The following is a 57,671-nucleotide window of genomic DNA, read 5'->3' as shown; positions in this document are numbered from 1 at the left end:
CGTGCCGCCCTCCATGATCGAGACCGCGACCGCCCGTCGGCGTACCGGAGACTGGGCCGGGGCGTGCGCCGCCGCAGGCATCGACGTCGATCTCCGGCTGCGTTCCGTGGCCCGTGCCCATGGCCGGGAACTGGCTGCGGGGCTCCGGGACGACCTCCGGCACCTGGCTCCCGACCTGCTGCGCTGGCACCTGCCGAGGATCGCTCCCGACGGGCTGCTGCGCCCGGGACTGACCATCGCCCTGGCCCGGTACGGCGCCGTGCGCCTCGTCGTGCGGACCCCGCCCGCATGGGCGGACGCCGGGCAGCGGATCAGCCTCGCGCTGTGGGACGCACGCCCCGACGGACCCGGTGCGGTGGCCGCCCGACGGCATCCCCATCCCCACCCCCACCCGCGCTTCCGGCTCGACCTGCACCGCCACCTGTGGGACGCGCGCCGGGCCCCCGAGCTGCGGACCCGGTCGGGGGCCGACGTACCGGAGCCCGGGCCGCCGGAGCTCGGGCCGCCCGAGCTCGGGCCGCCCGGGCTCGTACCGCGCGGACTCGGCTGTGCCGTGGACCGGTGGGCGGCCGAGGCGGCGATCCTGCTCCGCGCCGAGGGGCGGGCCGCCGGCACCGTCACCGTACGGCTCGGCGGCCGGCACCGCCTGGACCTGGACATCGGGCCGCACGGGGCCCGGATCGTGGCGCCCGCCGCGCGGCGCGCTCCCGGGGCGACGCCGGTCCTGCCCGACGCGGCGACCTGGGTCCTGCCCGACCTCGAACTGCTCCGGTCCGGCTGCTCGCCGCCCGTCCCGCGCTCGTCCACCGGCTGCCCACCGCCGAGACGCGCCGGGGCGGGGCCTGGCCCTCGCCCCGCAGCTGGGAGATGACGCTGTGCCTGATCGCCTTCGCGACCGCGGCCGGTTCCTCCCGGGACGTGCTGTCCCTGCTGGTCAGGGGCACCGTGGGGGACGGTCCCGGGCTGGAGCTGCTGGCCGCCATGGACCGCATGGACCTCCCCGACCCCGAGGAGCTGCTCGCCGATCCGGCGGCCGCCGACCTGCCCGAGCGCGGGGACCGGCGCCAGGCGGCGCTCGACGGTGTGGTGGCTGCCGTGCGCGCCCGGCCGGACCGGGCCCGCTGGGACGCGGCGTGGGCCCTGCTGGTCCGGGCGGTGGAGACGGGGCCCGCGGACCTGGTGGTCGTACCGGCGACCACGCTGGCCTCGCTGCGCCGCGCGGACTGGGACGTTCCGGAGTCGATCGAGCGGCTCGCCGGCGCGGTGGACCTCTCCCGGCGCGCGGACCGTGCGACCGCCCGTGCCACGGCCGCCACGGCGCTCACGTCGGCCGCGCGGGGCCGCCGGTGACCGGGGAGGGCGCCGGGGCGCTGGACCGTGACAAGCTCTTCGCCGCCCGGCTGCACGCCGCCCGGGTCCGGCCGTACCTGGCGACGGCGCTGTTCGCCCTGCACGCCGTGGAATCCCGGCGGGTGCCGACGATGGGCGTCGACCGGTACTGGCGGGTCTACGTCTCGCCCGCCTTCGTGGCCCGTACACCCGTGGAGGAGCTGGCCGGCGTATGGGTGCACGAGGTGTCGCACCTGCTGCGCGACCACCACGGGCGCAGTGACCGGTTCGCGAGGGTACACGGGCTGACCGGGGCGGCGGAGCGGTTGCGGATGAACATCGCGGCGGACTGCGAGATCAACGACGACGTGTTCGGCGACGGGCTGGTCCGGCCCGGCGGCGCGGTCGACCCGGCGGCGCTGGAACTGCCCGAGGGCCGGCTCATGGAGGACTACCTGGGCCTGTTCCGGCTCGGGCTCCGGACGCACCACCTGGCCTGGCTGGACTGCGGCAGCGGCGCCGACGGCCTGGACCGCGCGTGGGAGCTGGGGCCGGACGGCGCGCACGGCCTGAGCGAGCAGGAACGGGACGCGGTGCGGTTCCGGGTGGCGCAGGGCATCATCGGCCGCCCGGGCGACGCCCCGCGGGGCTGGCAGCGGTGGGCGAAGGAGGCGTTCCACCCGCCGCAGCCGTGGCGGGAGCTGCTGGGCGCCGCGGTCCGCTCGGCGACCTCCGGCTCCGGCGCGGGCGAGGACTACACGTACGGCCGGCCCGCGCGGCGCTCGGCCGGGCTGCCGGGCGTCGTGCTGCCGAGCCTGCGGCGCAGGCCGCCCCGGGTCGGTGTGATCATCGATACGTCCGGGTCGGTGAGCGACGAGGAACTGGGCAGCGCCCTGCTGGAGGTCGCCGCGATCTCCCGCGCGGTGGGCGGCCGCCGGGACCTGGTCACCGTGGTGCCGTGCGACGCGGCGGCCCGGACCGTGCACACCCTGTGCCGGGCGGAGGGGATACCGCTGCTGGGCGGCGGGGGCACGGATCTGCGGACGGGCTTCGCCGCGGCGCTGCGGGCGGGTTCCCGGCCCGACGTGATCGTGGCCCTGACCGACGGGCAGACGCCCTGGCCGGCCACCCGGCCGCCGTGCCGGACGGTGGTGGGCCTGTTCTCCCGGCCGTGGGCGGAGCCCTCGTGGGACGAGGACGATCCCGCGTACGTGCCGGACACCCCGCCCGACTGGGCCCACGTGGTCACGATCGGCCCGGCTCCCCCGGCCCCGTGAGGCCCGCGCCGCCCGGCCCCGCGCAGGCCGGGGGGGCTCAGGTACTCGGCGGCCAGGTGCGTTCGTACGCGACCGGGGGCAGGAGCCGGCCCTCGCCGAAGTCGAAGGGCGGGTGGCGCCGGACTCGGTGAAGCCGGACTCGGTGAAGCCGGACTCGGCGTAGAAGCGGCGGGACTGCGGGGTGCCCCGCAGCGTCCACAGGTGGGCCCCGGCACCGCCCCCCTCGCGCAGCCGGTCCAGGGTCGCGGTCATCAGTGCGGCGGCGACACCGCTGCCCCAGCCGTCGGGATGGCCGTGGAAGGAGAGGATCTCCCCGAGTGCGGGCCGCTCCGTGGACGGGGCGAAGGCCGACAGGGCCGGGGGGCGGCCGTCGGCCAGCGCGAGCAGAATCCTCGTCGCACCCGGCTCCGTGCCCGGCTCCGTGCCCGGCTCCGGCTCCGCCGGCGTCCCGGTCTGCCGGGCGACGCGCGCGTGCCAGCGGGTCCGGCGGCTCGCCACGGCGCGTGCGGCGAACTCCGGCTCGAAGAAGGGCGCGTACGCCGCCTCCCAGGCGGCGGCGTGGACCTCACCGAGCGCTGCCGCGTCGTCCGGGCGGGCGAGCCGAATCTCGATCATGGGGCGACCCTGCCCGTGGCCCCTCCGGGGCGGGGCCGGATCGTCCCGGTCCGGGGTCAGGCGCGGGGGTCGCTCTGCCGCTCCGCGGCGCGGGCGGCGTCCTGCTCGTGCTTCGCCTTGATACGGACCGCTTCCTTGCGGACCTCCGCCTGGGTGGCGCGCTCCTTCTGCAGCCACTCGGGGTTCTCGGTCTTCAGGGCGTCGATCTGCTCGGTGGTGAGGGCCTCGGTGACGCCGCCGCGGGCCAGGCCCGCGATGGAGACGCCCAGCTTGGCCGCGACGACCGGGCGGGGGTGCGGGCCGTTGCGTCGCAGGTCCTGGAGCCACTGCGGCGGGTCGTTCTGCAGGGCGTTCAGTTCGGCGCGCGAGACGACGCCCTCCTGGAACTCGGCGGGGGTGGCCTCGAGGTACACACCCAGCTTCTTCGCCGCGGTCGCGGGCTTCATCGTCTGGGTGGTCTGGTGCGACGTCATGGTGTCAAGGGTATCGAGCGTGTGAGCTAGCTCCGACCACGGCCGGTAACCTGGCCGGGTGACAGGCTCGGATGCATCTCCTTCGTTCCGGCTCGCGTACGTCCCGGGAGTGACGCCCAGCAAGTGGGTGCGGATCTGGAACGAGCGGCAGCCCGACGTCCCCCTGGCCCTGGTCCAGGTGACCGCGGCCGAGTCCTTCGGCCTGCTGCGCGACGGCGGCGCCGACGCGGCCTTCGTCCGGCTGCCGGTCGACGGTGCGGACCTGAGCGCTATCCCCCTCTACACCGAGACCACGGTCGTGGTGATCCCCAAGGATCACCTGCTGACGGCGGCCGAGGAGGTGTCCGCGGCGGACCTGGCCGACGAGATCGTGCTGCATCCCCTCGACGACACCCTCGACTGGGAGCGTCCGCCGGGCCGGCCCGCCTTCGAGCGGCCCGCCAGCACGGCCGACGCGATCGAGCTGGTGGCGGCGGGCGTGGGCGTGCTCGTCGTACCGCAGTCGCTGGCCCGTCTGCACCACCGCAAGGACCTGACCTACCGGCCGCTGACGGACGTCCCCGCCTCGCGCGTCGCGCTGTCGTGGCCGGAGGAGAAGACCACCGACCTGGTGGAGGACTTCATCGGGATCGTGCGCGGGCGCACGGTCAACAGTTCCCGGGGGCGCAGGCCGGAGCAGGGCAAGGAACCGGCCAAGGAGCAGGCGAAGGCCAAGGCCAAGGCGAAAGCACAGCCGGGCCGGGGACGGACGAAGGACGGCAGGTCGGCCGCGCAGGGCGGTGGCCGTGGCGGTTCCGGCGCGCCCAAGGGCGCCAAGGGTGCGAAGGGTGCCAAGGGTGCCAAGCCCGCCAAGCGCGGCAAGCCCCGCCGCCCGTAGTCGTCCGGGCGGACGGCCCCCGGGGCCCCGGCAGGCGTAGAGCCCGCCCTTCCGCGTTCGGGTGGCACGGAAAGGCGGGCCCGCCGCATGCGCCCGTCCGGAAAAGCGGACATCGGGCTTCCGGACCGGGCGGTGTTCCCCCGTGCGTCCATGGTGCCGCCGGTCACCGGGGTGAACACGGTCCGGCCACATGTACGAATGTAATCTGCACAGTTGTGAAGCATGTCGAACCCGGTACACGTGCGTGCGAATGCGACAACTCGACTGAGGGGAAGCCCTGTTCCCGGGCCATGCGCGGCTACGAGCGGCTCCTGGCCGCCGGTTCGCTGCCGGCCTCGGACGTGCCCCCGTGCCTGTGGGACCTGCACCTGGTCACCGAGGACGCCACCGCGCCGGGACAGGCCGTGCCCGTCCCGCCCGAGGTCGCCTCGTTCTCCGCACTGCACGCGATGGAGAGCGCCATCGCGGCGCAGCAGCGCACCCTGTGGTCGACGCGGGCCACCCTGGCCGCCTTCCGGGAGACGTACGAGCACAGCCGCCGGGAGCAGGGGCAGCTGACCCTGCTGAACGGTGCCGAGGTGATCGACAACGCGCTGGCCGCGGCGGTCGACGGCTGCCGCGAGGAACTGCTGACCGCGCACCCCGGCGGCACCCGGCCCGAGAACACGCTGCGGGCGGCGGTGGCACGCGACGTACGGATGCTGCGGCGCGGCGTGTCGCAGCGGACGATCTACCAGCACACCATCCGCGGCCACCAGCCGACGCTCGCCTACATCGAGCGGGTCACCGAGGCCGGGGCGCAGGTACGGACCCTGACCGAGGTCTTCGAGCGGATGATCATCGCGGACCGGGAGACGGCGTTCATCCCGGGGGACGAGACCGACCGGGCCAGCTCCGCCCTCCAGATCCGGGACCCGCACGTGGTGCGGTTCCTGGTCGGCACGTTCGAGAGCGCCTGGGCGCGGGCGACGGAGGTGCGCCCCGCCACCGCCCCGGCCCGGCAGCCCGCCGTCACCTCCGAGTTGCAGCTGGCGATCCTCCAGGCCGTCGTCGGCGGCGAGACGGACGACTCGATCGCCCGCCGCCTGGGCATGAGCCGGCGCACCGTCGCCGAGCACATCCGCAAGGTCTCCGTCCAGCTCGGCAGCGGCAGCCGCGCCCAGCTGGGCTTTCTGCTGGCGACCTCCGAGCTGCTGCGGCCGCCGGCCGACGGCGTCTGACATCCGTCCGGCCGGGCGTGCAACCGTTCGGGCCCGGCACGTGTCTTCCCCGGTGACACCACTGTCCCGATATCTGCCCATCGGGGGACGTCATGCACCGTCGTCTACGTCGTCAGCAGCTCGTGGCACTGACCACGGGCGCCCTTCTCACCGCCGGCCTCGCGCTCGCCGCGCCGGCCTCGGCGGCGCCCGCCGCCAGGGCCTCGACCACCCCCCTGGTGGTCAACGCGCGCTGGGGCACGCACTGCACGTTCGACCGGGTCGTCATCGACATCCAGGGCACCATCCCGGAGACCACCGTCACCGAGGTGCCCGAACTGGTCTACGACGGGTCCGGCCACCCGGTCCCGCTGCCCGGGAAGTACTTCCTGGAGATCCGCCTGCACCCCGCCGCCGCGCACAACGACGCGGGGCAGTCCGTCTACAAGGGCCCGCATCTGATCAAGCTCAACCTGCCCAAGCTCAAGGGCCTGGCCATGACCGGCGACTACGAGGGGTACGTCACCTTCGGCACCGCCTTCGCCACCAAGCCCCGGTTCAGCACGTTCAAGCTGCACGACCCCGAGCGCTTCGTGGTCGACGTCGCGCACCCGAACACCTGCTGAGCCGTCCTCGCCGTCCGTACGGGAGGGGCCCGGGGTGTCGCACACCCCGGGCCCCTCCCCCGTCAGGCCGGCCGGATCCGCATCATGGCCGGGTCCCCGTTCCCGAACCAGTCCTGCGCGCAGGAGTAGCGGCCGGGTGCGGCCGCGCCGACCAGGCCGAGGCAGGCCGCCATGGCCCGCTGCCCGTAGGCGTTGGGGTGCATGGACTCCTCCAGCGTCCCCTGGGTGTTGGCATAGTCCAGGAAGCGGAACCACTCCGCGCGGCGCGGGTCGGGTCCGGCCTGCCCCACCTGTGCCACGCCGAGCGAGCACACCTCGTGGCCGGCGAGCGCGTCCCGCAGGTCGAGGAAGTCCGTACCGCGGGCGGTGGCCACCGACTTGGCCATGTCGCCCATCTGCGGGACGAGGGTGTACGCCGCCCAGGTGGCGTCCCGGTCGTTGAACGGGCAGCCGTCCTTGTACATCCGGTCGGAGTCGCCCTCCCGCAACCGGAAGGACTCGCCGCCGGGGATCGGGGACGGGTACGACTGGAGGACGAGCCGGTAGTCGCCGTCGGCGTAGCCGGCCGCCCGCATGGTGTCCCGGATGTCGTCGACGACGGCCGTGACCTTGGCCCGGACCCCGGGCATCGCCCGCTGGACGGCCGCGTCCTGCTTCTTCCAGCACAGCCGGGAGAAGTACCAGTCGTACGCGCAGTCGCCGATGATCGTGCCGAAGCCGAGGTCGTTGCCGCCGACGGAGAGCGCGATCAGGCCGACCCGCTTGGCACGGGCGAGCGCGGCCAGCTGGTCGGTCTGCGGGGCCTCGCCGCCCAGCGGCCGGCCGCCCCGGGCTGCGCTGAGGACGTGCACCGTCTCGGCGCCGGAGCAGGCGAGGTTGACGCGCTCGTCGATGCCGGGAAGGGGGGCGGTGGCGATCTCGGAGACGTCGGAGCGGTGGCAGCCGCCGACGGCGCCGCTCGCGCCGTAGACCCGGCCCGGTTCGTAGCCGGATCCGGTCCAGGCCCGGTCGGTGCCGTTGCGGGAGCCGGCATACCGGTCGGTGTTGCCGAGCCAGCGGCCGCCCTCGCCGGAGATGAAGCTGTCGCCCATGGCGACGGCGACGACCGGGCCGCCGGACAGGGCGGAGCCCTGGGACCCGGCGGGCACGGCGGAGCCGGGGGGTGCCGTGAGCGCGGCCGGGCCCGGCGCGGGGCCGGCGTGGGCGTCGGGTGCCGTCAGCCCGGCCAGGCCGAGCAGCGCGACGGTCAGCAGCGCGGCGCCCCGGGAGGCGGTGCGCGTGCGGGTACGCATGGGGGTCGTCCTCTCGTCCGTACGGGGTGGGGAAGGGGCGCCGTGCCACCCGGGGAGGCGGGCGGGGCCGGAACCCGGCCTCCCCCGCGTCCCCCGCGTCCCCCGTGCCCCCGGCGCCGCGCGGCGACGGCGAGGAGTGTGGAGGAAACCCCTGCGCCGGCCGCGTGGAAGGACGTTACGATCGGCGCCCACCGGCAGCCCATCCGCCGGCCACTCGTCCGCCACGGAGTGCGCCATGCCCTTGGTCTTCGCCCTGCTGGGTCCGGTCCAGGCGACCCTGGACGGGCGGCCGTTGCCGCTCGGCGGGCCGCGCGGCCGACGGGTGCTGGCGGCGCTGCTGCTGGAGGCCGGGCGGGCGGTCCCGGTGGCGGGACTCGCACGGGCGGTGTGGGACGACGCGCCCGCCACGGCCCGCGAGCAGCTGCACAACGTCGCCGCGTCGCTGCGCCGGCTGCTGGCGGGTACGGGTGCCACGGTGACCCGCTCGGAGGCGGGCCTCACCCTGGAGCCGGGCCCGGCGGTGCTGGACGTACGGGAGTTCGCCCGGCTGCGGGCGGCGGCCGGGTCGGCGCCCGCGGCCGAGGCCCGGCCGCTGCTCGCCGCGGCCCTGGAGCTGTGGCGGGGCCCGGCGCTGGGCGGGCTGGGCGGGCGGCTGTTCGAGGCCGCCGCGGCGCGGCTGGAGGAGGAGCGGCTCGACTGTCTGGAACGGCGCCTGACCGCCGACCTGGAGCTGGGCCGGCACGCCGAGGTGTGCGGCGAACTCGCCTCCCTCACCGCCGAACACCCGCTGCGCGAGCGCCTGGTGGAGCTGCGCATGCTGGCCCTGTACCGGTCGGGCCGGCGCGGCGAGGCGCTGGACTGCTTCACCCGGGCCCGGCGCAGCCTCGCGGACGCGGCGGGACTCGACCCGCGGCCCGAACTCCACGCCCTGTACGGCGCGTTACTGGCGGACGCCCCGCCCCCGCACCCCACCCTGCCTCCGCACCCCACCCGGGCCCTGACCCCGCACCCCGCCCGGGAGCCGGCCCCGGCCCCGCCTCCGTACCCCATCCCGGCCTCGGAACCGGCCCCGGCCCCGGCCCCGCACCTTGCCCCCGCCCCGGAACCAGCGCCGGTTCCGGAACCGGCGCCCGCCCCGGCACCCGGGCCGCCAGCGCCCGCGCCGCTCGACGCGGTCGCGTCCCCCGTCCCGCCGGCACCCGTCGCCCCCGTGCCCGCCCAGCTGCCGCCCGCGACCGAGGCCTTCGTCGGACGCGTCGTGGAGGCCGCCGCCCTGGTGCCCGCCCTGCGCGCGGCCGGCGGCGGGGTGTGCGTGGTCACCGGGCAGGCCGGGATCGGGAAGACCGCACTCGCGGTCGAGGTCGCCCGGAGCGTGCGCGAGGACTTCCCCGACGGGCAGCTGTTCGTCGATCTGCGCGGGGCCGACCAGGGGGCCGCCGACCCCGCCGAGGTGCTGGCCGGGTTCCTGCGCGGGCTCGGCGTGGACGGGGCCTGCGTGCCCGCCGCGGCCGGGGAGCGGGCCGCGCTCTACCGGAGCCTGCTGGCCGGCCGGCGGGTGCTGGTCGTCCTCGACAACGCCGCCGGGGAGGAGCAGGTACGGGCGCTGCTGCCCGGCCCCGCCGGTTCGGGCTGCGCGGTGCTGGTCACCAGCCGGCGCCGGCTGACCGGGCTGGACCGGCGCCTCGCGCTCACCCTGCCGGTGCTGGCCGAGGCCGACGCCCTCGGTCTGCTGGGCCGGGTCGTGGGGCACGGGCGGGTCGCCGGGGAGGCCGGGGCGGCGCGCGAACTGGTCGCGCTGTGCGGCCGGCTGCCGCTGGCCCTGCGCGTGGTCGCCGCCCGGCTCGCCGCCGCCCCGCACCGCGAACTGGCGCGCCTGGCGGCGCGGCTGCGCGACGAGCGCGGGCGGCTGGACGAGCTCGCGCACCACGGGGGCGACGTCCGGGCCGGGCTGCGGCTGAGCTACCGGGCGCTGCCCGCCGAGGCCCGCGCCCTGCTGCGCGCGCTGGCCGTGCTGGACGCGCCGGACTGTGCCGGCTGGGTCGCCGCCGCCCTCCTCGACCGGCCCCCGGAGCGCGCCGAGGAGGCCCTGGACGCCCTGGTCGGCGCCCATCTGCTGGAGGTCGCCGGGCGGGACGAGGCCGGGCAGCTGCGCTACCGCCTGCACGACCTGGTCCGCGCCTTCGGCCGCGAACTGGCCGCCCCCGGACCGGCGGACGCGGCGCTGCGCCGGGCGCTCGGCTGCTGGGTCGCCCTGGTCCGCGCGGGCCGCCGGGCCCACCAGGGGCTGGACTACCCGGGCCTGGGCCGCGGGGCCCCGGCGGCGGCGCCACGGCCGGGTCGGGCCGCCGGGTGGGAGCCCGAGCCGGGCGTGCTGGCGCTGGTCCGGGCGGAGCCGGTGCGCTGGCTGGGGGCCGAGCGGGAGGCGCTGGTGGCGACCGTACGGCAGGCGGCCGCCGTCGATCCGTACGCCTGCCGGGAGCTGGCCGCCGCCGGGGAGTACCTCTTCGACCTGCGCAGCGATCTGACGGGGTGGCAGACCGTGCAGGAGAGCGCGCTCGCGGCCGCGCGGGCGGCCGGTGACCGGACCGGTCAGGCCCTGATGCTGGTGGGGCTGGGCCGGCTGCGGGCCTGCCGGGTGGAGTGGGGGCCGGCGCGCGAGACGGTCGCGGCCGGGGAGCGACTGTTCGAGGAGCTGGGGGACGCGCACGGGGCGGCGTACGCGGGCTGGGTGCTGGCGTACCTGGACCGGGTGCAGGGCCGGCTCCCCGAGGCGCTGGAGCGCTGCCGGAGGATCGCCCCCGTCTTCGAGGCGGCCGGCGACCGGTACGGGCAGGCGCACGCGCTGCGCGGGATCGGCCAGGTGCTGCTCGCCGGGGGCGACAGCGCCGGCGCCCTCGACGTGCTGCGCGAGGCCCTGGCCGTCGCGGTGCGCGGCGGCGCCGCCTGGCCCCGGATGTGCATGCTGCGCTGGGTCGCCGACGCGCAGCTCGTACGGGGCCGGCTGGCGGAGGCGGCGGCCGGTTTCCGGGAGGTGCTGGCCCATACGGAGGGCTCCGGCGACCTCGCCGGGCAGTCGGCGGCCCGGATCGGGCTCGGCCGGATCGCCCTGGAGCGGGGCGACACGGCGCAGGCGCTGCGGCAGTTGCGGGCCGCGGACGAACTGGGCCGGCGCTCCGGGCAGACCCTGGTGCACGCCCTCGCCGTACCGCCGCTGGCCCGGGCGCTGCTCGCGGCGGGCGAGACGGCCGCCGCCCGGGCCCTGCTGGAGGAGGCCCAGGAGGGCTGCCGCCGGATGAACGCACGGCCGTTGCTCGAGCAGCTCCGGGCGGCGCTGGCCGCCGTGCCGTCCGTGCCGTAGGGTCATCGAGCCTTGGTGTTCGGGAAACCGGTGGAAGACCGGTGCGGCCCTCGCCACTGTGATCGGGAAGTCCGGCTCCTCCCCCTGCCCGCGGCAGGGGACCCCCAGCGGGAAGCCACTGGGCGGCGGCGGGATGATCCGCACCGCCTGGGAAGGCGGGGCCAGGGCATCAACCCGTGAGCCAGGAGACCGGCCAGGGTGCGTTGTCCATCCACGAGGTGCTGGAGAGGTCTCCCACTCATGCATATAGCCGAGGGGTTCCTGCCCCCTTTGCACGCGGCCGCCTGGGGCGCCGCGTCCGCTCCCTTCGTCGTCCACGGCGTCCGCGCGCTGAGCCGTGAGGTGAAGGCGAACCCGGAGAGCACCCTGCTGCTCGGTGCGTCCGGAGCGTTCACTTTCGTCCTGTCCGCCCTGAAGATCCCGTCGGTCACGGGCAGTTGCTCGCACCCGACCGGGACGGGGCTCGGCGCGATCCTCTTCCGGCCACCGGTCATGGCGGTGCTCGGGACGATCACCCTGCTCTTCCAGGCGCTGCTGCTGGCGCACGGCGGCCTGACGACGCTCGGCGCGAACGTCTTCTCGATGGCGATCGCCGGCCCGTGGGCGGGGTACGCGGTCTACCGGCTGCTGCGCAGGTCCGGTGTCCCGCTCATGGTCACCGTCTTCTTCGGCGCGTTCGTCGCCGACCTGGTCACCTACTGCGTCACCAGCGTGCAGCTGGCGCTGGCCTTCCCCGACCCGGGCTCCGGTTTCGCGGGCGCGCTCGCGAAGTTCGGGGGGATCTTCGCGGTGACGCAGATCCCGCTGGCGGTCAGCGAGGGCCTGCTGACGGTGCTGGTGATGCGGCTGCTGATGCGGTCGAGCAAGGCGGACCTGATCCGGCTGGGCGTCGCGAAGATCACCGGGTCGAAGACGAAGCAGGAGGCGGCGGTCTGATGTCGAGGAACGCGAAGATCAACACCCTGCTGCTGCTCCTGGTGGCGGCGCTGGCCGTGCTCCCGCTCGCGCTGGGGCTGGGCGAGGGCAAGGAGGAGCCGTTCGCGGGCGCGGACGCGCAGGCGGAGGCGGCGATCACCGAGCTGAAGCCGGATTACGAGCCGTGGTTCTCCCCGCTGTACGAACCCCCGTCCGGGGAGATCGAGTCGGCGCTGTTCGCCCTCCAGGCGGCGATCGGCGCGGGCGTGCTCGCGTACTACTTCGGGCTGCGCAAGGGCCGCCGCCAGGGCGCGGCGGAGGCGGAGGCGGCCGGTACGGGTACGGCGGGGACGGCGGGCGCCGGGCAGAGCGCCGGGGAGGGCGCCGCCGTGAGCGCGGCGGCCGGGTCCGCGGAGTCCTGAGCCCGTGCTTCCCATCGACGCGGCCGCGCACAGCAGCCGCTGGCGGGGCCGTCACCCGTTGGAGAAGGCCCTGCTGGGGCTGGGTCTGACGGTGACGGCCGTCTGCCTGCCGCCGTGGCCGGGCGCCCCGCTGGTGGGGGCGGCCACCCTGGCGGTGCTGCTGGGCCCGGCGGGGGTGGGCCGGCGGCAGCTGTGGCGGGCCTTCCGCATCCCGCTGGGCTTCTGCTGCACCGGCGCCGTGCCGCTGCTGTTCGCGGTGGGCGGCCCGGCGGGCTGGGTCGCGCTGGCCCCGGACGGGCCGCGGCAGGCCGCGGAGTTGCTGCTGCGCACCTCGGCGGCCTCGCTCGGCGTGCTGCTGTTCGCCTTCACCACACCGGTGTCGGACGTGCTGCCGCGGCTGGTACGGGCGGGGGTGCCGGCGCCGGTCGTGGACGTGGCGCTGGTGATGTACCGGATCGCGTTCCTGCTCCTGGACTCGCTGGCCAAGGTGCGCCGGGCGCAGGCCGCCCGGCTGGGGCTCACCCACCGGGCGGCGGTGTGGCGTTCGCTGGCCGGGCTGGCGGCGACCTCCTTCGTCCGGGCCTTCGACCGCGCCGCGCGGCTCCAGGACGGGCTGGCGGGCCGGGGGTACGACGGGACGCTGCGCGTCCTGGTGCCGCCGGCCACCCTGTCGTGGCGGTTCCTGGCCGCGTCGGGGGCGCTGCTGAGCGCGGTGGTGGCCACGACGTACGTACTGAAAGGGCTGTACCTGTGACGCCGTTGGTGGAACTGTCGGGCGCGGGGTTCGCGTACGAGGACGGGCCGCCGGTGCTCCGCGGCGTCGACCTCGCGCTGCGCGAGGGCCGGGCGCTGGCCCTGCTGGGCCGCAACGGCAGCGGGAAGACCACGCTGATGCGGCTGCTGAGCGGCGGGCTGCGTCCGGCGTCGGGCGTGCTGTCCCTGGACGGTGTGCCGGTCTCCTACGACCGGGCGGGCCTGACGCGGCTGCGCACGTCGGTGCAGCTGGTGGTCCAGGACCCCGACGACCAGCTGTTCGCGGCGTCGGTGGAACAGGACGTGTCGTTCGGGCCGATGAACCTGGGGCTGCCCCGGGAAGAGGTCCGGGCGCGGGTCGAGGCCGCCCTGGCGGCGCTGGACATCACGCACCTGCGGGACCGCCCCACCCATCTGCTCTCCTTCGGCCAGCGCAAACGGGCGGCGATCGCGGGGGCGGTGGCGATGCGGCCGCGCGTCCTGATCCTGGACGAGCCGACGGCCGGGCTGGACCCGGACGGCCAGGAGCGGCTGCTGGACACCCTCGGCGTGCTGTCCGGCACCACGGTGGTGATGGCCACGCACGACGTGGACCTCGCGGTGCGCTGGGCCGACGACGCGGCCGTCCTGACCCCGGCGGGCCTGCGGCTGGGGCCGGCCGCCGACCTGCTGTGCGACCCGGAGCTGCTGACGGCCGCGGGCCTGCGCCAGGCCTGGTCGCCGGCGGTCACCGCGTTCCTGCGCGCCCACGGCCTGCTGGCCCCCGGCGCACCGGGCCCGCGGACCCCGCAGGCCCTGACGGAACTCCTGGGCGGCCGGCCGCATCCCTAGGATGGCGGCATGTCGCTGCCGCACGCCATCCTCACCGCCCTGCTGGAGAAGCCGTCGTCCGGGCTGGAGCTGACGCGGCGGTTCGACAAGTCGATCGGGTACTTCTGGTCCGCGACGCACCAGCAGATCTACCGCGAGCTGGGCAGGCTGGAGGAGGCCGGGCTGATCCGGGCGCTGCCGAGCGCACAGCCCGCGCGCGGGCAGAAGAAGGAGTTCGAGGTGCTGCCGGCCGGATCGGCGGAGCTGGCGCGGTGGGTCGGCGAGAGCCAGGACCCCAAGGCGATCCGGGATCCGCTGCTGCTGCGGATCCGGGCCGCGGCGGTGGTGGGGCCGCAGGGGCTCGCGCGGGAACTGCGCCGCCACCTGGAACTGCACCGGAACCAGCTCGCGGTGTACGAGGCCATCGAGGCCAAGGACTTCCCGCCGGAGCGCGACGCGGACGAGGACCGGCTGCGCCGGCTCGTCCTGCACGGCGGTACCGGGCTGGAGACGTTCTGGCTGCGGTGGCTGGAAGAAGCCCTCGCCGAGGTCGAGGACATGACCCGGGGGGAAGGCGGCTGAGGGCCCGCCCCGGCCGCCGTCCCCCGGGCGGTGTGCCTACTTGTTCAGGGAGTCCCAGAACTCGTCGAAGCTGAGCAGCTTGTCGCCGTTGCTGTCCTTGGCGGCGATCACGGCGTCCGCGACCGGGCCGGTCACGGCGAAGTCGCCCATCGCGGCCATGGCCTCGCGGTACTCGTCGGCGGTGACGAAGCCGTCGCCGTCCTTGTCGAAGCGACCGAACGTCGCCTTGGCGCTGTCGATGTCCGCCACTGGGTCCACCCCTTCTTGGTGCGTGTTGACCGGCTCAGAGTAGCGGCCCTCCGACACACGCGGCGGCCTCGGGTGCCAATCGAGCGGCAGACAGAAATTCCATTCCCCTTCCCGCCCATTGCCGGAGCCGTTCCGGCATGCCTTCCGAGGCACTTCAGAGGCACTTCAGAGGGGCTTCCGCAGTGCGGAAGCTACAATTCCAGCCAACAATTCGGACCTGCACTTGTCACGCTCCGGGGCCACCGCATAACGTACGGGCACAGCCGCCACACCGGGAGCGCAGGGCTCCCAGGGACAAGCGGCTCCAAGGGCGATCACATAGGTGACGATCACAGCTGAGACATCATTCGAAGTCCTGCCCTTCACCCGCGCTTGCCGCCATATCTGGGAAGACGGCGACCACGTGCTCATCGGCGTGAGTCCCGGAAACAGCTACTTCAGCGCCGACCGCATCGCGGGCCTGGCCCAGTGGGCCACCACCCGGTTCGCGCAGGTGGACTTCGTGTACGCCGACCTCCACGTGGACCGGATGTTCGCCGCGTTCGGCTACACCCCGGAACACGCGCACAAGCGCGCCATGAAGGAGATCAAGGCGGTTCGCCGACGGATCCTCAAAGGCGTCGAGGAATCCGGACCCCCACAGGCCGAGATCCGCGTGCGGGCGCTCTCCGAGTTCGCGGAGAATCCCGTCTATCAGTTGCTGCACCGGCGGGTGCTGCATTTCCTGGAGACGGACGACGAATTCCGTAAGGGTTGTGAACAGATGGCCCTGCACTTTGTCGGCTCGAAGTTGCCCGAAGGTGAATCCATCACAGACGGACAGTTGCAGGTCTGTTTCGACTACATGGCCGCGGAACTTCCGTTCTTCGTGGACACCCCGAGCATTCTGGACGTCCCGTCCTCCGTCGCCGCGTACCACGTGAAGATGCCGCTGACCGACGTGCTCTACGCACGCGGCGGGGGCCTGCGCGCCACCCGGAACCAGGCATATGCCGTCGTAAGGCCCGAAAGGAACGTCGTTGAGTACCGAGCAGCTTGAGAGCCCCACGAGCCAGGAGCCGCAGCAGCAGCCTCGGCAGCCGCTCGTCGAATTCCCGCTCTCGCGCCGCGGTGACGTCCTTCCCCAGGAGTGCTCCTGGCTGCGCGAGAAGGCCCCGGTCGCCCGGGTCCGCACCCTCACCGGGGACACCGGCTGGCTGGTGAGCAGCTACGCGCTGGCCAAGCAGGTACTGGAGGACGAGCGGTTCAGCCTGAAGGACACGGCCAAGGCCGGCGCTCCCCGCCAGTACGCGCTGACGATCCCGCCCGAGGTCGTCAACAACATGGGCAACATCAACAGCGCGGGCCTGCGCAACGCGGTGATGAAGGCGCTGAACCCCCGTCAGAAGGGCCTGCGGGAGCAGCTGCGCGCCCGGGCGGACGCACTGATCGACGCCATCGTCGCCGAGGGCGCCCCGGCCGACCTCCGGGCGGGGTTCGCCGACCCCTTCTCGGCGGCGCTGCACTGCGAGGTGCTGGGGGTCCCGTACGAGGACTGGCGGCGCCTGATGTCGGGGCTGGACGTCGCGTTCATGACCGCACGCGAACCGTTCGCCGACTCGGCCCTCAACTGGTACAAGGACGTGGCCTACTTCGCCGGGCAGCTCCACCACCAGCTCGCGCGCGAACCCGAGGAGCGTACGGGGCTCCTCGGGCGGTTCGCCGGGCTGAAGGAGGCCGATCCGGAGTCGGCGCACCTGACCGACGACATGTTCGCGACGGTCGCCGTCTCGCTCTTCGGCGCCGGCGCCGTCTCGACCTCCGCCTTCCTGGTGCTGGCCGTGCTCGCCCTGCTCCAGCGGCCCGAGCTGATCGGCTACCTGCGCGCCCACCCCGAGCGCATGGGGAAGGCCGTGGACGAACTGCTGCGGTGGAACCTGTCGGTGGGCGACGGCCTGCCGCGCATCGCCCTGGCCGACATCGAGCTCGGTGACGTCACGGTGCGCGAGGGCGAGCTGGTCCTGGTCCTGCTGGAGGGCGCCAACTTCGACCCGGCGGCCTTCGAGAACCCGGACGTGCTCGACCTGGAGCGGGAGAGTGCCAACGCCCACCTCGCCTTCGGAGGCGGCCGGCACTTCTGCCCGGCCTCGGCGCTGGGACGGGCCCACGCCGAGATCGCCCTGGAGGCGCTGGTCGAGCGGCTGCCCGGGCTGCGGCTCGCGGTTCCCGCCGAGAACCTGGTGTGGCGTACGGGCTTCATCAAGCGGCTCCCGGAGCGGCTGCCCGTCGCCTGGTAGCCGCCCGCACGACCACAGGGCGGTGCCCCGGACCCCGTCCGGTCCCCGGCACCGCCCTGTTCGCGTCGCGCCGTCAGCGGAAGATGCCGGTGTGGCCCAGCGAGTAGCGGCCGGGCTGCGGGTAGACCGCGAGGCCGTGCGGGCCGCCGCCGACCGGGATCCGGGCCAGCTGCCGTCCCGTGGTGGTGTCGATGGCGTAGACCTCGTTGTCGTAGCGGCCCGAGAGCCACAGCACCTTGCCGTCGGCCGAGACCCCGCCCATGTCGGGGCTGCCGCCGTCCGGCAGCTCCCACTTCTTGGTGAGCCTGTTCTGGCGGAAGTCGAAGACGGAGACGGTGCCCTCGCCGCGGTTGGAGACGTACATCTCGCGCGAGTCGCGGCTGACGTACAGCCCGTGGCAGCCCTTGCCGGTGGGCAGCAGCTTGGGCGTCTCGAACTTCTCGCCGCTGAGCACCCACATGCCGTCGGCCATCATGTCGGCGACGTAGAAGGTCCTGCCGTCGGGCGAGATCTTCACGTCCTGCGGCATCGCGCCCTCGAACGGCAGCTTCTGCTGGCCGACGACCTCCATCTTCTCGGTGTCGACCTTGAGGAGTTCGCCGGAGAACTCGCAGCTGACGATGAAGTAGCGGCCGTCGGCGGAGAAGTCGGCGTGGTTGACGCCGAAGCAGCTGACGGGGACGGTCTTGACGCGGTCCATGGTGTGCGGGTCGCGGAAGACCAGCTCCCGGTCGAGCGAGGCCATCACCACCGCGTACTTGCCGTTCGGCGTGAAGTACAGGTTGTACGGGTCGTGCACCTCGACGGGCTCGCCGGCCTCGCCGGTGGCGGGGTTGATGGGGGTCAGCGTGTGCCCGCGGTTGTTGTTGACCCACAGGGTCTTCATGTCCCAGGACGGGACCACGTGCTGCGGCTGCACCCCCACCGGGATGGTGTCGATGACCTTGTACGTCGCGGGGTCGATGACGGACACCGTGTTGGAGTTGGTGTTCGGCACGTAGACCCGGGACGGGAAGTCCTTGACCACCGGCGACAGCAGGCCCGGCCGGTCGGCGGCGTACACGTCGTGCGGGTCGAGGAGCGGCGGCATCCCGGGCAGGCCGGGCGGGGCGGCGGGCACGGCCTTCTCGGCCCGGCCCACTCCCTTGGATCCGAGCGCCTCGGGCCGGGAGGTGTCCGCGGCCCCGCAGCCGGCCAGGGCGGCGAGGACCAGACCGGCGAGCAGCGCGGTGGCCTTCCGGGGAAGGCGGGTGGTCGTCATGGGGTCAGCAGCTCCGTGGTGGTCACGGCGCGCAGGTTGCGGCGCGCGAGTTCTTCGAGGAGGGCAGGCATCGCGTCGACCGTGTCCGCGTAGCCGAAGTGCAGGCTCACCACCGATCCGCTGCGGATCGTCCCGGTGACGTTGCGGATGACGGCCGCGGCGCCGGGCGAGGTGAAGTCGAGGGAGTCCACGTCGTACGACAGGACGTGCGGGTAGCCGGCCCGCTGCGCCAGGCGCTGGACGAGCGGGGTGGCGTACTGGCCCTGGGAGTGGCGGAACCAGGAGCCGATCGATCCGGTGAGCCGTTTCAGGCGCTGCGCGCAGCCGGTGATCTCGGCGTACGCCTCGTCCTCGGGCAGCGCGTTGATGTCCAGGTGGCGCAGGGTGTGGTTGCCCAGCTCGTGGCCGCCGTCGAGGATCCGGCGGGCCAGGTCCGGGTGGGCGTCCAGCCAGGTGCCCACCGCGAGGACGGTGACGTGCGCGCCGGCCTTCTCGGCCTCGGCCAGGACCGAGCGGGCGGTGGCGGGGTCGCCGTTGCCGTGGAAGGTGAGCGCGACGCGGGGCCGCTCGCGCGGGCCGTGGTCGATCTGGGCCGGCAGGCCGGCGAACCGGCGCGGTGCGGGAGCCGCCGCGGGCTCGCGGGCGGGCGGCACGCGGCCGGGGGGCGGGGCGGCCGGTACGGCGGGGGGTGTCCGCGCGGCCGTGCCGCAGCCGGCGGCGAGGAGCCCGGAGGCGGCCGCGACCCCGACGCGAAGGGCCGTGCGACGGCCGGGATAACTGAGCACCTGCCCATTTAAGGGGCGGGAAGCCCGAAAGGTAATGATTGACCCAATTCGGGACGTCCGCCGACACCGGACGGACACCTCCCGTTCCGCTCTGCGATCAACGATTTACGCACAGCGGTCGATAGTTATTCATGGATTGCGAGGCAGGTGGCCCATCTCACCTAGGATTCAACGCGAAACTCTTGCTATATGCACACTTATGTCCGACTCGGGACTTTTGGCGATCGAGCGGTTCTCTGCCATAGTCGGGACCACGACTTCCCCATTGACCCGAGCGAAGTCATCCACGCCGAGGATCACACCCCCTTCGATCCTCGGCCCACCATGAAGCCCTCGCAGCGCCCCACACCGGCGACCGGGGGCTTCAGGCGTTTCAGCGGTCCGCCACCCGCATCTCGAACCAGGTGGTCTTGCCGCGCGGCAGCAGATCGGCGCCCCAGCGGTCGGAGAGCTTGTCGACGAGGAAGAGCCCCCGCCCCGTGGTGTCCATCTCGTGGACCGGCATCAGACAGGGCAGCCCGCGCGAGGGATCGCGCACCTCGACGCGGATCCAGCCGCGCCGGCGCAGCAGCCGCAGACCGAAGGAGCGCGCCCCGGTGTGCCGGACGGCGTTGCCCACCAGCTCGGACACGAGCAGCACGGCATGCTCGGCGATCTGCGGCGAGAGACCCCACAGCCGCACCACCACGCACTGGGTGAGCCGGCGCGCGGTGCTCGCGGACTCGGGCAGGGACGGCAGCGTCACTTCCGCCTCGGCCGGGTTCCCGTACAACTCCAGTGCCTTCAGGCCCTGTTCGTCCTCAACAGCCGCCGTCGGTCGTAAGGCGGCAGCGCCGCTGCGCTGCCGCGGTTGTTCCACACCTTCCAGGCCCGCCATGAACCCATCATGGACGGCGCAGGTGCCCGTACGTGCCGTTCCGCGCGAAAAGACCCCCCGCAGCCCTCGCCCCGCACGGGCCGCCACGGCATATGACACGGGCACTCATGAGGCTGCTATGCCCAGCCTGACCTGCGGTGACAGAGCGAAGGGCGGCCATCACCGTGAGTGGATCTCCCGGCGCGCTTAAGGCTGTCTTAAGGCCTGGCTAATCCACCCACAGGGATGATCGCGGGTCGTGACGGGCGGTGAACTCAGACGAACTTCGCCTTGCCGGGGCCCTCTTCGACGAAGCTCCGCATCCCGCGCTCACGGTCCTCGGTGGCGAACAGGCCCGCGAACCAGGTGCGTTCGATGGCGAGCCCGGTGTCGATGTCGGCCTCCAGACCGGCGTCCACGCACTCCTTGGCGGCCCGCAGCGCGATCGCCGGACCCTGGGCGAGCTTCGAGGCCCACGCGTGCGCCTCGGCGTACACCTGGTCCGCGGCCACGACCCGGTCCACCAGGCCGAGGGCGAGCGCCTCGTCGGCCTTGACCATCCGGCCGGTGAAGATGAGGTCCTTGGCCCGCGACGGCCCGATCAGCCGGGACAGCCGCTGGGTGCCGCCGGCGCCCGGGATCAGCCCGAGCAGGATCTCCGGCTGCCCGAGCCGGGCGTTGTCGGCGGCGATCCGGTAGTCCGCGCACAGCGCGAGCTCGCAGCCCCCGCCCAGCGCGTAGCCGGTGACGGCCGCGACGACCGGCTTGGGGATCCGGGCCACGGCGGTGAAGGAGTCCTGCAGGGCGCGGGACCGCGCGACCATCGCCGCGTGGTCCATGGCCTGCATCTCCTTGATGTCCGCGCCGGCCGCGAACACCTTCTCGCCGCCGTACAGGATCACCGCCCGGACGTCGGCCCGGTCCGTCGCCTCCACCGCCAGCTCGCGCAGGCGGTCCTGGGTGGCGATGTCCAGGGCGTTCATGGGCGGCCGGTCCAGGCGGATGGTGCCGACGCCTTCGGAGACTTCGAGAGAGAGGGTCATACGGGGAAGGTTAGCGGCGGTTAACGCGAAGTGGCCCGGTGCTGTGGGTCACAGCACCGGGCCACGCGCGGCCGTCCGCGCCGGGGCTACTTGATCCACTCCGCCCAGGGCATGTTCCAGCCGTTGAGGCCGTTGTCCGGGGCGATCTGCTTGTCCTTGGAGTTCTTCACGACCACCACGTCGCCGATGAGCGAGTTGTTGAAGAACCAGGCCGCCGGGGCCTCGTCGTCGTAGGCGCCGCGCACGTCGCGCAGACCGATGCAGCCGTGGCTGACGTTCTGGGAGCCGAAGGTGCTCGCGGAGGCCCAGTAGTTGCCGTGCACGAAGGTACCCGACTGCGACAGGCGCATCGCGTGCGGCACGTCGGAGATGTCGTACTCGCCGCCGAAGCCGACGGTCGCGCCGTTCATCCGGGTGACCTTGTACTTCTCGCTGATCACCATCTGGCCGTTGTACGTGGTCGTCGCCGGGGCGCCCGCGGTGATCGGGACCTTCTTGATGACCTGGCCGTCCCGGACGACCTCCATCTGGTGGCTGCTCGCGTCGACCGTGGAGACCTGCGAGCGCCCGACGGTGAACGTGAAGGTACGGGTCTGCTTGCCGTAGACGCCGGGCCGGCCCTCGACGCCGTCGAGGCCCAGCTTGACCGTCACCTTGGTGTTCGGGGCCCAGTAGTTCTCGGGGCGGAAGTCCAGGCGGTCGTTGCCGAACCAGTGGCCCTCGATCGGCACGGGCGGCTCGGCCGTGACCTGGATGGCCTTCTCGACGGCCTCGGGGTTGGTGATGCCGCGGCTGAAGTTGATCGAGACCGGCATGCCCACGCCGACGGTCGCGCCGTCCTCGGGCTGGTAGTGGCCGACGAAGGTGTTCTTCGGGGTGAGCGTCGTGAAGGTGATGTCCTTGGCCGACTCCCGGCCGGCGCCGTCCTTGGCGACGGCGTGCACCTTGTACTCCGTGGCGGCACCGAGGTGGCGGACGGGCTCCCAGCTGCTGCCGTCGGCGGCCAGCTTGCCCTCGACGGCGTTGCCCTTGGTGTCGGCCACGGTCACGGTGGTGAGCTTGCCCCCCGTGCTGGATATCTTCAGGACGCCGCTGGTCTCCACTTCCTTGGCGCCGTCGTCCGGCTTGATGCTCACGACGGCCTGCGAGGCCTCGTTGCCGGTGCCGGCTGCGCCGCTCGCACCGCTCCCCCCGCCCTTGCTGTCACTGCCGGCGGCGCCACCGCTGCATGCGGTGGTGACCAGCAGCGCCGCCCCCAGCAGCAGGGCCGACAGGCCGGTACGGATGCGTCCGTGAGGCTGCACCTTCACGCTCTTCTCCCCATGTCCCCCGCGCGCATACAGACCGCGCGCATGACGACAGGTAATCACATGGGGGGATCACGAAGAGAAACGGTCATGTCACCATTCCGTCCCAAGTGGTCGCAGCGCCGTGCGCCGGCACGGTGGGGTTCACCGCACCGGCGCACCGGCGATGCCGTCAGGACCGGGCGGGTCAGGCGTGAGCGCGCCTGCCGGAGCCCTTCCCGGAACCCTTTCCGGAGCCCTTGCCGGGCCGCTTGGCACCGGCCTTGGCGGGGGCCTTCCGGGCGGGCTTCGCGGCTTTGGCGGACTTCGCGGACTTCGCGGACGTGCCGGGCGCCTTGCGAGGCGCCGTACCGTGCGGCTTGGCCTGTGGCTTGGCCTGTGGCTTGGCGTGCGCCTTCGCGTCCGGTCCCATGCCCGGCAGGTGCGGCAGCGCGGGGTGGTCGCCGTGCTCACCGTGCTCGTCGCGGCCGCCCTCGGCACGCTTGTTGTAGAGCTCCACCACCCGCTCGTGGTCCGGGGTGCGGCCGTCCAGCTGGAGCGGTCCGGTCACCGGCTCCTCCGGCAGGACGTACCCTTCGGGGGCCTCCGTCTCGCGCAGGTAGTACCAGCCCTCGGCCAGGTTCCAGAACTCGCAGGCCCCGTGCCGGTTGGTCTCGCACTCGGGCCCGATCCGCTCGTCGGGGTTGATGCCGGTGGTCTGCAGGCCCCGGACGCGGTTGGTCTCCCGCCACAGCTCGAACACCGCGCCGCGCAGCGGGCGCTTCTCCTTCGGGTCCTTCTTGACCACGACGATCTTCCCGTGGAAGCGGGTGTTGACGGCGCCCACCGAGACGCCCTGGGCCGCGTTCTCGGCGGTCAGCACCAGCGGCCCGGCCACCGGGTTCGCGGGCAGGACGTACCCCGGCGGCGGGGTGATCTCCCGCCAGTAGTACCTGCCCGGGTCGACGGTACGCGCGCACGTGGCCGCCGGCAGCGAGGTGACGCAGTCGTCGCCCACCTTGGTGTCGGGGGTGTCGCCCCCGGTCTCCAGCGTGGTGTTCCCGTTGGACTCCCGCCACAGCTCGAAGACCGCGCCCGCCAGCGGGGCGCCGTCGGGGCTGGTCTTGCGGACGGAGACGCTGCCGGGCACCGGCGGCGGCACCGGGCGGTTCACGGCCGTGATCCCCACCCCCTGTCCGGCGTTGGCGGCGGTCAGCGTGAGCGGCCCGAACACGGGGTTCACCGGCAGCTGGAAGCCGGGCGGGGGTGTGATCTCCCGCCAGTAGTACGTGTCCGGCTCGACCGTGCGCGCGCAGGTGCCCGTGGGCAGCTCGGTCGTGCAGGTGTCACCCACCCTGGTGTCGCGCGCGTCCCCGGCCACCTGGAGCCCGTCGACCCGGTTGGTCTCGCGCCATAGCTCGAACACCGCGCCCGCCAGCGGGGTGCCCTGCCCGTCGGTCTTCAGGACCCGGACCTCGCCCCGCACGGGGGTGTTCACGGCCCGCACCAGCACGCCCTGGGCCGCGTTCTCGGCCGTCAGCACCAGCGGCCCGGCCACCGGGTTCGCGGGCAGGACGTACCCCGGCGGCGGGGTGATCTCCCGCCAGTAGTACGTGCCCGGCTCGACGGCGCGCCCGCAGATGCCCGCGGGCAGCTCGGTCGTGCAGTCGCCGCCCACCTTGGTGTCGGGCGCGTCCCCGGCCACCTGGAGCCCGTCGACGCGGTTGGTCTCGCGCCACAGCTCGAAGACCGCGCCCGCCAGCCGGTTGCCCTGCCCGTCGACCTTGCGGACCGCGACCTCACCGGACACCGGGACCGCTCCGCACGCGGGCAGGTCGCCGGTGAAGGGGTAGGCGTGGAACTCCTGGCCGCCGCCCCCGGTGGCGGAGCTGGTGTGGAGGAGCGAGCCGGTGCTGAAGAACCGGCCGTTGAAGCCCGGCAGGGTGACCGTGGTCCGCGAGGCCGGGTTGCCGACCAGGACGGCGCCCTGGAGCTGGCCGCTGCCGTGCAGGCCGACGGCGGTGGCGTCGGGGAAGTTCCACAGCAGCCGCTGCCGGTAGGTCTGCTCGCCGCTGTAGGTGACCACCGCCCGGTCGGCGCCCAGGACGTTGACCAGGATCGTGGCGTTCGGCGGAATGCTCGCGAACCGGATGCCCTGGGCGAGGCGGCCGGGGGCGGCGATGTCGGCGTCGAGGTTGAAGACCTGGAGCGGCGAGCGGCCGTCACCGGTGAAGAGGGTCTCGAAGCGGTTCTGGGTGACGGTGCCGGTGGCGGGCCGCGGCGCGCCCTCGGGGTAGGCGTAGCACCGGCTGGCCGTGGCGAGCTCGGCGCGCAGGTGCGTGTACGGGGCGGCCGCGGCGCTGTCCTGGACCACCCGCGTGGCACTGACGGTGCCGGTGCCGGTCCGGGCCCCTGCGTGCCGGACGACGCCGCCGTCGGCGATCAGGGTCTCGCCCTCCGCGACGGCGAGCGCGCCGCCGGTGGTCAGGAAGTCGGACCGCAGCGGCGGCTGCACCTGGGAACCGGCGCCGACGATGCCGACGTTGTAGACGCGGGAGAACCCGTCCGCCTTGTCCTGGTCGAAGGAGCCGAGGACGACGACCCGGCCCTCGGCCTCGGCGGCCCGCTGGCGGACCTGGAAGTCGCCGCCGACGAAGATGTTGATCCCCGCGTCCCGGCCGAGCGCCGGTCCGGTGTGGACGTCCTCGTAGCTGTCCGGGCACTCGGGTCCCACGCACGGGCCGAGCCCGCCGGGGAGCGGGGCGCGTACCGCCGGGACCTGCGCGGGCGCGGTGTCCGCCGCGTCCGCGGGCACGGCGGACGCCAGCATCGCCGCCGTCGCCGCGAGGCCGAGACCCAGGCGGGTGCGCCTGGTCCTCACGGCCGTCCTTGCTGTCATGACACTCCGTCCGTCGCCTGCCAGTGGTGCTCCGACAGGCTGGCGGGAGCGTCGTGCACAAGTGCGCGAGGCGCACCCGGTACTACGGCATTCCGATCACACCGATCACCCTCACGTGAGCGCGGAGCCGGCGATCCAGTCCACCCAGGACAGGTTCCAGCCGCCCAGTCCGTTGTTCGCGGCGACCGTCTTGTCCTGCGAGTTCACCACCTCCACGACGTCGCCGACGAGGGTACGGTCGAAGAACCAGCCGGCCGGGGTGTCCGAGCCGCCGCCCTTGTCGTCGCGCAGGCCCACGCAGCCGTGGCTGACGTTCTCGGAGCCGAAGGTGGCGGGGGCGGCCCAGTAGTTGCCGTGCAGGAAGGTCCCGGAGGCGGTCAGCCGCATGGCGTGCGGGACGTCGGGGATGTCGTACTCGCCCTTGCCCTCGTCGTTCTTGAACCCGACGGTGGCCCCGTTCATCCGGGTCACGTCGAACATCTCCATGACCACCATCTTGCCGTTGTACGTCGTCGTCTTCGGCGCGCCCGCGGTGACGGGGAGGGTCGAGAGCAGCTCGCCGCCCCGCCGGACCTCCATGGTGTGGGCGGCGGCGTCGACGGTGGAGACCTGGTGCCGGCCGACGGTGAAGCGGACCTTCTTGCTCTGGATGCCGTAGGAGCCGCGGGCGCCCTCGACGTCGCGCAGCTTCATGTCGATGGTGACCTCGGTGCCCGGCTTCCAGTACTCCTTGGGCCGGAAGTCGAGGCGGTCGTGGCCGAACCAGTGGCCCGCGACCTCGACCTTCGGCTCGGCGGTGATGGTGATGGCGCGTTCGACGGCGGCGCGCTGCTCGATGGAGCGGTTGAACCGGAACGAGATGATCATTCCGGTGCCGACGGTGGACCGGTTCTCGGGCTTGAAGTAGCCGATGAAGCGCTCCTCGGGCACGAAGGTGGTGAAGGTGGTGTGCCGGGCCTGGCGGCGGTCGTGCCCGTCGACGGCGACCGCGTCGACCGTGTACTTGGCGGCGAGCGCGAGCTTTCCGTACTCCGGGTCGGGGCTCCAGCTGAGGCCGTCCTCGGCGATGGCGCCGGGCACCTCCTCCGCTTGCGCGTCCTCCACCTTGGTGACCCTCACCCGCTCCAGCCGGCCCTCGGGCACCGACACGCTCAGCGGTCCCCCGGCCGGCACGCCCTTGGCGTTGTCCTCGGGGCTGATCCGGATGGCCTCCTCCGGGGAGCGGGGTTTGCCGGGCAGCTGGATCTCGACGGGGGACCGGCCGTCCCCGGTGCACCCCGACAGGCCGCCCAGCAGCCCCGCCACCGCCGCCACCGCGGCCAGCGCCGCACGCCGCCGCCCCGCCGCCCGCCTCGACATCACAAGTCTCACGCCCGTCCAACGACAGCGCCCCTCCAGGGGAAACGTGAGTGCGGCCCAGGTTCCGGGCAGAACAGTGGGAAGGACCAGACGGGGGCGGGCCCGGGGCCGGGACGCCCGGGGACCGCACATCCCTCCCCCGCCCGGCCTGGAGAAAGCCGTGGAGGCGGGCAGGTGTCGAGCGCAGCCGAGCAGGAGGCGGTGGAAACCGTCGTGGAAGCGGTACGGAGCGGTGAGGCCGCACCCGTACCGCACGTCAACGGGCACGCCCGTACGGTCCCCCGCCAGGGACCGGCGGTGTGGCCGGGGTCCTCGCACCCGCTGGGGGCCCGCTACCGCAGCGGGCCCGACGGGGTGGAGGGCACGAACTTCGCGCTGTGGGCGCAGGGCGCGGAGGCGGTGGAACTGTGCCTGTTCGACGAGCGGGGCTCGGCGGCGTCGGAGACGCGGTGCGCGCTGACGGAGCTGACGCACGAGATCTGGCACGGTTTCGTGCCCGGCGTGCGGCCCGGCCGGCGCTACGGCTTCCGGGTGCACGGGCGCTGGGACCCGTGGACGGGGGCCCGCTACAACCCGGCGAAGCTGCTGCTGGACCCGTACGCGCGGGCCGTGGACGGCGACTTCACGCTGCCGCCCGAGGTGTACGGGCACGTGCGGGACTGGCCGCAGCAGTACATCGCGGACACCGTGCGCGACGACCGGGACTCGGCGCCGTACGTGCCCAAGGGCGTGGTCGTCCACGATGACGACGACTGGGCCGACGACGTACGGCCCAAGACGCCGTGGGCGGACTCGGTCATCTACGAGCTGCACGTGCGCGGGTTCACGATGCGGCATCCCGGGATCCCGCCCCGGCTGCGGGGCACCTACGCGGGGCTGGCGCATCCGGCGGCGATCGAACACCTGCGCACCCTGGGGGTGACGGCGGTGGAGCTGCTGCCGGTGCACCAGTTCGCGCACGAGGACCACCTGCTGCGCCGGGGCTTGCGCAACTACTGGGGCTACAACTCCATCGGCTACTTCGCGCCGCACGCCGCCTACTCCTCCTCCGGGACGGGCGGGCAGCAGGTCGGCGAGTTCAAGCGGATGGTGCGGGCGCTGCACGCGGCCGGGATCGAGGTGATCCTGGACGTGGTCTACAACCACACGGCGGAAGCGGGCGAGCTGGGCCCGACGCTGTCGCTGCGCGGGATCGACAACCGGGGCTACTACCGGCTCCAGTCCGACCAGCGCCGGTACGCCGACTACACGGGCTGCGGCAACACCCTGCACGCCGGGCGGCCGCACGTGCTGCGCCTGATCACGGACTCGCTGCGGTACTGGGTCACCGAGATGGGGGTGGACGGCTTCCGCTTCGACCTGGCGGCGGCGCTGGCCCGTTCGATGCACGACGTGGACATGCTCTCGCCGTTCCTGGCGGTCATCGCGCAGGACCCGGTGCTGCGCCGGGTGAAGCTGATCGCGGAGCCGTGGGACGTGGGGGCGGGCGGCTACCAGGTGGGTGCCTTCCCGCCGCTGTGGACGGAGTGGAACGACCGGTACCGGGACGCGGTGCGGGACTTCTGGCGGGGCGCGCTGCCGGACGTACGGGACCTGGGGTACCGGCTGTCGGGCTCCAGCGACCTGTACGCCTGGGGCGGGCGGCGGCCGTACGCGTCGGTGAACTTCGTGACCGCGCACGACGGGTTCACGCTGCGGGACCTGGTGAGCTACGAGCGCAAGCACAACGAGGCCAACGGGGAGGAGAACCGGGACGGGACCAACGACAACCGGTCGTGGAACTGCGGTGTGGAGGGCGAGCCGGCGGGCGGTACGGACCCGCGGGTGGCCGCGCTGCGCCGCCGCCAGCTGCGCAACCTGGTGACCACGCTGCTGCTGTCCACGGGGGTGCCGATGCTGGTGGCGGGCGACGAGTTCGGGCGCACCCAGGGCGGCAACAACAACGCGTACTGCCAGGACAACGAGACGGGCTGGGTGGACTGGTCGCTGCTCTCCGAGCCCTCGTGGCGGGCGCTGTTCACGCTGACCTCGCGGCTGCTGGCGCTGCGCCGGGAGCATCCGGTGCTGCGGCGGCGGGCGTTCTTCTCGGGGCGCCCGCAGGGCGCGGACGGGCTGCGGGACCTGGCCTGGTTCACGCCGGGAGGCACGGAGATGACGGAGCGGGACTGGTACGCGCCGGCGGCGGCGCTGGGCCTGTACCTGTCCGGCCGCGACATCCCCGGGCGCGACGAGCGGGGCCGGGCGGTGACGGACGACAGCTTCCTGGCGCTGCTGCACGCCGGGGACCGGCCGGTTCCGTGGCTGTTGCCGGACGCCCCGTGGGCCTCGGCGTACGAGCTGGTGGTGGACACCTCGCGGGAGGAGCAGGAGGGCCCGCCCGGGGTCCGGTACCGGGGCGGGGAGCGGATCACGGTCCCGGCGCGGTCGGTGCTGCTGCTGCGGGTGGCCGACTAGACCGGTGCTTCGGCTCAGCCCTGTTCGACGTGGAGCAGCCGGTGGTCCCGTCCGGGGAGAGCAGGAGTCCGGCGGCCGGCTCGGAGGGGTGGCCCGCCAGGGCCGCCGGCGCGGTCGGCGAAATATCTTCGCCTCATGACACCGCTCCTGTGGCGGCTGCTCGCCGGCCGCTCCTTCGCCGCGTTCGCCACCGCCCTGATCCCCACCACCTTGACCCTGGCCGTCGTCGGCACCGGATCCGCCGCCGACCTCGGCATCGTGCTGGCCTGCGAGCTGCTGCCGATGCTGGTCCTGCTGCCGGTCGCGGGGGTGGCCGCGGACCGGTTCCCCGCCCGGCGCGTGGTGCTCGCCGCCGATCTGGTGCGGGCCGCGGCCCAGGCGGCCATCGGCGCGGTCCTGCTGACCGGCGGGGTACGGGTGCCCGAACTGGCCGCGCTCGCCGCCGTCACCGGGGCCGCCGTGGCCTTCGGGACCCCCTCGGCGCGGACCCTCGTCGCCGCCGTGACCGCGGAGCACGAGCTCCTGCGCGTCAACGCCCGGCTCGGCGTGGCGGGCGGTCTCGCGCAGATCGCCGGACCGGCCGCCGCCGGCACGCTGACGCTGGCCGTCGGGGCCGGCTGGTCCTCGCTGCTGACGGCCGCCCTGTTCACGCTGTCCGCCCTCACCCTGGGCGGACTGCCGGTGCGCACCGCTCCCCCGGCGGCCCGCGCGCCGTTCGGCGCCGAACTGCGGGCCGGCTGGAGCGAGATGCGGCGCCACCCGTGGTTCATGGCCAACGTGGCCGCGCACGCCGTGTGGCACCTCGCCGCCGGCCTGCTGCTGACGCTGGGCCCGCTGATCGCCGTACAGAGCCTGGGCGGGGAGGGCTCCTGGGTGATCGTCGCGCAGACCGGTACGGTCGCGATGCTCGTCGGGGTGTGGGCGGCCGGACGGCTGCCCGTACGGCGGCCGCTGCACGCCGTGGGGATCGGCGCGGCGGCGCAGGCGCTGGCCCTGACCGCGTTCGCGCTGCGGCTGCCGCTGCCGGCGACGGCGGCGGCCTACGGCTGCGCCATGTTCGGGCTGGGCGTGCTCAGTCCGCTGTGGGAGACCGAGATGCAGCGCCGGATCCCGCGGGAGGCGCTGGGCCGGGTCTCCTCCTTCGACCTCCTCATCTCCTTCGCCGCCCGGCCGGCCGGTCTGGCACTGGCCGCCCCGCTGGCCGGGGTCACCGGGACCACCGCGCCCCTGCTGGTGGCGGCCGTGCTGACGGCGGGCGCCAATCTCGGCGTCCTGCTCCTCCCGGACGTCCGCGCGGTCGCGGAGCGGCGGACTCCCGCCGCCCTGCAATGATGTGCTCATCACACTTATCAAGGGGGCTGTAGCGGATGGCGAATGTCGGGACCGCGCTGCGGGAGCTGCGCGGGGCGCAGAAGTCGGCGAAGGGGGTCTCGCTCTATTCGCGCTTCGTCAACCGGCCCGTCGGCCGGTACCTGGCCGCCGTCGGGCACGCGCTGCGGCTCACCCCGAACCAGGTGACGCTGATCAGCGCCGCGTTCAGCTTCGCCGCCGTCGCCGCGGTGGCCCTGCGCGCGCCGTCCTGGGGCCTGGGGGTGGCCGTGTGGGCCGCGCTCGCCCTCGGTTTCGCCTTCGACTCGGCCGACGGGCAGCTGGCCCGGCTGCGCGGCGGGGGCAGCGCGGCCGGCGAGTGGCTCGACCACGTGGTGGACTGCGCCAAGCTCACGGCGCTGCACACCTGCGTCCTGATCGCCTTCCACCGCTTCCCCGAGGCGTACGGGACCACGTCCGACGCCTGGCTGCTGGTACCGCTGGGCTTCCAGTTCGCCGCCGTCGTGACCTTCTTCGGGGGGCTGCTGACCGAGAAGCTCAAGCCCCGGCCGGCCCCCGGCAGCCCGGCGGCCGCGCCCTCGACGGTGCGCGCGGTGGCCCTGCTGCCGGTGGACTACGGCGTGTTCTGCCTGGTGTTCCTGCTGCTGGGCGGTGGGGAGCTGTTCCGGTGGGCGTACGCGGGTCTGGGCGTGGTGGCCGCCCTGTTCCTGGTGGCCTTCCTGGTCAAGTGGTTCCGCGAGCTCAGCGCCGTTCGACGGTGACCGCGTCGGGCAGAATCGGTTCTGCAAGAGCGTCGAGCGCCCGGCGCAGCTGGGTGCTCGAGGTGTGCACGGTGTACGGGAAGTAGACGACGTCGACACCGACGGCGGCGAAGTCGCTCTCCAGCTTGTCGCCCTTGGGGGTGCCCCGCCAGTCGTCGCCCTTGAAGAGGACGTCGAAGCGGACCTGCCGCCAGGTCTCCACCTTGTCGGGCACGGTCTCGACGAACGCCGCGTCGACGTACTTGACGCTGCGGACGATTTCCAGCCGTTCCACGAGCGGGATCATCGGCCGCCGGCCCTTGGCACGTTCGGCCATCTCGTCGGAGACCACTCCGGCGACCAGGTAGTCGCACTGGCTCCGCGCGTGGCGCAGGATGTTCAAGTGTCCGATATGGAACAAATCATACGCACCTGGTGCGTACCCGACGCGATACGGCCTGCGCACAGGCCCGCGAAGGTCGGACATGTCCTGCTCCGTCATCTCTTACCCCCCAGCGACCGCGCCCCCCGGCGCAGCGGATTAGCAGACAATAGCGCGCGCGTTCCGAGGCGTGCGGGTGAACGATTAGTGTGGGCAGCGCATCATCCAGGGGGGAAGGGGACGTTGAGTGTCCACATCCGGCCGCCGGCGCCTGTTGCTGGTTTCCACCAATTACGCTCCCGAGCACACGGGCATCGGCCCATACGCCACCCAGATCGCGGAGCACTGGGCGGAACTCGGCCACGACACACACGTGTTCGCCGGAATGCCGCACTATCCGTCGTGGTCGCTGGAGCCGGAGTACAAGGGCGCACTGCGGCGCACCGAACACCGCGCCGGGGTCACCGTGCACCGGCGCGCGCACACCGTGCCGGCCCGGCAGACCGCCGTGAAGCGGGCCCTTTATGAAGGATCGATTCTGCTGCACGGCTCGGTGGCCCCGCCGCGGATGCCGAAGCCGCACGCGGTCCTCGCCCAGATGCCGAGCCTGGCCGGGGGCGTCCTGGCCGCCCGGCTCGCCGCGCGCTGGAAGGTGCCCTTCGTCCCCGTCGTCCAGGACCTGATGGGCGCCGCGGCCGCGCAGAGCGGGATCAGCGGCGGCGACAAGGCGGCAGCGATCGTCGCCCGCGCCGAGGCGTACGCGCTCAAGCGCGCGGCCCTCGTCGGCGTGATCCACGAGACCTTCGTCGACCGGGTGGTCGGCATGGGCGTCGATCCGGAGAGGATCCGCCTGGTGCCCAACTGGTCGCACGTGCCCTCCCCCACCAAGCCGCGCGCCGAGACCCGCCACCACCTGGGCTGGGCACCCCACCAGACGGTGGTGCTGCACTCCGGGAACATGGGCCTCAAGCAGGGCCTGGAGGTCCTCGTCGGGGCGGCCCGGCTGGACCCGAGCGTCCGGTTCGTCCTCATGGGCGACGGCAGCCAGCGCGCGGCCCTCGCCGGCCTCGCGGCCGACGTACCGAACCTGGACATCATCCCCCCTGCCGCCGACGGCGAGTTCCCGGATATCCTCGCCGCGGCGGACGTGCTCGCCGTGACGCAGCACGCCGCCGTGCTGGACATGAGCGTGCCCTCGAAGCTGACCTCCTACTTCGCCGCCGGCCGGCCCGTCGTCGCGTCCGTCGCGGCCCGGGGCGGCACCGCCCAGGAGGTGGAGCGTTCGGGTGCCGGCGTGCTCGTGCCGCCGGAGGACCCGGAGGCGCTGCTGAAGACCGTGCGGGCGCTGGCGGAGGACCCGGAGGGCGCGGACGCGCTGGGAGCCGCCGGTCCCCGGCACGTGGCGGCGCATCTGAGCCGCCGGGCGGGCCTGGCCCGTATCGACGCATTGATCGACGAAGCACTTGGGGGTCCCCGGCAGTGATCGAGACGCACCGCGCCACCACCGCGGCACCGGCCGAGGACGAACCCGACCTCCTCAGGGACCAGTTCCGCCAGCTCCTGCGCTACCGGGGGCTCATCGGCGCGGGCGTCGGCATCGGCCTGCTCGGCGGTGCCTACCTCGGCATATCGACCCTCGACACGTACGTCGCCAGCGCCGACGTCGTGCTGCGCGCCCCGACCATCGACCCCTTCGACCCGAACATCGCGGCCGACAAGGCCGTCAACATCGGCTCGGAGCGGCAGACGGCGCTCAGCAGCTCGGTCGCCGAGGAAGCCGGCAAGCAGCTCGGCCTGCCCGCCTCGGGCATCCCCGCCCTGCGGAGCGGGCTGCAGGTCACCAACCCGCCGCAGTCGATGGTGCTGCGCTTCACCTACACCTCGGACACCGCGAAGGCCGCCGCCCAGCGGGCCAACGCGATGACCGACGCCTACCTCGCGCGCCGCCAGGCGGCGCTCGAGGACACCCGCGACAAGATGATCAAGTCCTACAAGGACCAGCGGGACCCGGTGGCCAAGCAGCTCGACGAACTGGCCAAGCAGGTCACCTCGCTGCCCGCGGGCCCCGGACGCGACGCGGCGTACGCCTCCAAGACCGACCTGCAGAGCAAGGTCAACAACTTCAACGGCCAGATCGCCAAGCTCGAGGCGCTGGACATGTCGCCGGGCCGGGTCACCAGCGTCGCGGCCCCGCCGACCGGCGCCGACGGCCCCGGCATCCCCATGTCGCTCGCGATCGGCGTGGCCGTCGGCCTCGCGCTCGGCCTGCTCGGCGCCTGGGTGCGGCTGGTCTTCGACCCGGCGCCGCGCTCCGACGGCGACGTCTCGCGCGCCCTGCGCGCCCCCGTGCTCGGCACCCTGCCGCGCGACAAGACCGGCGGCGGACCGCTGCTGGCGGCCGGCGAGACCGACCCGCGGCTCGCGGAGGAGTACCGCTCGGTCGCCTTCCGCCTCGCGTACGACGCCCGGTTCGCCGACCGGCGCCGGCTGCTCGTGGTCGCGCCGCGCGGCAGCAGCGAGATCGCGGCCGCGGTCGCGGTGAACCTGGCCGCGTCCTTCGCCGAGACCGGCAAGGACGTGCTGCTCATGGAGGCGGACCTGCGCACCCCGGTGCTCGCCAGCCAGCTGCCGACCGACGGCGGCGACCGGCCGCGCTGGAGCCAGCAGCCGGGCGGTTCCGCCGGCGGTACGGGCGAGGCGGAGTGGCCGGACGGGCGCCAGCTCGTCGTGGACGCCGGCGAGTCCGGCACCTTCGACCTCATCCCCGGCGACCGGGTGCGCAACGTGCCGCGCGCCCTGACCTCGCCGCGCGCCACCCGCCTGGTCTCCGAGGCCGACTCGCCCAACTCGACGGTCGTCGTGCTCGCGCCGCCGGTGCTCTCGTACGCCGACGCGCTCGCGCTCGTCGACCGCGTCGACGGCGTGCTGGTGGTCTGCGACCCGCGCGCGGTGCACCGTGCCGACCTGGCCCGGATCCGCGAGCTGATCAGCGGCGCCGGCGGCACGGTGCTGGGCGCGGTCCTGCACGGGCCGCTGCCCGGCGAGAAGCGCGCCGGCAAGGAGACCAGGCGCAAGGGCGCCGCGGGCACCGCCGCGCCGGACCCGGCCCCCGCCGCCCGGCCGCTGCCCGGGCCGGACGAACCCGTCGCGGGCGACGGCAGCGACACGGTCGCGCTGCGTACGGTCCGCTCGGGCCGGCGGTGAGCCGGCGCGGTCTCGCCGCCGTCGCCTCCGTCCTGGACCAGGCCGCCGCCAGCGCCACCAACATCCTGGTCCTGGTCCTGGCGGCGCGGCTGTCCTCGGCGCCCGGATTCGCCGCGTTCTCCCTGGTGTACGTGGTGTTCAGCGTGCTCCTCGGGCTGAGCACCGCGTACGTCGGCCAGAGCCTGGTCCTGGAGCGCGGCGAGCGGCTGGGCGCGATGTGCCGCGGCGCCGTCGCGTTCACGGCGGCGGCCGCGGCGGCGGTGGGCGTGGCCCTGGCGGTGGTGGGCGCGGCGCTGCCCGGCCCCACCGGGTGGGCGTTCCTGGCGCTGGGCCTGGTCCTGCCGGTCGTCCTCGTCCAGGACGCGCTGCGGTACTGCTTCTCGGCGCTGCGCCTGCCGCAGCGGGCGCTGGCGTCGGACACGCTGCGGCTGGTGTGCGTGGTCGCCGCGCTGCTCGCCCAGCCGCCGGGTGCCTCACCGGGCCGCCTGGTGCTGGCCTGGGGCGTCTCGGCGCTGCCCGCCCTGGCCCTGGGGCTGTGGCTGCTGCGCCGTGCCGTCGCGGGCGCCCGCGCGGACCTGCGCCCGTATCTGCGGCGCGGTCATCTGGGGCAGCGGTTCGTGGTCGAGTTCGCGGTGGGCAACGGCTCCAGCCAGCTCGCCGTCCTGGGCCTCGGTGTCCTCGCGACCCCGCTGGCGGTCGGCGCCCTGCGGGGCGCCAGCACCCTGTTCGGCCCGTTGAACGTCCTGTTCACCTCGGCGAACGCGTTCGGCCCGCCGATGCTGAACCGGCTCTCCGGCAAACGGGCGGTGGTCCGGGGCACCCTGGGCCTGGGGCTGGCCCTGTCGGCGCTCGCCGCCGGGGTCGCGGCGGGCCTGTACGCGCTGCCGGACCGCTGGGGCCGTGAACTCCTGGGCGACACCTGGCCGGCCACCGCCGCCCTGCTGCCCGCCACCGGCACCCAGTACGCGGTGATGGCCCTGGGCACCTGCGCCCTGCTGACCCTGCGGGTCCTGTCCCCGCGGGCCACCCTCTCGGTGCAGGTGGTCTTCTCCCTGCTCTCGGTGGCCTTCCTGGTCGCCGGCTACGCCCTGGCGGGCGTGGCGGGCGCGGCCTGGGGACTGGCCCTGGGCTCCGCCCTCAAGGCGGCGGCCGCCTGGTGGCGCGTCACACGGCTGCCGGCACCGGAGCCCGTCCCGGCCTGACCGCCCCGACCTGACCGTTCCCGCCCGTCCCCGGGCCCCGCATGCGGTTTCGCGGGTGCGGTGGAAGAGTGGTGAGCGGGTGCGAGACACCCCAGGGGGACACGAACGGCCGCCCCGCCCCGTACGCACGGGCCGGCGGACCGCGGGGGTACTGACGTACGAAAGGGGAAACCCATGCGGCGGAAGACCATGTCAGCGGGCGTCGCGACGGTGGTGGCGTTCGGCGGCTGGACCGGTGTCACGATGACGACGGCCGACGCGGCGCAGCACGTCCTGCCCGACGCGACCTGCACGGTGGTCCAAGGCCCCAACAACAGGGTCGGGCTCTCGGGAACCGGATTCGACCCGGGCTCATCGATCCGAGTCATCCGGGTCGTCGACGGACGCAGCCGCCAGGTCGCGGTCACCAGCGCGCTCCCGAACGGGTTCTTCGAATACACCTGGCTGCGGCCGGGAACCTACCAGCTCCGTTCCACGATCGACGGCCAGACCCGGACGACGTCCTGCGGGTCGTCCTCCACGACCGAGGAGGACGAGGCAGCCGCGATCAAGTGCACCGTGACCAAGGGCCCCGGACAGACCTACGGCGTCTCCGGCCGGGGGTTCCCGGTCGCCGAGACCGTCACGCTGAAGAACTCCCAGGGCGCCGTCGTGAACACCACGCAGACCATCAACGACGGCTTCTTCGAGTTCACCGGAGTGCCCAACGACACCTACACCGTCACCTCGAAGTTCGCCAAGGTGACCTGCCCCAAGGCCGCCGAGCAGCCGCCGGACGGCGCGTAGCCGCTCAGCGCAGCGACGTCGCCCGGTCCGTACGGTAGGTGGCGACCAGCGCCAGGCACAGCGCCGCGATCGCGACCCGCCCCGACGCCTGGAGCAGCGGCCCCCGCAGCAGGATGAACGAGTAGCCCGCGACCAGCGGGACGACCACCGAGATCAGGCTGCCCGGCGGGGTGCGGCGGGTGGCGCGCCGGGCGTAGCGGCGGTCGACGCGGGCGGAGGCGTACCCCATGACCAGCAGGCCCGCGCCCATGCCCAGCGGGCCGAAGTCGATCCACAGCTCGGCCCAGATGGGCGAGGACAGGTTCGTGTTGACCGTGCCCATCCACTGGCCGACCATCACCCCTGTGTCCTTCGGCTTGTCCGGCCACACCGACCGGGGCACCGCGAAGAGGACCGACCCGGCCAGCTGGCGTCCGTACAGGTGGCCGGGACCGGACTCGGAGTAGGTGATCGTGTTCGCGAACATGCCGATCTGGTCGTAGTCCTTGAGCGCCAAGGGCTCCAGGAACGACGTCGTCTCCACCGGCTTGTAGTTCTTCTCGTCGTAGCGGAAGCGGTCCGCGAACGGGAAGACCAGCAGCGCCACCACCACGGCCATGGACAGGGCCACCCGGTACATCGCCGCGCTCACCGGGAACACGGCGAACAGCAGCGAGAACATCACGGTGAGGAACCAGTACCGCGGGTTCGAGACCGGGTTGTTGACCACCAGGTTGAGCACGGCCAGGGCACCCCATGTCAGGAGCACCGACACCTTGCGCCGGGCGTACGTCGACGTCACCAGCCAGCGTGTGTACAGCAGCAGCGCCAGCAGGGCCGGGACCGTGCCGAAGCCACGCAGCAGGGCCTGCCCCGCCTGGCCGTCGCCGTTGGAGACACCGGCCTCCTGGATGCCCGCGATGATCTCCTGGCGGCTGCTGAAGAACACGGCCGGACCGCCGAGTTTGACCACGAACGCCGTGCTCGCCAGGAACGCGATCAGCGTCAGCAGCTGGAGCCGCCGGTGGTGCGTCATCAGCGGCCGCGGCTCCTTCGGGGAGCCGCCGGCACGGCCCGCCGGCCGGTGCCGGGCCAGCAGCGCGCCGACGTCGTAGGCCGTGCAGCCCAGCAGCACCAGCGCAACGGCCCAGGTGAGGTCGGAGCGCGGCCCGACGACGGGCGTGGGGACCTGGCCGAGCACGGCCTGTGCCAGCGGGGCCACGCCCATCGCCATGTAGACGAACAGCCAGAAGGACCCCTGGAGCAGCTTGCGGCGGCTCGTGAGCACCATCGCCGACAGCCGCGCGCCCGCGTACATGGTGAGGGCGAGCTGGAGCCAGTACGCCGCGTCGTGCACGCCCGCACCCGGCTGGACGGCGACGAACAGCGGCAGGAAGACGGTGAAGCCCAGCGCCAGCGGCACCGACAGGGCCCGGGACAGGAGCGTGCGGGGGGTGGTGACCCTCCCCCACAGGGACTCGTCCTCCTGCGGCAGGACGGGCGGCGGAGGTGTGCGTACGTCCGTGACCACTGTGCCCCCACCCACCCCTGTGCGCATTCCGCGCGCAGTCTAGTCTGAGCCGACGGCGCCCGGGGAGGCGCCGGGTGGGGGTGTATCGATGCGTGATCTCCCGGCCTTCACACTGGCCGGCTACGACAAGGGGCGCGGGCTGCTGACGCAGGCGCTCTGGTTCGCCGTGATGAACCTGCTGTTCATGGCCTGGTTCTGCCCGGCCCGGCTGCGGGTGGCGCTGCTGCGCGCGTTCGGCGCGCGGATCGGCGAGGGCGTGCTGATCCGGCACCGGGTGCGCGTGCTGTGGCCGTGGAAGCTGACGATCGGTGACCACACGTGGATCGGTGAGGGCGCCTGGCTGCTGAACCTGGAGCCGGTGACCATCGGTGCGAACGTGTGCGTGTCGCAGGAGGCGCTGCTGTGCACCGGCTCGCACGACCACCGGGCGGCCGACTTCCGCTACCGCAACGCCCCGATCGTCGTCGAGGACGGCGCGTGGGTGGCCGTACGGGCGACCGTGCTGGCCGGGGTGACGGTGGGGCGGCACGCGGTGGCGGGCGCGGGGGCCGTGGTGCACCGCGACCTTCCCGAACTGACCCTGCAGAGCGCCGACGGCACGCGCCGTCCCGTGGAAGAGCCCAAGTGAAGGTCCTGCACGCGGTGACGCTGCACTCCCCGACGCACGCCTTCGGCGGGCCGGTGCGGGTGGCGCTGAACCTGTCCCAGGGCCTGCGGGCGCGCGGTCACGAGGCGCGGCTGGTGGCGCTGGGCGAGGGCTTCGGGGATCCGTGGCCGCGCGAGGTCGAGGGGGTGCCGGCCCGGCTGTTCCCGGCCCGCCGGCTGCTGCCGCTGGGCTTCAGCGGGATGACCTCGCCGGCGCTGCTGGCCGCGGCGGGCCGGCTGGTGCGCGACGCGGACGTGGTCCATGTGCACCTGGCCCGCGACCTGGTGACGCTGCCGGTGGCGCTGGCCGCGCTGCGCGCGGGCCGGCCGCTGGTGCTCCAGACCCACGGGATGGTCGACCCGAGCGGGAAGCTGCTGGCCAAGGTGCTGGACGCGGTGGCCGTACGGCGGCTGCTGCGCGGGGCGGGCGCGGTGCTGTACCTGACGCCGCACGAGCGGGCCGGGCTGGACGCGGTCGTGGGCGGCGAGCCGCTGGCCAACGCGGTGCGGCTGGTCAACGGGACGCCGGCGCAGGAGGCACGGCCGCCGCTGTCGGGGCCGCCGCGGGTGCTGTACGCGGCGCGGCTCCAGGCCCGCAAGCGGCCGGTGGACTTCGTGGACGCGGTCCCCGCGGTCCTGGCGGCGCACCCGGACGCGGAGTTCGTGGTCGCGGGACCGGACGAGGGCGAGCGGGACGCCGTACTGCGCCGGATCGCGGAGCTGGGACTGACCGGCCGCGTGCGGGTGCCGGGGCCGCTGAGCGGGCGGGACGTGCTGGACGAGCTGCGCCGGTCCCACGTGTACGTCCTGCCGTCGGTGGACGAGCCGTTCCCCATGTCGGTGCTGGAGGCGCTGTCGGTGGGCGTGCCGCCGGTGGTGACGCACTCCAACGGCCTGGCCCGCGACATCGCGGCCGCCGGGGCCGGCGCGGCGGTGGAGCCGGGCCCGGCCGGGGTCGCGCGGGCCGTGCTGGACCTGCTGGACCCGGCCGCGAACACCGCGGCCTCCGCGGCGGCCCGGCAGCTGGCGGCGCGGTCGTACTCCCTCGATGCGGTCGTGGAGGACCTGCTGACGGTGTACGCGTCCCTGCGGTAGGCCCTGCCGGGCGGGACGTATGGGTGGTGCGGTGACATGCGCCGCGCCCACGCCCGCCGCGCCCGGAGCTCGGCGCGCCCGGGGTCCGGCACCCGCCACCCGAGGCGTGGTACGCCCGGGACCCGGCGCGCCCAACGCCCGGGCCCGGAGCACGCCCAACGCCCGGGACCCGGCGCGCCCAACGCCCGGGACTCGGGCCGCGGCACGCCCGGAGCCCGGTGGGCCCGGAGCCCGGTGGGCTGCGCCCTGCGCCCGAGGCGTGGTGCCCGACGCCCGGGCCCGGGGCCGGCGTGTGGCCCGCGTCGTACGCCCGACGCGCAGGGCTCGGCGCGCCGCAGGCCCGGGGCCCGGCAGGCCCCGCCCCCGCCGGCGCGCCCGGCGTGCTGGCGGGGTCGTTACGCCGGGATCCAGGCGTAGCAGCCCGTCGACTCGAACTCCGCCGTGCCCGCCGGGATCGTGGCGGTGAGCTTGTCGCCCGCCTTCGCCGGGGATTCCGGGCCGGAGGCCAGGACGGCGCCGTCCTTGCTGCGCGCCTGCCAGACGCACCGGCCCGGTTCCTGGGTCAGCGCCCGGTAGGTGCCGGCGGCGGGCGTGGCGCGGGTGCCGTCGCCGATGCCCTTCTCGGCGGCGGCCAGCAGCGGCTTCTGCTCCGGGCACAGGTGCGTGATCGCGTCCTTGGCGCCCCTGACCTCGCCCGCCACGATGGAGCCGACCGCCGCGTCCTTGTCCCGCTTGGCGGTGCGGCGGACGCGCTCGCACGCCTCCTGGCCGGTCTGGAGGACCGCGGCCGGGTCCGTCTTCTCCGGCACGCGCCCGCTCAGGTACTTCTTCTCGTTCTCCTTGAACGTGCCCGTGGCCGGCGTCAGCTTCGCGTCCGGCAGGACCGGCCCGGTCGGCTTGGCGTCCGGTGAACCCGCCGGTGCGGGAGCGGCGTCGGCCGGGTCGGGGGCCGCCGACGAGGCCGGCGGCTTCGCGGGCGCGGCGCTCCCGGCGGCGTCGGACTTTCCGCTCCCCGAGCTGCACGCGGTCAGCGTCAGGGCGGCGGCCAGCAGGACGGCGGCCGCTGCCGGGCGTCGGCGTCGGTACATCACAGGGCTCCCATGGTGCGGGGATCGCGGTTACGGGCGGGGCGCCGGGCGGGATCCGCCCGGCGCCCCCGGGGTACTACTTCGGGCCGAACGTGAGGACCAGCTGCGGAGTGCCCTCCGCCGCCGTCGCCTCGGACGACCACAGCCACAGCGGGTCCGTGCCCGTGCTGGTCAGCGCCATGCTGTAGCCGGTGCCCAGGGCCGCGGAGACCGCGGCCCTGTCCAGTTCGACGTTGTGGACCGCCGAGCCGTCCGGGACGCCGGAGATGGAGCCGAGCGGGGTGGTGCCCAGGGTGGGCTTGGTGTTGAACGTCGTGCCCGCACCGCTCCACGTGCCGGTGACCGGGACCACCGAGACGGTGTCGGCCGTGCCGGCGCCCGCCTGCGTGGTGGTCTTGATCTGGAGCGAGGCCGACTTCAGGACCTGGCCGGCCGGGGCGGCCGGCAGGCTGAAGCGCAGGTACGTCTCGTACGCCGAGGTACCGCGCACCGCCAGCGAGCTGGAGGTGCCGTACGCGGTGCTGGGCGCGCCCTGGTTGATGTAGGTGTCCTCGGACGCGGTGACCTTGGTGACCGTGTCGGGGACCGCGCTGGCCAGGTCGAAGTGCTTCTTGACCTGGGCCGCGGTGAGCGCCGTCGGGTAGACGGCCGTCTCGTCGATCTGACCGGCGAAGAAGTTGCTGGTCGGACGGGTCGGCCAGCCGGTCAGGCTGTCGCCGCCGACGTGCCAGAAGCCCATGTAGGTCTGGGTGGAGGCCGCGTTCAGGGTGCCCTTGCTCACGCCGTCGACGTAGAGCGTCATGCCGCCGGGGCCCTGGGTGGCGACCACGTGGTGCCACTTGTTGTCGTTGTAGGTGTCGAACAGGCCGGTGGACACGGTCCGCATCGAGCCGTCGTGGACACCGAAGACGAGCCGGCCGGTGTTGGTCATGTAGACGTGCCGGTCGGCCAGGCCGCTGTTGCGGGTGGTGTTGTTGCCGAACCCGATCAGCTTGCCGCCGCGCGTGGTGTTCGTCTTGAACCAGGTCTCCAGCGTGTAGCTGCCGCCGACCGTCTGGCGGTGGTCGCTGTGGACCTGCTGGCTGGTGCCGTTGAAGCCCATGGCCGTGCTGCCGCCGGCGACCGCGCCGGGCGTCTGGCGCAGCGCCGGGGTGTTGACCTGGACGCCGCTGGTGTTGCCGGTCGCGGAGGAGTCGGCGACGTACGGGCTGACGGTGTCGTCGTAGCGCCAGTACAGGCCGGCGCCGTCGGCGCGGACCTGGTCCGGGTAGGACTGGACCGAGGTGGGAACGGTCACCGAGGCGGTGGCCGACAGGGCGCTGGTGTTGCCGGCCGCGTCGGTCGCGGTCACCCGGTAGGTGTAGGCGAGGCCCGCCTTGACGGTGGTGTCGGTCCAGGAGGCCTGCGGGCGCTCCCACTCCAGGGAGTCGGCGGACACGGTGGCGACCGGGGTGGCCGAGCCGTTGCGGTAGACGCGGTACGTCAGCTTGCTGTCGTCGGCGTCGTAGCTGGTGCGCCAGCGGACCTGGACCTCACCCGGCTTGACGCTGGCGGCGCTGGCGACCGGGACGGTCGGGGCGCCGACGTCGCCGGTGGAGGCGAAGCGGGTCAGGCTCTGCTGCGCGGTGCCGTTGATGAGGGTGAACTCACCGCCGACCCACATGTACCTGGTGTCGTTCTTCTCCGACACGGCCATGACGCGCGGGCCGATGCCCTCGCCGATGCCGTCGTTGGCGGTGGGGTGCCAGCCGAGCTTGCCCGGGCCGCGCACGAAGCCGCCCACGGGGACGGGGGCGGCGCCGCTGTGCTGGGTGGGCTGGGCCAGCAGGTAGTGCCGCTTGCCGTCGGGGAACTCGTTCTCGGTGGAGCAGTCGTGGGCGTGCGAGGAGCTGTAGAGCACGCCGTCGTACGGCAGCACGAACTGGGTGGCGCCCAGGCAGCGGTCCCGCCACTTCTCGCTGAAGTCGGTCAGGCTGACGCTCATGCGGCCGTCGAAGACGCCGCCGCCGGAGCCCTCGGCGCCGGTGTAGATGCCGTCGGCGTCGACGGCGATGTCCTTGATGGCCGAGTTCGACGGGATGTTCGCGTAGGTCTTGGTGAGCGCGCCGGTGGTGGCGTCCACGACGGCCAGGGCGTGCGTGTCGGTCCCGTTGATCTGGAAGAAGTCGCCGCCGAGCACGACGTTCTTGCCGTCGGGGGTGACCTCGATCGCGCGGCCGGGCTCGTCGGAGTCGGCCGTGAAGGGCTTCAGGGCGCCGGTGGCGGCGTCGACCGCGGCGAAGCGCTGGCGGGTCTGGCCGCCGACCGCGGCGAAGTCGCCGGCCGCGTAGAGGGTGTCGTCGGTGACGGCGAGGGCGCGCACGGTGGCCGGGAAGGCGGGGCGGAAGTCGGCCTTCGGCGTGCAGCTCGCGATGTCGATCGCGGCGGCGCTGCTGACCGGGGTGCCGTTGACGGCGCCGAAGTAGCCGGCGGCGTACAGGGTCTTCTTGTCCTTCGAGACGACCAGGGCCCGCACGGTGGCGGTGCCGTCGGCGATGGTGAAGGAGAGCGCGCAGTCCGTGGGGGCGCCGGTGGCGGCGTCCAGCGCCACGAAGTTCAGCGCGTCCCGCTCGGCGCCGCCGTCCCCCTCCGGCGGACGTACGGCGGAGAAGGTGCCGCCGGCGAAGACGGTGCCGTTCGCCTCGGCCATCGCCCAGACGACGCCGTTGGGCTGCCAGGTGGGCAGCTGGTCGGCGGTGAAGGCCACCGGGGCCGTGACGGCGGACGCCTGCGGCATCAGCACCAGGCCTATACCGGTGCCGGCACCGGCCAGTGACAGGACGAGGGCAGCAGTCAGCCCTCTGGATCTACGCATGAGCCCCCCAGGGCATCGCCCGGTTCGAATGGCTGAAACTATCCGGACAGCCATATGTACGGGCGCAGACTAGAGCTCGCGTGAACACCCGGTCACGCCCCTTGACCCATTGCATACCAAGTTGGAATCAACGGGCCCGGCCGACGTGGGTGCACTCCGGACATACGGCTGGTTTGCCCCGGTCACGACCTGTCAGTCATGGCCGGGACACGGCAAATCGTAGGGGAAATATATGCCCTAGCGATCGATGCGGACGTTCGCTCCGGCCAGTTGGTCCTCGACCTGGCGGATGTCCGCCTCGACCATGATCTTCGCGAGTTCGCCGACCAGCACCGTCGGCTTCCAGCCGAGCAGTTCCTGGGCCTTGCTGCTGTCGCCGATCAGGGCGTCGACCTCGCTGGGGCGCTCGTACTTGGGGTCGTAGCGGACGTGCTCGTTCCAGTCGAGACCGGCGTGGCCGAAGGAGGCCTCCACGAACTCGCGGACGGTGGCGGCGACGCCGGTGGCGACCACGTAGTCGGTCGGCTCGTCCTGCTGGAGCATCCGCCACATCGCGTCCACGTACTCGGGCGCGTAGCCCCAGTCGCGCACGGCGTCGAGGTTGCCGAGGTAGAGCCGGTCCTGGAGGCCCGCCTTGATGCGGGCCACCGCGCGGGTGATCTTGCGGGTCACGAAGGTCTCGCCGCGGCGCGGGGACTCGTGGTTGAAGAGGATCCCGTTGACGGCGAACATGCCGTACGCCTCGCGGTAGTTCACCGTGGTCCAGTACGCGAACACCTTGGCGGCGCCGTACGGGCTGCGGGGGTGGAACGGGGTCTTCTCGTTCTGCGGCGGCGGGGTCGCGCCGAACATCTCCGAGGACGAGGCCTGGTAGATGCGGGTGTCGACACCGCTGGCCCGGATGGCCTCCAGCAGCCGCAGCGCGCCGAGGCCGGTCACGTCACCGGTGTAGAGCGGGGCGTCGAAGGAGACGCGCACGTGCGACTGGGCGCCCAGGTTGTAGACCTCGTCGGGCTGGATGTCGCGCAGCAGGTTCACCAGTGCGACACCGTCGGAGAGGTCCGCGTGGTGCAGCACGAACGAACGGTTCGCCGTCTGCGGGTCCTGGTAGATGTGGTCGATCCGCTCGGTGTTGAAACTGGACGACCGCCGCACGAGCCCGTGCACCGTGTAGCCCTTGGAGAGCAGCAGCTCGGCGAGGTACGAGCCGTCCTGCCCGGTGACTCCGGTGATCAATGCGGTCCTGCTCATACGGGTTCCCCCCGGGGTTCGTTGCGGTTCGTGGTGTGCTGCCGGGGCCGGTCTCCGGGGGATTCCCCGTCCCCCCGGCCGCCGCCGTGCCTGCGGATCCCCGCATCGTACGCGCGTCCGGCGCGGGATCCGGGCCGGGGACCGGGCGCGGTGGCCCGTCGCCCGTCCGGCCGGGGCGACTGGCATCATCGCCGGTATGACAACTTCGCTGCCCCTCCTGCCCGCGCACGCCCGGATCTTCGTCGCGGGGCACCGCGGCCTCGTCGGGTCCGCGGTCGCCCGGCGGCTCACCGCCGACGGACACGAGGTCATCACCCGGGGCCGCGCGGAGCTCGACCTGCGGGACGGCGCCGCGACGGAGGCCTTCCTGAAGGACGTCCGCCCGGACGCCGTGGTGCTGGCCGCCGCCAAGGTCGGCGGGATCATGGCGAACAGCACCTACCCGGTGCAGTTCCTCGAGGACAACCTGAAGATCCAGCTCAGCGTCGTCGCGGGCGCGCACGCCGCCGGCGTCGGGCGGCTGCTGTTCCTCGGGTCCTCCTGCATCTACCCCAAGCTGGCCCCGCAGCCGATCAGCGAGGACGCCCTGCTGACCGGTCCGCTGGAGCCCACCAACGAGGCGTACGCCCTCGCCAAGATCGCCGGCATCGTGCAGGTGCAGTCGTACCGCAAGCAGTACGGCGCCTCGTACATCTCGGCCATGCCGACCAATCTCTACGGCCCCGGCGACAACTTCGACCTGGAGACCTCGCACGTCCTGCCCGCCCTCGTCCGCCGCTTCCACGAGGCGGCGGCCGAGGGCCGCGAGGAGGTCGTGCTGTGGGGCTCGGGCACCCCGCGCCGGGAGTTCCTGCACGTCGACGACCTCGCGGCCGCCTGCGCGGTCCTGCTGGAGCGCTACGACGGGGACGAGCCCGTCAACATCGGCTGCGGCGAGGACCTCACCATCCGCGAGCTGGCCGAGACGGTCGCCGAGGTCACCGGATTCACCGGCCGGATCGCCTGGGACACCAGCAAGCCCGACGGCACCCCGCGCAAGCTGCTGGACGTCGGCCGGCTGACCTCGCTCGGCTGGAAGCCCGGCATCGGGCTGCGGGACGGCATCGCGGCCACCTACCGGTGGTGGCGCGAGCAGGGCTGATCCGGCCGGCACCGCTCAGTACGCTCCGCGCCCGTCGACCACGGCGCGGAACGTACGGGCGACCACGTCGACGTCGCTGGTGAAGGACCAGTTGTCGACGTAACTCAGGTCGAGCTGGATCGTCTCGTCCCAGGACAGGTCCGAGCGCCCGCTGATCTGCCACAGCCCCGTCATGCCCGGCCGTACCGTGAGCCGGCGCAGTTCGACCTCGTCGTACTGCGCCACCTCCTCCGGGAGCGGCGGGCGCGGGCCGACCAGCGACATGTCGCCGGCCAGGACGTTGATGAGCTGCGGCAGTTCGTCCAGCGAGGTGCGGCGCAGCATCCGCCCCACCCGGGTGACGCGCGGGTCGCGGCGCATCTTGAACATCAGGCCGTCGTTCTCGTTGGCCGCCGACAGCTCGGCCTTGAGCCGGTCCGCGTCCGTCACCATGGTGCGGAACTTCCACATGGTGAAGGGGACCCCGTCGCGCCCGATCCGCCGCTGGCGGTAGAAGGCGGGCCCGCGACTGCCGCCCCGGATCGCCAGGACCAGCGCGAGGAACACGGGGGCGAGCAGCAGCAGTCCGACCGCCGCCCCGGTGCGGTCCAGCACCGACTTGAGCACGGGCTGGACGCCCCGGCGCACCGGCGGGGCGACGCGCAGCACGGCGAGCCCGCCCGCCGACAGCGTCTCCAGCCGCTTGACGGAGACCTCGACCAGGCCGGGGAAGACGGCGAGTTCCAGGCCCGCGTCGTGCAGCCCCCACGCCACCCGGCGCAGCCGCTCGCCGGCGATCCGCGCGCCGGGGGCGACGAGGACCAGGTCGGCGTGGTGGCTGTGCACGGCGCCGAGCACGGCCGCCCAGTCACCGGCCGGCTCCTCGGGCATCTCGGCGTCCAGCCGCGCCGCGACCGGCACCCCGCTGGCGAGCGGTCCGGCGCCCACGGGTACGACGCCCACGACGACGTACGGATGGTCGGTTCGGGCGGCCAGGTGCGCGATGACGTCCTCGGCGGCGCCGGGCTCGCCGATCACCAGGACCCGGCTGACGGCCTGCGCCTCGCGGCGGGCGGCGGAGAGGTGGCGGTAGGTCAGCTTGTGCACGGCGACGGTGATCAGCAGGGCGGGCACCAGGGCGCCGAGCGCGGCCAGCCGGGGCGTGCTCTCGCCGGTCGCCGCGCGGGCGACCGCCAGCACACCGATCAGAATCAGCCAGTCGTGGACGACGGGGAGGACGCCGCGGGACTCCCCCAGGGCCCGCGCGGTGTAGCGGCGGCGCAGCGTCTGCACACCGACCCAGGCGAGGGCGGCGCCGAGCGCGCAGTACACGGGACGTGCCTGCTGGGCGGCTTCGAAGACCAGGCCGACGGGGACGGCGGCGCCGATGACGTCGGCGGTCAGCGCAGCGGGCAGGTACCAGCGGGCCTTGTCACGGAGCCGGCGGGGCGGCGCGGCCGCGCCGACGGCCGCTGCGGCCACTCTTTGCGCAGGAAAACGGACATGCCTCATGGGCCCCCCTGGCACGTGGTCTATGTCAGTGCCGCACGTCCGTGGCTTCCCCTGGCCACGAACATCTGCCGCACCGGGAAACAGTACGACAAACGCCCGTACGGTAAATGCGGTTTGCCTGAACGGGACCCCTTGTTGCTCAAGCGTTAGCAACCGGTACTCACTGCTCCGCTTGCCCCGCCCGCAGATACCGCACGAAGGTGAATGGTTCGTATAGCGGACACGTCTGGTCGGTCAACGAACCATTTCCGGCCAATCATTTGACGCGGCCCTGACATCGAGCCTGGTAGGTGGCACGCTTCGATCCGTTCTTCGCACAGCTCTTCGCACAGCCCATGCACGGATCCCGCACAGCGCTGTTCTGCCCGGAGGCCCACCCAAGCCGTCCGGAACCCCCCTTGCAGAAGGAGTCTGCGTTGAGTCCCACCCCCCACCGGCGCGCCACCGCGACCGGCGCACTCATAGCCGCGGCCGCGTTGCTCGCCGTCGGCATCCAGGCCGGAACCGCGACCGCCGACGCCACCGCGTCGCAGGCCGCCTCGGTCGCCCAGGCCGACCCGGGCGCGGCCACCCTCAAGCTCAGCCCCTCGGAGCGTGCGACGCTCCTCGCCGACGCCAACTCCACGACCGCGCAGGCGGCTCGGGCCCTCGGCCTCGGCGACCAGGAGAAGCTGATCGTCCGCGACGTCGTCAAGGACGTGGACGGCACCACCCACACCACCTACGAGCGGACCTTCGCCGGCCTGCCCGTGCACGGTGGTGACCTCACGGTGCACGCCAAGGGCGGTGTCACCAAGAGCGTGACCAAGGCGACCAACGCCGACATCCGGGTGGCCGACACCGAGGCCTCCGTGACCCCGGCCGCCGCCGAGGGCCAGGCGCTCTCCGCGGCCTCCGCCGAGGGCTCCAAGGAGGTCAAGCCCTCCAAGAACGCCCGCAAGGTGATCTGGGCGGCCGAGGGCGCGCCCGTCCTCGCGTACGAGACCGTCGTCGGCGGCCTCCAGCACGACGGCACGCCGAACGAGCTGCACGTGATCACCAACGCCAAGACGGGCGCCAAGATCACCGAGTGGCAGGCCATCGAGACCGGCACCGGCAACACCATGTACAGCGGTCAGGTCACGCTGGGCACCTCCCAGTCGGGCGGCACGTACAACCTGACCGACGCCACCCGCGGCAACCACAAGACGTACAACCTCAACCGCGGCTCCTCCGGCACCGGCACCCTCTTCTCCGGCCCGGACGACGTCTGGGGCAACGGCCAGCCCTCCAACCTGGAGACCGCCGCCGCCGACGCCCACTACGGCGCCGCCGTCACGTGGGACTACTTCAAGAACGTGCACGGCCGCAACGGCCTGCGCAACGACGGGGTGTCCCCCTACACCCGCGTCCACTACGGCAACGCGTACGTCAACGCGTTCTGGAGCGACTCCTGCTTCTGCATGACGTACGGCGACGGCGAGGGCAACGCCAAGCCGCTGACGTCCACGGACGTCGCCGCGCACGAGATGACCCACGGCCTCACCTCGGTCACCGGCAACATGACCTACAGCGGTGAGCCGGGCGGTCTGAACGAGGCCACCTCCGACATCATGGCGGCGGCCGTCGAGTTCTACGCCAACAACGCCAGCGACGTCGGCGACTACCTGATCGGCGAGAAGATCGACATCAACGGCGACGGCACCCCGCTGCGCTACATGGACAAGCCGAGCAGGGACGGCTCCTCCAAGGACGCCTGGTACTCGGGTCTGGGCGGCATCGACGTCCACTACTCCTCGGGCCCGGCCAACCACTGGTACTACCTGGCCTCCGAGGGCTCCGGCCCCAAGGTGATCAACGGCGTGAGCTACGACTCGCCGACCTCCGACGGACTGCCGGTCACCCCGATCGGCCGGGACGCCGCGTCGAAGATCTGGTTCCGTGCCCTGACCGTGGGCTACTTCAAGTCGAACACCAACTACGCGGCCGCCCGTACGGCCACCCTGCAGGCCGCCGCCGACCTGTACGGCCAGGGCTCGACCACGTACAACAACGTGGCCAACGCCTGGGCCGGCGTCAACGTCGGCGCCCGCATCGTCACCGGCGTCTCGGTCACCCCGATCGCCAACCAGACCACCCAGATCAACACGGCGGTCAACCTCCAGGTCCAGGCGACCAGCACCAACCCCGGCGCCCTGAGCTACGCGGCGACCGGCCTGCCGGCCGGCCTGTCGATCAGCTCCTCGACCGGCCTGATCTCGGGTACGGCCACCACGGCGGGCACGTCCAACGTGACCGTCACCGTGACCGACTCGGCGAACCAGACCGGCACGGCGTCCTTCACCTGGACGGTCGGCACCGCCCAGCAGAACGTGTTCGAGAACACGGCCGACTACCAGATCCGGGACAACGCCACGGTCGAGTCCCCGATCACCGTGACCCGCACGGGCAACGCCCCGAGCGCCCTCAAGGTGGACGTCAACATCGTCCACACCTACGTCGGTGACCTGCGGGTCGACCTGGTCGCCCCCGACGGCACCGTCTACAACCTGCGCAACCGCACCGGCGGCAGCGCGGACAACATCGTCCAGCAGTTCACCGTGAACGCCTCCTCCGAGGTCGCCCAGGGTGTCTGGAAGCTGCGGGTCGCGGACCTCGCCAGCATCGACACCGGCTACATCAACAGCTGGAAGCTCACCTTCTGATCCCCTCGGGGCGGGTGAGAGGCACCGGCTGACACGACGCGGGGCCGTCCGGGAGTGACCCTCCCGGACGGCCCTGTTCCATGCCTACCGGCTGCGTCAGCCGATGGTGCGGAAGATCGTGCGGAAGACGTCGTCGTCCTCCTCGTCCTCCGCGAGGTCGTCGGAGACGTCGTCGGCGTCCTCGTCGGCCATGTCGGACTGGTCGGCCTTGCCCGGGGTCACGGTCTCCTGTGCCTTGCCGGGCTCCTGCTGCGCCACCTGCTCGAAGCGGACGGAGCCGGCCTTGAAGTCACCGTTCTCCTCGTTCGGGCCGGCGGCCACGACCGGCTCGCCCGAGCAGTCCTTGCCGGCGAACAGCAGGGCGACCGAGTCGGTCTGGTTGGAGACCTCCAGGCTCTGGTCGGCGGAGGCCTCGTGCAGCGGCAGGCACTTGCCGTCGGCGAGGTCACTGATCTGCGCGGCATGCTCCTTGCCGCTCTCGTCCACGAAGCGGTAGTTGAAGGCCTTGCCGTCGTCGGCGAGCGCCTGGGCCCCGGTGGGGAGGACAAGGGCGAGGGCGCCGACGAAGGCGGCCGCGGTGATGCGAAGACGCATGAGGGGGGTTCCGTTCTTCCACGTCGTGATGCCGGTCCGGTTGGCATCCCGACGGGGAGCCTAAGAGCGCACCCCCGCGCTGAAACCTTTCTCCCCGGAGCGCCGTTCACAGGTTCACCCAGCCTGCCCTGGCCGGTGAGGTGAATGGGGGGATCGGACGCACGATCGCGCCGGCGCGTGAACGACCGGCCCCGGGCTCTTGGGACATGGGCCGACCCCGGACCCTCGTCACCGAGGACCCGGGGTCGGCCCGACCCGCCCGACACACCTCACCTCAGCGCAGCGCCACCCCCGGACCCGCCCCCGCCCCCGTCGCCCCGCCGGCGGCGCCGTCCGCCGGGGCCGCCAGGAGGCCGAGTTCCGCGGGGGTCGCCAGCAGGCGGTGGGAGGGCAGGATGCGGACCGTGTAGCCGAACGGTCCGGTGCGGTCCAGCGCCAGCGGGCCCTCGTACAGCCAGCTGCCGTCCAGATCCGGCCCGGCCGCCGGCTTCAGCGGGAAGGCCCGCCCGTCCCTGATGACGTCCTCCGCGTCGACCCGCCCGGCCACGGCCTGGACCTCGACGTCCTCCGGCGTCAGGGTGTCCAGCGCGACCTGGACGCGCAGCGTCAGGGTCGCCCCGAGCTCGGCGGTGCCGTTGACCGGGGTGGCGGCCAGCGCCTCGACGTGGCCCACTCCGACCCGCGGCCAGGCCGACCGTACCCGGGTCTTCCACTCGGCCAGGCCCCGGGCGGACTCCGGGGTCAGGGCGCGGTGCGCGGCCGCGGCCGGGGCGTAGAGCCGCTCGACGTACTCGCGCACCATCCGGCCCGCGAGCACCTTCGGTCCCAGGGAGACCAGGGTGCGCCGGACCATCTCGATCCACCGCACGGGCAGCCCGCCGCGCTCCGCGCGGTCGTAGAAGCGGGGCGCGACGCGCTGCTCGATCAGCTCGTAGAGGGCGGCCGCCTCCAGGTCGTCGCGCCGGTCCTCGTCCGTCGCGTCACCGTCGGCGGTCGGGATGGCCCAGCCGAAGTCCGGCTCGAACCACTCGTCCCACCAGCCGTCCAGGACGGACAGGTTCAGGCAGCCGTTCAGGGCGGCCTTCATCCCGCTGGTGCCGCACGCCTCCAGCGGGCGGAGCGGGTTGTTCAGCCACACGTCGCAGCCCGGGTAGAGCTTCTGGGCCATCGCCATGCCGTAGTCGGGCAGGAAGACGATCCGGTGCCGCACCCGCGGGTCGTCGGCGAACCGGACGAGTTCCTGGACCAGCCGCTTGCCGCCGTCGTCCGCCGGGTGGGCCTTGCCCGCGACCACGATCTGCACGGGGCGTTCCGGGTCCAGCAGGAGCCGGCGCAGCCGCTCGGGATCGCGGAGCATGAGGGTCAGCCGCTTGTACGAGGGCACGCGGCGCGCGAAGCCGATGGTGAGCACGTCCGGGTCCAGGACGGAGTCCACCCAGCCGAGTTCGGCGGCGCCCGCGCCGCGCTGGCGCCACGAGACGCGCAGCCGGTCGCGCACCTCCTGGACGAGCTGCTCGCGCAGGCCCCGCCGCAGGTCCCAGATGTCCTGGTCGGAGATCTCGGCGACGGCGTCCCAGCGCTTCGAGCCGCCGACGGACAGGGCGTCCTCGGTGCGGCCGGCACCGATCTGGCGGACGCCGAGGCGGACCACCTCGGGGGCGACCCAGGTCGGGGCGTGCACGCCGTTGGTGACGGAGGTGATGGGGACGTCGGCGGGGTCGAAGCCGGGCCACAGGCCGGCGAACATCTCGCGGGAGACCGCCCCGTGCAGGGTGGAGACGCCGTTGGCGCGCTGGGCCAGCCGCAGGCCCATGACGGCCATGTTGAAGACGCCGGGGTCGCCGCCAGGGTAGGTCTCGGCGCCGAGTTCGAGGATGCGGTCGACGGGGATGCCGTCGAGTTCGGCACCGTGGCCGAAGTGGCGGGCGACCAGTCCGCGCTCGAAGCGGTCGATGCCGGCGGGGACGGGGGTGTGGGTGGTGAACAGGGTGCCGGCCCGGACGGCTTCGACGGCGGCGTCGAAGGCGAGGCCGTGTTCCCCGGCGAGTTCCCTTATGCGTTCGAGGCCGAGGAAGCCGGCGTGGCCCTCGTTGGTGTGGAAGACCTCGGGGGCGGGGTGGCCGGTCAGGTCGCAGTAGAGGCGTACGGCGCGGACGCCGCCGATGCCGAGCAGCATCTCCTGGAGCAGCCGGTGGTCGCTGCCGCCGCCGTAGAGCCGGTCGGTCACCTCGCGGGCGCCGGCGTCGTTGTCCTCGACGTCGGAGTCGAGGAGCAGCAGCGGGACCCGGCCCACCCGGGCCTGCCAGATGTGCGCGTGCAGGGCGCGGCCGCCGGGGAGGGTGAGCGTGACGCGGGCGGCGGAGCCGTCCGCGGCGCGCAGCAGGCTCACCGGGAGCTCGTTGGGGTCGAGGACGGGGTAGTGCTCCTGCTGCCAGCCGTCGCGGGAGAGGGTCTGGCGGAAGTAGCCGTGGCGGTAGAGGAGCCCGACGCCGATGAGGGGGACGCCGAGGTCGCTGGCGGCCTTGAGGTGGTCGCCGGCGAGGATGCCGAGGCCGCCGGAGTACTGGGGCAGGGCGGCGGTGATGCCGAACTCGGGCGAGAAGTAGGCGATACCGGCGGGCAGGGCGCTGTCCGCGCCCTGGGCCTGGTACCACCGTTCTCCCTTCAGATAGTCGTCGAGATCGGCGGCGGCGGCGCCGAGGCGGCGCAGGAACCTCCGATCGCCGGACAGTTCTTCCAGACGGGTGGCGGAGACGGATCCCAGCAGCCGGACGGGATCGCCGCCGGCGGCCTGCCAGCCCTCGGGGTCGACGGTGTGGAAGAGTTCCCGGGTTTCCGCATGCCATGACCAGCGCAGATTGCGCGCGAGGTCGGCGAGGGGGGAGAGGGGTACGGGCAGGACGGGGCGCACGGTGAATCGACGGATAGCCTTCACGTGTTCCACCTTCGCAGGGGATTACGGATCGAAGCGGACGCACCACGCTGTGCACCCGAGCATCACCCCCGGAAGGCTAGCGCCGCCCCGCACCGGCGACCATGCCGCCTCGAGCGCCCCTCCGGCACCGGCCGCCGGCTCCCGGGGGGGGTCGGGTTCCGGCCGGATTCACGGCGGGGGCGCCGGGGCGTCCGCCGGGCGGCCGGCGCCGCCACTCTTCGTACGGGGTTGCGTCAACACGCCTCCCCCGTATCCCCCCACCCACGCGTCACCCCCGTGACGGCCATCACCCGGCATGCGTACAAGTGGAGTTGACGAAGAACCGCTCGATGTCGGGTCGAGGACAACCCTTGCGTGCGCGCCTACGTACGAGTAGTTAACCAAGCGCGCGGATTGTGCGGCCGAGGAGTGGGAAGGGCTCCCGCGTACAGCTCACGGCGCACACGCCCCCCACCTCTCCCCGCCACCCGAGTGAACGCGGACAGGAGCGGCCATGCCCGCAGCGCAGCCGTCGACGGAGCGGCTAGAAACAGAGCGAACAGAGCGTGCACAACCGGCCGGAGCATCGGCCGCGTCGTTGTCACCGAGTCCCGCGAACTGCCCCCAGGTGATCCCATCATGATCGGTCGCATTCCCGTGCTGGACGTCCGCCCCGCCGTCGACTGCGGCGCCAGACCCGCCAAGGCGGTCGTGGGCGAGGTGTTCGAGATCTCCGCCACCGTGTTCCGCGAGGGGCACGAGGCGGTGGCCGCCCACGTCGTGCTGCGCGACCCCAAGGGCCGGGTCCGGCCCGCGGTGCCGCTGCGCGAGCTCGCCCCCGGGACCGACCGGTGGGGCGCCCGGGTCTCGGCCGAGACCGAGGGGAGGTGGACGTACACCGTCGAGGCGTGGAGCGACCCGGTCGCGACCTGGCGGGCGCACGCGGCGATCAAGATCCCGGCCGGGATCGACACGGAGCTGGTGTGCCTGGAGGGCGCGGAACTGTACGAGCGGGCGGCGGCCAGGATCCCCAAGCGGGACGGCCGCGAGGCCGTGCTGGCCGCGGCCGACGCGCTGCGCGACGAGGGCCGGCCGGCCGAGGTGCGGCTGCGGGCGGCGCTCGCGGAGCCGGTGGACGCGGCGCTGGCCCGCAAGCCGTACCGCGAGCTGGTGAGCGCCTCGAAGCCGGTGCCGGTCCTGGTGGAGCGCAAGCGGGCGCTGTTCGGCTCCTGGTACGAGCTGTTCCCGCGCTCGGAGGGGGCGGTGCTCACCCCGGGCGCGCCGCCGGTCAGCGGGACGTTCCGGACGGCCGCGGAGCGGCTGACCGCCGTCGCCGCCATGGGTTTCGACGTGGTCTACCTGCCGCCGGTCCACCCGATCGGCACGCGCTTCCGCAAGGGGGCGAACAACACCCTGTCGGCCGGGGACGGGGACCCGGGCGTGCCGTGGGCGATCGGCTCGCCGGAGGGCGGGCACGACGCGGTCCACCCCGACCTCGGCACGATCGAGGACTTCGACCACTTCGTGGCGCGCGCCCGTGAGCTGCGCATGGAGGTGGCGCTCGACTTCGCGCTGCAGTGCTCCCCGGACCACCCGTGGGTGGAGAAGCACCCGGAGTGGTTCCGCCACCGGGCGGACGGGACGATCGCGTACGCCGAGAACCCGCCGAAGAAGTACCAGGACATCTACCCGCTGCACTTCGACACGGACATGGCCGGCATCGTCGAGGAGACGGAGCGGGTGCTGCGGTTCTGGATGGAGCACGGGGTCCGGATCTTCCGGGTGGACAACCCGCACACCAAGCCGGTGGTCTTCTGGGAGAAGGTGATCGGCCGGATCAACAAGACCGACCCGGACGTGATCTTCCTGGCGGAGGCGTTCACCCGGCCGGCCATGATGCGCGCCCTGGCCGCCGTCGGCTTCCAGCAGTCGTACACGTACTTCACCTGGCGCAACACCAAGCAGGAGCTGACCGACTATCTGACGGAGCTGACGGGTCCGGAGTCGGCGGCCGTGATGCGCCCGAACTTCTTCGTGAACACCCCGGACATCCTGCACGCCTACCTCCAGCACGGCGGCCGTCCCGCCTTCGAGGTCCGTGCGGTGCTCGCCGCGACCCTCTCGCCGACCTGGGGCGTCTACGCCGGCTACGAGCTGTGCGAGAACACCCCGCTGCGGGAGGGCAGTGAGGAGTACCTGGATTCGGAGAAGTACCAGTTCAAGCCGCGCGACTGGGCGGCGGCCGACCGCGAGGGCCGCACGATCGCCCCGCTGATCACCACGCTGAACCGGCTGCGCCGCCGTCACCCGGCCCTCCAGCAGCTGCGCGACCTGCATTTCCACCGGACCGACAACGACCAGGTGATCGCCTATTCCAAGCACAGTGGCGCCGATTCCGTACTGGTGGTCGTCAACCTCGATCCGCACCACACCCAGGAGGCCACGGTCTCGTTGGACATGCCGGTACTCGGCCTCGACTGGCACGGGTCCCTCGCGGTGCGCGACGAGCTCACCGGCGAGACCTATCACTGGGGCAGGGCGAACTACGTGCGCCTGGAGCCGGGCCGAACGCCCGCGCACGTGCTTGCGGCTCTGCGACCGTCCCCGCCCACCGGAGGGTCACCCACCACATGATGATCAACGATCCCGTACCCGACACCTTCGAGGACACCCCCGCCAAGGACCGCGATCCCGACTGGTTCAAGCGCGCGGTGTTCTACGAGGTCCTCGTCCGCTCGTTCCACGACAGCAACGGGGACGGAGTCGGCGACCTCAGGGGCCTGACGGCCAAGCTGGACTACCTCCAGTGGCTCGGCGTGGACTGCCTGTGGCTGCCGCCCTTCTTCGCCTCGCCGCTGCGGGACGGCGGCTACGACGTCTCCGACTACACCTCCGTCCTCCCCGAATTCGGCGACCTCGCCGACTTCGTCGAATTCGTGGACGCCGCGCACCAGCGCGGCATGCGGGTGATCATCGACTTCGTCATGAACCACACGAGCGACCAGCACGAGTGGTTCCAGCAGTCCCGCAAGGACCCGGACGGGCCGTACGGCGACTACTACATGTGGGCCGACAACGACAAGCAGTACCAGGACGCCCGGATCATCTTCGTGGACACCGAGACCTCGAACTGGACGTACGACCCGGTACGCAAGCAGTACTACTGGCACCGCTTCTTCTCGCACCAGCCGGACCTCAACTACGAGAACCCGGCCGTGGTGGAGGAGATCGTCTCGGCGCTGCGCTTCTGGCTCGACCTCGGCATCGACGGCTTCCGCCTGGACGCCGTGCCCTACCTCTACGCGGAGGAGGGCACCAACTGCGAGAACCTCCCGCGCACCCACCAGCTCCTCAAGCGGGTACGGGCGGAGATCGACGCGCACTACCCGGACACCGTGCTGCTCGCGGAGGCCAACCAGTGGCCGGAAGACGTCGTCGACTACTTCGGCGACTACGAGAACGGCGGGGACGAATGCCACATGGCGTTCCACTTCCCCGTGATGCCCCGCATCTTCATGGCGGTACGCCGTGAGTCGCGCTACCCCGTCTCCGAGATCCTGGCCAAGACGCCGAAGATCCCCGAGCGCTGCCAGTGGGGCATCTTCCTCCGCAACCACGACGAGCTGACCCTCGAAATGGTCACGGACGAAGAGCGCGACTACATGTACGCCGAGTACGCCAAGGACCCCCGGATGCGCGCCAACATCGGCATCCGGCGCCGGCTCGCCCCGCTGCTGGACAACGACCGGCACCAGATCGAGCTGT

43 protein-coding genes, 3 pseudogenes and 1 riboswitch (2 of these 47 only partly in view) are annotated in these 57,671 nt (G+C 73.3%); of the genes and pseudogenes, 27 read left to right on the top strand and 19 right to left on the bottom strand.

Annotated elements, in window-relative coordinates; genetic code table 11:
• From ACIPXB_RS22740 to ACIPXB_RS22730, 3 genes and pseudogenes are all read left to right on the top strand, one after another.
• Window positions 1-853, top strand: a pseudogene (locus ACIPXB_RS22740) (hypothetical protein); its annotated part reaches 65 nt to the left of the window's first position; the annotation flags it as partial.
• A pseudogene (locus tag ACIPXB_RS22735) lies at window positions 760-1,350 on the top strand (AAA family ATPase); the annotation flags it as partial. The pseudogenes ACIPXB_RS22740 and ACIPXB_RS22735, both read left to right, overlap by 94 nt.
• A complete protein-coding gene (locus ACIPXB_RS22730; RefSeq protein ID WP_401452664.1) occupies window positions 1,347-2,606 on the top strand; it encodes a VWA-like domain-containing protein in 1,260 nt (419 codons plus the stop codon). The pseudogene ACIPXB_RS22735 and the gene ACIPXB_RS22730, both read left to right, overlap by 4 nt.
• Before the next feature lie 204 nt (window positions 2,607-2,810).
• Here ACIPXB_RS22730 and ACIPXB_RS22725 read toward each other — a convergent pair.
• Together ACIPXB_RS22725 and ACIPXB_RS22720 are read right to left on the bottom strand one after the other, a co-directional pair.
• Window positions 2,811-3,221 (bottom strand): annotated as a pseudogene (locus ACIPXB_RS22725) (GNAT family N-acetyltransferase); the annotation flags it as partial.
• Between the two features lie 56 nt (window positions 3,222-3,277).
• On the bottom strand, window positions 3,278-3,694 hold the full coding sequence (locus ACIPXB_RS22720; protein WP_401452662.1) for a DUF5997 family protein: 417 nt from the start codon (window positions 3,692-3,694) through the stop codon (window positions 3,278-3,280).
• Window positions 3,695-3,752: 58 nt separating this feature from the next.
• Here ACIPXB_RS22720 and ACIPXB_RS22715 point away from each other — a divergent pair, with 58 nt between their 5' ends.
• From ACIPXB_RS22715 to ACIPXB_RS22705, 3 genes are all read left to right on the top strand, one after another.
• Window positions 3,753-4,571: a LysR substrate-binding domain-containing protein gene (locus ACIPXB_RS22715; RefSeq protein WP_401452660.1), complete on the top strand. Its 819-nt coding sequence runs from the start codon at window positions 3,753-3,755 to the stop codon at window positions 4,569-4,571.
• A gap of 290 nt (window positions 4,572-4,861) precedes the next feature.
• Entirely contained in the window at window positions 4,862-5,791 is a 930-nt protein-coding gene (locus ACIPXB_RS22710; RefSeq protein ID WP_401452658.1) for a LuxR C-terminal-related transcriptional regulator, read from the top strand.
• Between the two features lie 92 nt (window positions 5,792-5,883).
• Window positions 5,884-6,396 (top strand): hypothetical protein, encoded by a 513-nt coding sequence (locus ACIPXB_RS22705; RefSeq protein ID WP_401452656.1) that lies wholly within the window; start codon window positions 5,884-5,886, stop codon window positions 6,394-6,396.
• A 62-nt stretch (window positions 6,397-6,458) separates the two neighbouring features.
• Here the strand turns inward: ACIPXB_RS22705 and ACIPXB_RS22700 are convergent, their stop codons facing one another.
• Window positions 6,459-7,688, bottom strand: coding sequence for a hypothetical protein (locus tag ACIPXB_RS22700; RefSeq protein ID WP_401452655.1), 1,230 nt, complete (start codon window positions 7,686-7,688; stop codon window positions 6,459-6,461).
• Between the two features lie 235 nt (window positions 7,689-7,923).
• Here ACIPXB_RS22700 and ACIPXB_RS22695 point away from each other — a divergent pair, with 235 nt between their 5' ends.
• From ACIPXB_RS22695 to ACIPXB_RS22670, 6 genes are all read left to right on the top strand, one after another.
• Complete coding sequence (locus tag ACIPXB_RS22695; protein WP_401452653.1) at window positions 7,924-11,046, top strand: AfsR/SARP family transcriptional regulator; 3,123 nt, start codon at window positions 7,924-7,926, stop codon at window positions 11,044-11,046.
• Window positions 11,043-11,259: riboswitch (cobalamin riboswitch) on the top strand. It overlaps the preceding gene by 4 nt.
• 27 nt (window positions 11,260-11,286) lie before the next feature.
• Entirely contained in the window at window positions 11,287-11,982 is a 696-nt protein-coding gene (locus tag ACIPXB_RS22690; RefSeq protein ID WP_401452651.1) for an energy-coupling factor ABC transporter permease, read from the top strand.
• Window positions 11,982-12,383 carry an energy-coupling factor ABC transporter substrate-binding protein gene (locus ACIPXB_RS22685; protein WP_401452650.1) on the top strand — a complete coding sequence of 134 codons (402 nt, stop codon included), beginning with the start codon at window positions 11,982-11,984 and terminating at the stop codon, window positions 12,381-12,383. The genes ACIPXB_RS22690 and ACIPXB_RS22685 overlap by 1 nt, the downstream gene beginning before the upstream one ends.
• Before the next feature lie 4 nt (window positions 12,384-12,387).
• Window positions 12,388-13,137 (top strand): cobalt ECF transporter T component CbiQ, encoded by a 750-nt coding sequence (cbiQ, locus tag ACIPXB_RS22680; RefSeq protein ID WP_401452648.1) that lies wholly within the window; start codon window positions 12,388-12,390, stop codon window positions 13,135-13,137.
• Window positions 13,134-13,967, top strand: a complete 834-nt coding sequence (locus ACIPXB_RS22675; protein WP_401452646.1) for an energy-coupling factor ABC transporter ATP-binding protein — start codon at window positions 13,134-13,136, stop codon at window positions 13,965-13,967. Before cbiQ ends, ACIPXB_RS22675 begins: the two co-directional genes overlap by 4 nt.
• Before the next feature lie 9 nt (window positions 13,968-13,976).
• Complete coding sequence (locus ACIPXB_RS22670) at window positions 13,977-14,528, top strand: PadR family transcriptional regulator (protein WP_401452644.1); 552 nt, start codon at window positions 13,977-13,979, stop codon at window positions 14,526-14,528.
• Between the two features lie 36 nt (window positions 14,529-14,564).
• Here ACIPXB_RS22670 and ACIPXB_RS22665 read toward each other — a convergent pair whose 3' ends face one another.
• Window positions 14,565-14,777, bottom strand: a complete 213-nt coding sequence (locus ACIPXB_RS22665) for an EF-hand domain-containing protein (protein ID WP_401452808.1) — start codon at window positions 14,775-14,777, stop codon at window positions 14,565-14,567.
• A 322-nt stretch (window positions 14,778-15,099) separates the two neighbouring features.
• On the opposite strand from ACIPXB_RS22665, the gene ACIPXB_RS22660 reads away from it, so the two are divergent.
• Together ACIPXB_RS22660 and ACIPXB_RS22655 are read left to right on the top strand one after the other, a co-directional pair.
• Window positions 15,100-15,816, top strand: coding sequence for a tRNA-dependent cyclodipeptide synthase (locus ACIPXB_RS22660; protein ID WP_401452642.1), 717 nt, complete (start codon window positions 15,100-15,102; stop codon window positions 15,814-15,816).
• Window positions 15,797-17,053, top strand: a complete 1,257-nt coding sequence (locus tag ACIPXB_RS22655) for a cytochrome P450 (protein WP_401452640.1) — start codon at window positions 15,797-15,799, stop codon at window positions 17,051-17,053. The genes ACIPXB_RS22660 and ACIPXB_RS22655 overlap by 20 nt, the downstream gene beginning before the upstream one ends.
• Window positions 17,054-17,126: 73 nt before the next feature.
• Here the strand turns inward: ACIPXB_RS22655 and ACIPXB_RS22650 are convergent, their stop codons facing one another.
• From ACIPXB_RS22650 to ACIPXB_RS22620, 7 genes are all read right to left on the bottom strand, one after another.
• Window positions 17,127-18,314: a YncE family protein gene (locus ACIPXB_RS22650; protein ID WP_401452638.1), complete on the bottom strand. Its 1,188-nt coding sequence runs from the start codon at window positions 18,312-18,314 to the stop codon at window positions 17,127-17,129.
• Window positions 18,311-19,099, bottom strand: coding sequence for a polysaccharide deacetylase family protein (locus ACIPXB_RS22645; protein ID WP_401452636.1), 789 nt, complete (start codon window positions 19,097-19,099; stop codon window positions 18,311-18,313). The genes ACIPXB_RS22650 and ACIPXB_RS22645 overlap by 4 nt, the downstream gene beginning before the upstream one ends.
• Before the next feature lie 373 nt (window positions 19,100-19,472).
• The gene (locus ACIPXB_RS22640; protein ID WP_401452634.1) at window positions 19,473-19,976 is read right to left on the bottom strand and encodes an ATP-binding protein; all 504 of its coding nucleotides are present in this window, start codon (window positions 19,974-19,976) and stop codon (window positions 19,473-19,475) included.
• Between the two features lie 254 nt (window positions 19,977-20,230).
• Window positions 20,231-20,998 (bottom strand): enoyl-CoA hydratase/isomerase family protein, encoded by a 768-nt coding sequence (locus tag ACIPXB_RS22635; RefSeq protein ID WP_401452632.1) that lies wholly within the window; start codon window positions 20,996-20,998, stop codon window positions 20,231-20,233.
• Window positions 20,999-21,084: 86 nt separating this feature from the next.
• Window positions 21,085-22,302 carry an Ig-like domain-containing protein gene (locus tag ACIPXB_RS22630; RefSeq protein ID WP_401452806.1) on the bottom strand — a complete coding sequence of 406 codons (1,218 nt, stop codon included), beginning with the start codon at window positions 22,300-22,302 and terminating at the stop codon, window positions 21,085-21,087.
• Between the two features lie 190 nt (window positions 22,303-22,492).
• A complete protein-coding gene (locus ACIPXB_RS22625; protein WP_401452631.1) occupies window positions 22,493-25,165 on the bottom strand; it encodes a choice-of-anchor A family protein in 2,673 nt (890 codons plus the stop codon).
• A 129-nt stretch (window positions 25,166-25,294) separates the two neighbouring features.
• Entirely contained in the window at window positions 25,295-26,542 is a 1,248-nt protein-coding gene (locus ACIPXB_RS22620) for an Ig-like domain-containing protein (RefSeq protein WP_401452629.1), read from the bottom strand.
• Between the two features lie 174 nt (window positions 26,543-26,716).
• On the opposite strand from ACIPXB_RS22620, the gene glgX reads away from it, so the two are divergent.
• The 3 genes from glgX to ACIPXB_RS22605 all read left to right on the top strand — a co-directional run bounded on the left by glgX (window position 26,717) and on the right by ACIPXB_RS22605 (window position 31,086).
• Window positions 26,717-28,996: a glycogen debranching protein GlgX gene (gene glgX, locus ACIPXB_RS22615; RefSeq protein ID WP_401452627.1), complete on the top strand. Its 2,280-nt coding sequence runs from the start codon at window positions 26,717-26,719 to the stop codon at window positions 28,994-28,996.
• A gap of 135 nt (window positions 28,997-29,131) precedes the next feature.
• Window positions 29,132-30,328, top strand: coding sequence for an MFS transporter (locus ACIPXB_RS22610; RefSeq protein ID WP_401452625.1), 1,197 nt, complete (start codon window positions 29,132-29,134; stop codon window positions 30,326-30,328).
• A 35-nt stretch (window positions 30,329-30,363) separates the two neighbouring features.
• Window positions 30,364-31,086, top strand: coding sequence for a CDP-alcohol phosphatidyltransferase family protein (locus ACIPXB_RS22605; RefSeq protein ID WP_401452623.1), 723 nt, complete (start codon window positions 30,364-30,366; stop codon window positions 31,084-31,086).
• On the opposite strand, the gene ACIPXB_RS22600 is transcribed toward ACIPXB_RS22605, so the two are convergent.
• Window positions 31,067-31,552, bottom strand: a complete 486-nt coding sequence (locus ACIPXB_RS22600; RefSeq protein ID WP_401452804.1) for an adenylyltransferase/cytidyltransferase family protein — start codon at window positions 31,550-31,552, stop codon at window positions 31,067-31,069. The genes ACIPXB_RS22605 and ACIPXB_RS22600 overlap by 20 nt on opposite strands.
• 172 nt (window positions 31,553-31,724) lie before the next feature.
• On the opposite strand from ACIPXB_RS22600, the gene ACIPXB_RS22595 reads away from it, so the two are divergent.
• The 4 genes from ACIPXB_RS22595 to ACIPXB_RS22580 all read left to right on the top strand — a co-directional run bounded on the left by ACIPXB_RS22595 (window position 31,725) and on the right by ACIPXB_RS22580 (window position 36,639).
• Window positions 31,725-32,930, top strand: coding sequence for a glycosyltransferase (locus ACIPXB_RS22595; protein WP_401452803.1), 1,206 nt, complete (start codon window positions 31,725-31,727; stop codon window positions 32,928-32,930).
• Entirely contained in the window at window positions 32,927-34,651 is a 1,725-nt protein-coding gene (locus tag ACIPXB_RS22590) for a lipopolysaccharide biosynthesis protein (protein ID WP_401452621.1), read from the top strand. The genes ACIPXB_RS22595 and ACIPXB_RS22590 overlap by 4 nt, the downstream gene beginning before the upstream one ends.
• Entirely contained in the window at window positions 34,648-35,853 is a 1,206-nt protein-coding gene (locus ACIPXB_RS22585; RefSeq protein WP_401452619.1) for a hypothetical protein, read from the top strand. Before ACIPXB_RS22590 ends, ACIPXB_RS22585 begins: the two co-directional genes overlap by 4 nt.
• A 174-nt stretch (window positions 35,854-36,027) precedes the next feature.
• Window positions 36,028-36,639 (top strand): hypothetical protein, encoded by a 612-nt coding sequence (locus ACIPXB_RS22580; RefSeq protein WP_401452617.1) that lies wholly within the window; start codon window positions 36,028-36,030, stop codon window positions 36,637-36,639.
• 4 nt (window positions 36,640-36,643) lie between these two features.
• Here the strand turns inward: ACIPXB_RS22580 and ACIPXB_RS22575 are convergent, their stop codons facing one another.
• Complete coding sequence (locus ACIPXB_RS22575; protein WP_401452615.1) at window positions 36,644-38,176, bottom strand: hypothetical protein; 1,533 nt, start codon at window positions 38,174-38,176, stop codon at window positions 36,644-36,646.
• Between the two features lie 61 nt (window positions 38,177-38,237).
• Between ACIPXB_RS22575 and ACIPXB_RS22570 the strand changes: the two genes are divergently transcribed.
• Both ACIPXB_RS22570 and ACIPXB_RS22565 read left to right on the top strand, forming a co-directional pair.
• Window positions 38,238-38,777, top strand: coding sequence for a WcaF family extracellular polysaccharide biosynthesis acetyltransferase (locus ACIPXB_RS22570; protein WP_401452614.1), 540 nt, complete (start codon window positions 38,238-38,240; stop codon window positions 38,775-38,777).
• Window positions 38,774-39,889, top strand: a complete 1,116-nt coding sequence (locus ACIPXB_RS22565; protein ID WP_401452612.1) for a glycosyltransferase — start codon at window positions 38,774-38,776, stop codon at window positions 39,887-39,889. Before ACIPXB_RS22570 ends, ACIPXB_RS22565 begins: the two co-directional genes overlap by 4 nt.
• Window positions 39,890-40,284: 395 nt before the next feature.
• Here ACIPXB_RS22565 and ACIPXB_RS22560 read toward each other — a convergent pair whose 3' ends face one another.
• From ACIPXB_RS22560 to gmd, 3 genes are all read right to left on the bottom strand, one after another.
• Window positions 40,285-40,977 (bottom strand): hypothetical protein, encoded by a 693-nt coding sequence (locus tag ACIPXB_RS22560; protein WP_401452610.1) that lies wholly within the window; start codon window positions 40,975-40,977, stop codon window positions 40,285-40,287.
• A 76-nt stretch (window positions 40,978-41,053) separates the two neighbouring features.
• Window positions 41,054-43,831 (bottom strand): DNRLRE domain-containing protein, encoded by a 2,778-nt coding sequence (locus ACIPXB_RS22555; protein WP_401452608.1) that lies wholly within the window; start codon window positions 43,829-43,831, stop codon window positions 41,054-41,056.
• A gap of 237 nt (window positions 43,832-44,068) precedes the next feature.
• On the bottom strand, window positions 44,069-45,082 hold the full coding sequence (gmd, locus tag ACIPXB_RS22550) for a GDP-mannose 4,6-dehydratase (RefSeq protein WP_401452606.1): 1,014 nt from the start codon (window positions 45,080-45,082) through the stop codon (window positions 44,069-44,071).
• Window positions 45,083-45,278: 196 nt separating this feature from the next.
• On the opposite strand from gmd, the gene ACIPXB_RS22545 reads away from it, so the two are divergent.
• Window positions 45,279-46,223, top strand: coding sequence for a GDP-L-fucose synthase family protein (locus tag ACIPXB_RS22545; protein ID WP_401452604.1), 945 nt, complete (start codon window positions 45,279-45,281; stop codon window positions 46,221-46,223).
• A gap of 15 nt (window positions 46,224-46,238) precedes the next feature.
• Here ACIPXB_RS22545 and ACIPXB_RS22540 read toward each other — a convergent pair whose 3' ends face one another.
• Window positions 46,239-47,714 (bottom strand): sugar transferase, encoded by a 1,476-nt coding sequence (locus ACIPXB_RS22540; protein ID WP_401452602.1) that lies wholly within the window; start codon window positions 47,712-47,714, stop codon window positions 46,239-46,241.
• 416 nt (window positions 47,715-48,130) lie between these two features.
• Here ACIPXB_RS22540 and ACIPXB_RS22535 point away from each other — a divergent pair, with 416 nt between their 5' ends.
• Entirely contained in the window at window positions 48,131-50,398 is a 2,268-nt protein-coding gene (locus tag ACIPXB_RS22535; RefSeq protein WP_401452600.1) for a M4 family metallopeptidase, read from the top strand.
• 96 nt (window positions 50,399-50,494) lie between these two features.
• On the opposite strand, the gene ACIPXB_RS22530 is transcribed toward ACIPXB_RS22535, so the two are convergent.
• Window positions 50,495-50,992, bottom strand: coding sequence for a hypothetical protein (locus tag ACIPXB_RS22530; RefSeq protein WP_401452598.1), 498 nt, complete (start codon window positions 50,990-50,992; stop codon window positions 50,495-50,497).
• Window positions 50,993-51,266: 274 nt separating this feature from the next.
• A complete protein-coding gene (glgP, locus tag ACIPXB_RS22525) occupies window positions 51,267-53,927 on the bottom strand; it encodes an alpha-glucan family phosphorylase (protein WP_401452596.1) in 2,661 nt (886 codons plus the stop codon).
• Between the two features lie 618 nt (window positions 53,928-54,545).
• Between glgP and ACIPXB_RS22520 the strand changes: the two genes are divergently transcribed.
• Window positions 54,546-56,540, top strand: a complete 1,995-nt coding sequence (locus ACIPXB_RS22520; RefSeq protein ID WP_401452594.1) for a maltotransferase domain-containing protein — start codon at window positions 54,546-54,548, stop codon at window positions 56,538-56,540.
• Window positions 56,537-57,671, top strand: the 5' portion of a protein-coding gene (gene treS, locus ACIPXB_RS22515) for a maltose alpha-D-glucosyltransferase (RefSeq protein ID WP_401452592.1). Its footprint extends 560 nt past the window's final position; the window shows 1,135 of its 1,695 coding nt (coding positions 1-1,135); the start codon lies at window positions 56,537-56,539; its stop codon lies beyond the right edge, outside the window. The genes ACIPXB_RS22520 and treS overlap by 4 nt, the downstream gene beginning before the upstream one ends.

This window comes from Streptomyces sp. NPDC090022 (assembly GCF_044748145.1).
GTDB lineage: Bacteria > Actinomycetota > Actinomycetes > Streptomycetales > Streptomycetaceae > Streptomyces.
Note: the sequence above shows the minus strand (reverse complement) of the source record. Positions and strands in the feature narration are given on the sequence as shown.

Bases quoted from the DNA above. Each gene is read 5' to 3' on its own strand.
- ACIPXB_RS22720 (WP_401452662.1), bottom strand. From the start codon at position 3,694: ATGACGTCGCACCAGACCACCCAGACGATGAAGCCCGCGACCGCGGCG.
- ACIPXB_RS22710 (WP_401452658.1), top strand. From the start codon at position 4,862: ATGCGCGGCTACGAGCGGCTCCTGGCCGCCGGTTCGCTGCCGGCCTCG.
- ACIPXB_RS22705 (WP_401452656.1), top strand. From the start codon at position 5,884: ATGCACCGTCGTCTACGTCGTCAGCAGCTCGTGGCACTGACCACGGGC.
- ACIPXB_RS22700 (WP_401452655.1), bottom strand. From the start codon at position 7,688: ATGCGTACCCGCACGCGCACCGCCTCCCGGGGCGCCGCGCTGCTGACC.
- ACIPXB_RS22695 (WP_401452653.1), top strand. From the start codon at position 7,924: ATGCCCTTGGTCTTCGCCCTGCTGGGTCCGGTCCAGGCGACCCTGGAC.
- ACIPXB_RS22690 (WP_401452651.1), top strand. From the start codon at position 11,287: ATGCATATAGCCGAGGGGTTCCTGCCCCCTTTGCACGCGGCCGCCTGG.
- ACIPXB_RS22685 (WP_401452650.1), top strand. From the start codon at position 11,982: ATGTCGAGGAACGCGAAGATCAACACCCTGCTGCTGCTCCTGGTGGCG.
- ACIPXB_RS22670 (WP_401452644.1), top strand. From the start codon at position 13,977: ATGTCGCTGCCGCACGCCATCCTCACCGCCCTGCTGGAGAAGCCGTCG.
- ACIPXB_RS22650 (WP_401452638.1), bottom strand. From the start codon at position 18,314: ATGACGACCACCCGCCTTCCCCGGAAGGCCACCGCGCTGCTCGCCGGT.
- ACIPXB_RS22640 (WP_401452634.1), bottom strand. From the start codon at position 19,976: ATGGCGGGCCTGGAAGGTGTGGAACAACCGCGGCAGCGCAGCGGCGCT.
- ACIPXB_RS22635 (WP_401452632.1), bottom strand. From the start codon at position 20,998: ATGACCCTCTCTCTCGAAGTCTCCGAAGGCGTCGGCACCATCCGCCTG.
- ACIPXB_RS22620 (WP_401452629.1), bottom strand. From the start codon at position 26,542: ATGTCGAGGCGGGCGGCGGGGCGGCGGCGTGCGGCGCTGGCCGCGGTG.
- ACIPXB_RS22610 (WP_401452625.1), top strand. From the start codon at position 29,132: ATGACACCGCTCCTGTGGCGGCTGCTCGCCGGCCGCTCCTTCGCCGCG.
- ACIPXB_RS22605 (WP_401452623.1), top strand. From the start codon at position 30,364: ATGGCGAATGTCGGGACCGCGCTGCGGGAGCTGCGCGGGGCGCAGAAG.
- ACIPXB_RS22600 (WP_401452804.1), bottom strand. From the start codon at position 31,552: ATGTCCGACCTTCGCGGGCCTGTGCGCAGGCCGTATCGCGTCGGGTAC.
- ACIPXB_RS22580 (WP_401452617.1), top strand. From the start codon at position 36,028: ATGCGGCGGAAGACCATGTCAGCGGGCGTCGCGACGGTGGTGGCGTTC.
- ACIPXB_RS22575 (WP_401452615.1), bottom strand. From the start codon at position 38,176: ATGCGCACAGGGGTGGGTGGGGGCACAGTGGTCACGGACGTACGCACA.
- ACIPXB_RS22570 (WP_401452614.1), top strand. From the start codon at position 38,238: ATGCGTGATCTCCCGGCCTTCACACTGGCCGGCTACGACAAGGGGCGC.
- ACIPXB_RS22560 (WP_401452610.1), bottom strand. From the start codon at position 40,977: ATGTACCGACGCCGACGCCCGGCAGCGGCCGCCGTCCTGCTGGCCGCC.
- ACIPXB_RS22555 (WP_401452608.1), bottom strand. From the start codon at position 43,831: ATGCGTAGATCCAGAGGGCTGACTGCTGCCCTCGTCCTGTCACTGGCC.
- gmd (WP_401452606.1), bottom strand. From the start codon at position 45,082: ATGAGCAGGACCGCATTGATCACCGGAGTCACCGGGCAGGACGGCTCG.
- ACIPXB_RS22545 (WP_401452604.1), top strand. From the start codon at position 45,279: ATGACAACTTCGCTGCCCCTCCTGCCCGCGCACGCCCGGATCTTCGTC.
- ACIPXB_RS22540 (WP_401452602.1), bottom strand. From the start codon at position 47,714: ATGAGGCATGTCCGTTTTCCTGCGCAAAGAGTGGCCGCAGCGGCCGTC.
- ACIPXB_RS22530 (WP_401452598.1), bottom strand. From the start codon at position 50,992: ATGCGTCTTCGCATCACCGCGGCCGCCTTCGTCGGCGCCCTCGCCCTT.
- ACIPXB_RS22520 (WP_401452594.1), top strand. From the start codon at position 54,546: ATGATCGGTCGCATTCCCGTGCTGGACGTCCGCCCCGCCGTCGACTGC.